This window comes from Flavobacterium luteolum (assembly GCF_027111275.1).
In the GTDB taxonomy this organism is placed as follows: domain Bacteria; phylum Bacteroidota; class Bacteroidia; order Flavobacteriales; family Flavobacteriaceae; genus Flavobacterium; species Flavobacterium luteolum.
Window position 1 is genome coordinate 3,171,930 of the sequence record NZ_CP114286.1, and the last position, 57,671, is coordinate 3,229,600.

General features: G+C 33.9%; 42 protein-coding genes and 4 tRNA genes (2 of these 46 cut by a window edge). 37 read left to right on the top strand and 9 right to left on the bottom strand.

The genetic code is table 11. The annotated features are described in order from the left end of the window. The 3 genes from OZP10_RS13665 to lysS all read right to left on the bottom strand — a co-directional run. On the bottom strand, positions 1-2,807 hold the 5' portion of the coding sequence (locus OZP10_RS13665; protein WP_281631372.1) for a DUF2135 domain-containing protein. Its footprint begins 1 nt before the window's first position; only the first 2,807 of its 2,808 coding nucleotides appear in the window; it begins with the start codon at positions 2,805-2,807; the stop codon is cut by the window's left edge — 2 of its three bases fall inside, at positions 1-2. 81 nt (positions 2,808-2,888) lie between these two features. After that, a complete protein-coding gene (locus OZP10_RS13670; protein ID WP_281631373.1) occupies positions 2,889-4,034 on the bottom strand; it encodes a S1 family peptidase in 1,146 nt (381 codons plus the stop codon). Between the two features lie 387 nt (positions 4,035-4,421). Then, positions 4,422-6,125, bottom strand: a complete 1,704-nt coding sequence (lysS, locus tag OZP10_RS13675) for a lysine--tRNA ligase (RefSeq protein WP_281631374.1) — start codon at positions 6,123-6,125, stop codon at positions 4,422-4,424. 282 nt (positions 6,126-6,407) lie between these two features. On the opposite strand from lysS, the gene OZP10_RS13680 reads away from it, so the two are divergent. The 5 genes from OZP10_RS13680 (at position 6,408) to OZP10_RS13700 (ending at position 10,672) form a co-directional block, all read left to right on the top strand. Next, entirely contained in the window at positions 6,408-7,133 is a 726-nt protein-coding gene (locus OZP10_RS13680) for a hypothetical protein (RefSeq protein ID WP_281631375.1), read from the top strand. A 58-nt stretch (positions 7,134-7,191) separates the two neighbouring features. After that, positions 7,192-7,995, top strand: a complete 804-nt coding sequence (locus OZP10_RS13685; RefSeq protein ID WP_281631376.1) for a hypothetical protein — start codon at positions 7,192-7,194, stop codon at positions 7,993-7,995. A gap of 66 nt (positions 7,996-8,061) precedes the next feature. Next, on the top strand, positions 8,062-8,811 hold the full coding sequence (locus OZP10_RS13690; protein WP_281631377.1) for a hypothetical protein: 750 nt from the start codon (positions 8,062-8,064) through the stop codon (positions 8,809-8,811). Positions 8,812-8,816: 5 nt separating this feature from the next. Further along, a complete protein-coding gene (lipB, locus tag OZP10_RS13695; RefSeq protein ID WP_281631378.1) occupies positions 8,817-9,515 on the top strand; it encodes a lipoyl(octanoyl) transferase LipB in 699 nt (232 codons plus the stop codon). A 305-nt stretch (positions 9,516-9,820) separates the two neighbouring features. Next, positions 9,821-10,672, top strand: a complete 852-nt coding sequence (locus OZP10_RS13700; protein ID WP_281631379.1) for a nuclear transport factor 2 family protein — start codon at positions 9,821-9,823, stop codon at positions 10,670-10,672. A gap of 32 nt (positions 10,673-10,704) precedes the next feature. Here the strand turns inward: OZP10_RS13700 and rnhB are convergent, their stop codons facing one another. Next, positions 10,705-11,367, bottom strand: coding sequence for a ribonuclease HII (gene rnhB / locus OZP10_RS13705; protein WP_281631380.1), 663 nt, complete (start codon positions 11,365-11,367; stop codon positions 10,705-10,707). A gap of 651 nt (positions 11,368-12,018) precedes the next feature. Between rnhB and OZP10_RS13710 the strand changes: the two genes are divergently transcribed. From OZP10_RS13710 to OZP10_RS13740, 7 genes are all read left to right on the top strand, one after another. Then, positions 12,019-15,303 carry a SusC/RagA family TonB-linked outer membrane protein gene (locus OZP10_RS13710; RefSeq protein ID WP_281631381.1) on the top strand — a complete coding sequence of 1,095 codons (3,285 nt, stop codon included), beginning with the start codon at positions 12,019-12,021 and terminating at the stop codon, positions 15,301-15,303. A gap of 3 nt (positions 15,304-15,306) precedes the next feature. After that, positions 15,307-16,821 (top strand): SusD/RagB family nutrient-binding outer membrane lipoprotein, encoded by a 1,515-nt coding sequence (locus OZP10_RS13715; protein ID WP_281631382.1) that lies wholly within the window; start codon positions 15,307-15,309, stop codon positions 16,819-16,821. 250 nt (positions 16,822-17,071) lie between these two features. Next, the gene (locus OZP10_RS13720) at positions 17,072-19,057 is read left to right on the top strand and encodes a putative porin (RefSeq protein ID WP_281631383.1); all 1,986 of its coding nucleotides are present in this window, start codon (positions 17,072-17,074) and stop codon (positions 19,055-19,057) included. Positions 19,058-19,105: 48 nt separating this feature from the next. After that, positions 19,106-20,467 (top strand): pyridoxal-phosphate dependent enzyme, encoded by a 1,362-nt coding sequence (locus tag OZP10_RS13725; protein WP_281631384.1) that lies wholly within the window; start codon positions 19,106-19,108, stop codon positions 20,465-20,467. Positions 20,468-20,545: 78 nt separating this feature from the next. Further along, positions 20,546-21,028 (top strand): 3'-5' exonuclease, encoded by a 483-nt coding sequence (locus OZP10_RS13730; RefSeq protein ID WP_281631385.1) that lies wholly within the window; start codon positions 20,546-20,548, stop codon positions 21,026-21,028. 77 nt (positions 21,029-21,105) lie between these two features. After that, on the top strand, positions 21,106-22,377 hold the full coding sequence (locus tag OZP10_RS13735; RefSeq protein WP_281631386.1) for a DUF2851 family protein: 1,272 nt from the start codon (positions 21,106-21,108) through the stop codon (positions 22,375-22,377). A gap of 72 nt (positions 22,378-22,449) precedes the next feature. Further along, on the top strand, positions 22,450-22,677 hold the full coding sequence (locus OZP10_RS13740) for a PspC family transcriptional regulator (protein ID WP_008466940.1): 228 nt from the start codon (positions 22,450-22,452) through the stop codon (positions 22,675-22,677). A 49-nt stretch (positions 22,678-22,726) separates the two neighbouring features. Here OZP10_RS13740 and OZP10_RS13745 read toward each other — a convergent pair whose 3' ends face one another. Beyond that, the gene (locus OZP10_RS13745) at positions 22,727-24,193 is read right to left on the bottom strand and encodes an APC family permease (RefSeq protein ID WP_281631387.1); all 1,467 of its coding nucleotides are present in this window, start codon (positions 24,191-24,193) and stop codon (positions 22,727-22,729) included. Between the two features lie 263 nt (positions 24,194-24,456). Between OZP10_RS13745 and OZP10_RS13750 the strand changes: the two genes are divergently transcribed. The 20 genes from OZP10_RS13750 (at position 24,457) to OZP10_RS13845 (ending at position 43,022) form a co-directional block, all read left to right on the top strand. After that, positions 24,457-25,344, top strand: coding sequence for a ComEA family DNA-binding protein (locus OZP10_RS13750; RefSeq protein WP_281631388.1), 888 nt, complete (start codon positions 24,457-24,459; stop codon positions 25,342-25,344). A gap of 15 nt (positions 25,345-25,359) precedes the next feature. Beyond that, on the top strand, positions 25,360-26,499 hold the full coding sequence (locus OZP10_RS13755) for an acyl-CoA dehydrogenase family protein (RefSeq protein ID WP_281631389.1): 1,140 nt from the start codon (positions 25,360-25,362) through the stop codon (positions 26,497-26,499). A gap of 144 nt (positions 26,500-26,643) precedes the next feature. Continuing rightward, entirely contained in the window at positions 26,644-26,838 is a 195-nt protein-coding gene (rpsU, locus tag OZP10_RS13760; RefSeq protein ID WP_026730435.1) for a 30S ribosomal protein S21, read from the top strand. A gap of 89 nt (positions 26,839-26,927) precedes the next feature. After that, positions 26,928-27,821 carry a tyrosine-type recombinase/integrase gene (locus OZP10_RS13765; protein ID WP_281631390.1) on the top strand — a complete coding sequence of 298 codons (894 nt, stop codon included), beginning with the start codon at positions 26,928-26,930 and terminating at the stop codon, positions 27,819-27,821. 32 nt (positions 27,822-27,853) lie between these two features. Further along, a complete protein-coding gene (gene hpf, locus OZP10_RS13770; protein WP_125722466.1) occupies positions 27,854-28,156 on the top strand; it encodes a ribosome hibernation-promoting factor, HPF/YfiA family in 303 nt (100 codons plus the stop codon). A gap of 90 nt (positions 28,157-28,246) precedes the next feature. Further along, positions 28,247-28,320, top strand: a tRNA-Thr gene (locus tag OZP10_RS13775). A 60-nt stretch (positions 28,321-28,380) separates the two neighbouring features. After that, positions 28,381-28,461 (top strand) — tRNA-Tyr (locus OZP10_RS13780). Between the two features lie 91 nt (positions 28,462-28,552). Further along, a tRNA-Thr gene (locus OZP10_RS13785) sits at positions 28,553-28,624 on the top strand. Between the two features lie 55 nt (positions 28,625-28,679). Continuing rightward, positions 28,680-29,867 (top strand): elongation factor Tu, encoded by a 1,188-nt coding sequence (gene tuf, locus OZP10_RS13790; protein WP_109192121.1) that lies wholly within the window; start codon positions 28,680-28,682, stop codon positions 29,865-29,867. Positions 29,868-29,923: 56 nt separating this feature from the next. Then, positions 29,924-29,994 (top strand) — tRNA-Trp (locus OZP10_RS13795). Between the two features lie 18 nt (positions 29,995-30,012). Then, positions 30,013-30,210, top strand: a complete 198-nt coding sequence (gene secE, locus OZP10_RS13800) for a preprotein translocase subunit SecE (RefSeq protein WP_008466927.1) — start codon at positions 30,013-30,015, stop codon at positions 30,208-30,210. A gap of 10 nt (positions 30,211-30,220) precedes the next feature. Continuing rightward, positions 30,221-30,772 carry a transcription termination/antitermination protein NusG gene (gene nusG, locus OZP10_RS13805; RefSeq protein WP_008466925.1) on the top strand — a complete coding sequence of 184 codons (552 nt, stop codon included), beginning with the start codon at positions 30,221-30,223 and terminating at the stop codon, positions 30,770-30,772. Positions 30,773-30,839: 67 nt separating this feature from the next. Continuing rightward, positions 30,840-31,277: a 50S ribosomal protein L11 gene (rplK, locus tag OZP10_RS13810; RefSeq protein ID WP_008466923.1), complete on the top strand. Its 438-nt coding sequence runs from the start codon at positions 30,840-30,842 to the stop codon at positions 31,275-31,277. 13 nt (positions 31,278-31,290) lie between these two features. Next, entirely contained in the window at positions 31,291-31,980 is a 690-nt protein-coding gene (gene rplA / locus OZP10_RS13815) for a 50S ribosomal protein L1 (RefSeq protein ID WP_025572415.1), read from the top strand. Between the two features lie 22 nt (positions 31,981-32,002). Beyond that, complete coding sequence (gene rplJ / locus OZP10_RS13820) at positions 32,003-32,506, top strand: 50S ribosomal protein L10 (RefSeq protein WP_111422296.1); 504 nt, start codon at positions 32,003-32,005, stop codon at positions 32,504-32,506. Positions 32,507-32,598: 92 nt separating this feature from the next. Further along, positions 32,599-32,970 carry a 50S ribosomal protein L7/L12 gene (gene rplL / locus OZP10_RS13825; RefSeq protein WP_008466917.1) on the top strand — a complete coding sequence of 124 codons (372 nt, stop codon included), beginning with the start codon at positions 32,599-32,601 and terminating at the stop codon, positions 32,968-32,970. 264 nt (positions 32,971-33,234) lie between these two features. Then, complete coding sequence (gene rpoB / locus OZP10_RS13830; protein WP_281631391.1) at positions 33,235-37,047, top strand: DNA-directed RNA polymerase subunit beta; 3,813 nt, start codon at positions 33,235-33,237, stop codon at positions 37,045-37,047. A 255-nt stretch (positions 37,048-37,302) separates the two neighbouring features. Further along, entirely contained in the window at positions 37,303-41,613 is a 4,311-nt protein-coding gene (gene rpoC / locus OZP10_RS13835) for a DNA-directed RNA polymerase subunit beta' (RefSeq protein WP_177210639.1), read from the top strand. A 10-nt stretch (positions 41,614-41,623) separates the two neighbouring features. Next, complete coding sequence (locus OZP10_RS13840; RefSeq protein WP_055094614.1) at positions 41,624-41,935, top strand: DUF3467 domain-containing protein; 312 nt, start codon at positions 41,624-41,626, stop codon at positions 41,933-41,935. 352 nt (positions 41,936-42,287) lie between these two features. Further along, on the top strand, positions 42,288-43,022 hold the full coding sequence (locus tag OZP10_RS13845; protein WP_281631392.1) for a hypothetical protein: 735 nt from the start codon (positions 42,288-42,290) through the stop codon (positions 43,020-43,022). Between the two features lie 91 nt (positions 43,023-43,113). On the opposite strand, the gene OZP10_RS13850 is transcribed toward OZP10_RS13845, so the two are convergent. Next, complete coding sequence (locus OZP10_RS13850) at positions 43,114-44,706, bottom strand: peptide chain release factor 3 (protein ID WP_177210637.1); 1,593 nt, start codon at positions 44,704-44,706, stop codon at positions 43,114-43,116. Between the two features lie 912 nt (positions 44,707-45,618). Here OZP10_RS13850 and OZP10_RS13855 point away from each other — a divergent pair. From OZP10_RS13855 to OZP10_RS13870, 4 genes are all read left to right on the top strand, one after another. Further along, a complete protein-coding gene (locus OZP10_RS13855) occupies positions 45,619-47,049 on the top strand; it encodes a peptidylprolyl isomerase (RefSeq protein ID WP_281631393.1) in 1,431 nt (476 codons plus the stop codon). 78 nt (positions 47,050-47,127) lie between these two features. Further along, a complete protein-coding gene (locus OZP10_RS13860) occupies positions 47,128-48,081 on the top strand; it encodes an AAA family ATPase (RefSeq protein WP_281631394.1) in 954 nt (317 codons plus the stop codon). A 380-nt stretch (positions 48,082-48,461) separates the two neighbouring features. Continuing rightward, a complete protein-coding gene (locus OZP10_RS13865; protein WP_281631395.1) occupies positions 48,462-51,233 on the top strand; it encodes a bifunctional aconitate hydratase 2/2-methylisocitrate dehydratase in 2,772 nt (923 codons plus the stop codon). 127 nt (positions 51,234-51,360) lie between these two features. Then, positions 51,361-53,625: an aconitate hydratase gene (locus OZP10_RS13870; RefSeq protein ID WP_177210632.1), complete on the top strand. Its 2,265-nt coding sequence runs from the start codon at positions 51,361-51,363 to the stop codon at positions 53,623-53,625. 70 nt (positions 53,626-53,695) lie between these two features. Here the strand turns inward: OZP10_RS13870 and OZP10_RS13875 are convergent, their stop codons facing one another. Next, positions 53,696-55,075: a Kelch repeat-containing protein gene (locus OZP10_RS13875; RefSeq protein WP_281631396.1), complete on the bottom strand. Its 1,380-nt coding sequence runs from the start codon at positions 55,073-55,075 to the stop codon at positions 53,696-53,698. 245 nt (positions 55,076-55,320) lie between these two features. Between OZP10_RS13875 and OZP10_RS13880 the strand changes: the two genes are divergently transcribed. Next, complete coding sequence (locus OZP10_RS13880) at positions 55,321-56,472, top strand: C40 family peptidase (protein WP_281631397.1); 1,152 nt, start codon at positions 55,321-55,323, stop codon at positions 56,470-56,472. Here OZP10_RS13880 and OZP10_RS13885 read toward each other — a convergent pair. After that, positions 56,469-56,858: a response regulator gene (locus tag OZP10_RS13885; protein WP_177210630.1), complete on the bottom strand. Its 390-nt coding sequence runs from the start codon at positions 56,856-56,858 to the stop codon at positions 56,469-56,471. The two genes, OZP10_RS13880 and OZP10_RS13885, sit on opposite strands and share 4 nt — an antisense overlap. After that, positions 56,848-57,671, bottom strand: partial view of a sensor histidine kinase gene (locus tag OZP10_RS13890; protein WP_281631398.1) — the 3' portion only. Its footprint extends 601 nt past the window's final position; the window shows 824 of its 1,425 coding nt (coding positions 602-1,425); the start codon falls outside the window, past its right edge; it ends in the stop codon at positions 56,848-56,850. Before OZP10_RS13890 ends, OZP10_RS13885 begins: the two co-directional genes overlap by 11 nt.

Genomic DNA, 57,671 nt, shown 5'->3' on the forward strand with positions numbered 1-57,671 from the left:
TAAAATTCAAATTCTCCAATTAGAATTTTACTGTCACTTTCGCGTTTGTTTTCTTTTTGACTTTGGAAAACAGCAATTTTACGTTCCTGTCTGCCATCAGAATAATAAAGGTAAACTTCTGCCATTACAGTCGTTGGACCAGAAAGAATGTTCTGTCTTTCACCGAAGAAATTCGTCTTTATTTTATATTTCCCTTTAATCGCTTTTTTAAGTAAAAATTGCTCAGGACCAAAACCTTGAGTGAAATCGTTGCTTAATCTTCCTCCAATTTCTGTAGATCTATGCGAGTAAGAGCAATCTTCTCCTCTTGGATCTGTAACCCAAAGGTCTATATCTGTATTGTCTTTATTCCAATTAATAACAATACGAATGTCGACTGGAAGGTTTGCTTTTAGACGATCATCTACTTTGCTTGAATCAACATTTTTGTTTTGACTCAAAATATTATTGATTTCCATAATCAAAATCTCTTCGATACCATTATCTCTAATAGAAATCTCATCGGTATATTCCTGATAAAGCATGCCTTTATAGATATTAAGAGCTTCTTGAGGTTTTTTATTGTCTACCAAAGCCAATGCATAATCTCTGTGACTTTGAGGGTCAAATGGTCTCCATTCTAGAATTTTTTGGGTAATCCACAATTCTTTTTCATAATTGCCTCTCTGTTTCAATAGATAAGATATCGTTTTGTACAACTCTTCATTTTCCAAATCAAGTTCTGCTAATGTGCTTAAAACCTTTAGAGAAAGAGCTTTGTCACCTTTTTTGAATAGGAGTTTAGAAACATCAAAATAATAGGTTACCTGTTTCTCATATTTTGGACGATTTTCAAGATATTTCTGGTAAATCAATTCAGGAGACTGTAAAGACTGAAAATTTTTCATGTACTCTTGAGTGCTTTCAACCTCTACCAAAGTTATTTTACCTGTAGCTGTTTTTTTATCATCTGCTCTACTTTCTGCAGAATATACAGCATTATCGCTAACAACACTTTCCTCTGCTGACGACAATTTTTGTGACTGCTTAGAAATTGTAGGATATTGTTTTTTTTCTGTAGGCTTAAATTCACTGTTCCACCAAGTTGTCAGTTCACGTGTTTTATCAAAAGCTTTAGATAGAAGATTTCTTCTTTTTTCTAAAATTTGTTTTTTGTTTTGAGAAACGATTCTGTTGTATTCTGGTAATAATTCCTGTGGAGGAGTAATGCCAAAACGCACATAATCATTAACATCTTCCAATACGATAAGACTGGTGTTCTTACTTACTACACCAAACTGCTCGCTCAGATTTCTGATTTCATCACTGTTTTGAGTTGAATTAAGTTCAAGATCATTAATTTTTCGTTGCGCCCAAAACTGTGCAAGAGGCCAATTATCTACTTGTACAGCGTTACTAAAATCTACAGGCACTTCAAATTTCTTGTCTCCGACTGAAAAAACAGCAGTAAGTTTACTCAAGTTTGAAGATGAAATTCCGAATATATTCACAGGTTCGTTTACAGCAGTTCCAACATTTGGAAACAATTCCTGAAGCGTATTTGTTTCTTTAAAGCCTAAGAATACAATAGGAAGCCTTTTATACGTTTTTAGAGCAGATTGAGTGTCTAATTCATTAAGATTGATGAAATTGCCTCCTGATTGTGATGCTAAAAGCTTTAGCAAATTAAAACCAGAAGTTGGTGTGCTTGTTATAGTGTTAACCGGTTTTTTAAATTTTAAAGTTAGATCACCAAAATTTGAAATTCCGTCAGAAAATAAAAGATATTCGTCTATTGATGAAATTTCTTTTAAAGCACTAAAGTCGGTTCCACCATCATATTTCAGATTAAGAATTCTGTCTTTTAAGGCATTCCAGTTTCCTCCAGAAACAGTAAATTCTTCTGTTTTTTCTAGCGTATTATTTAGAAGAACAAAAGAGACTGCAACATTCTTGTTGTCTGAAAAATAAGCATTAAGAAAGTCCAGTTCTTTTTGACGCTCTCTCTTTGATCCGCTGAATGAATTATCCCAAATAATGGCAACTTTTTGAGATTTTGTTTTTTCCTTTACAGGGAAATTCATTGAAACACTTGCCGCAAAATAAGATTTATCGTCAGAAGCTTTTTGAAGCATCACGTTCGACGATTCGTTTACTTTTGGAATAGCTATTTTAAGACTTTCATTTGGCGTAAAATTTACTTTATTAATCTCAGCAATCCATTGGTTTCCTTTTTTCTGAAAAGTAAAACTTCCGTCTGGATTTTCCGTGATTTTAGGAGTTGCTAAACTTTCATTAACTACTACTTTCAGATTAAATTTTGGAATGCTAATAGCATTGGCAAAACTTAAAAAATACTGATAATCAGTAGCCGAATTTTTCAATTCCTGATTGTACGTAATTTTAATAAATCGGCTGCCTCTAGCTGTAATTGGATAAATTCTAGTTCTGAAATTGTTTCCAGCTACTTTTTCAATAATACCTGGATCTACATTTCTTTTTTCAATACTTTCAAATACTTCTTTGGCTCGTTCTTTTGGAACAGGAACGGCATCTCTTAAGCTTCCATTAATGTCCAAAGCATAACCACTTACGCTTACTCCTTCTGGCAACGGAAGGGTAAAATTTCCTTCTAAAATTCTGTCGCCAGGATTGTAAAATGTATAAGTAGCTGTAGTGGAAGCAAGATTTCCTAAAATTTTGGTTTCAATTTTTACCTCCTGTAAGATTACCGAATTTTTTTTCTGATTTTCGACATCCAGAGTTGGAATCTGTGAAAAAGCGGCACCGCAGAACAGTAGTGCACAGATACTAAAAAATTTATTCATAATTAATTAAGTCGATTTTTTGTTTGGTTGGAAAAGTGAAACCTGTTTAGAGTTAAGCGCTTTTTTCGGAATTTTTTCAAATTAGAGTGCTTGAATATGTTTAGCCACAATTCCAAAGTTGAAACCCTGAACTTGGTCGAATCCACTGAAATTAACTGCAATCAGTTGTCCACATTCGTTAAAAACAGGCGAACCACTAGCACCATGTGTAGAAGTTATACTGTATTGAATTTTGTTGCCATCAGATTCTTTACTTATTTGACCATTGTAAAGTTGCACTTTTATACCAGAATTGGTCTGTGCCAAATCTATTCCCATCGGATAGCCCACCATTATCGCTTTTTGCCCTGGAGCAAGAGAAGTATCATTGTCAACAATATTATCAAGGCTTATAATATTGGTAACGGTTTTAGGAGTTTTATGATCAGCTACTTGCAAAATACCTAAATCAATATTGATGTCGTCTGAAACTTTTTTCATTTCACAATTAATCCATTCGCTATCAGAATTATGAAGTGCAACTTGAATGTCTACCGTTTTTACATATACTTCAATGTTTTCTGCAGAAACATATTCTTTTACAGGAATAGATGCTGCGATATCATTTGATACTTGCGATGAATCTGTTTCTGTTTCATTAGAACTAACAAATTCTTCACCCGCTGACTCAGTAGTTTCTTCGCCTGATTCTTCATATTCTCCGTCTCCTTCACCTTCATCATAAGAGACTGAAGCATTTGACCAATTGTTGCTAATAAAGCTTTCATAGTCATCTTCAGAAACATCGGTAGTAAGGATAGAAGCAATCTTCATTCGCAGATTTCGAATATTAGTATTTACTTTTTCACTTTCTTCTTCAGTTGAATTCCATGGCTGTAAAACATGTCTATTGGTAATCATATCTCCTTCTGTATCTACAAAAAAACCTGTTCCGTAAATGGTTTCTTCCTTAGCATCTTCAACATTAAGAGGAATTTCTTTTCCATTAATTTTAGCAAAATAGCCATATTTATGCTTTATAAGTACAACGGCATCTTTGTAAGTATCATAGATTTTGGTATCTGTGCCCAAACAAACAGCTTCTTTTTTAGGAGTAAAATATTTAAATCCTAAAAATCCTGCAGCTGAAAGAGCAATAATAGCGATGAAAATAAATTTGTTACGATTTCTTTTTTTCTTAACTGTTGTTTCTAAATCTTCGTTTGGGGCGATTTTTCTAATTTTCATTTAAAGTATTGGTTGAAAAATGTTAATTGAATGGGTTTGGTTTAAAAAAAAATAGACTTTATACAAAGTCTATTTTTTCTTCAAATGTAGTAATTTGTTTGCTAAAAAAAAGCAAAAACAAAATCAATTGCATATTCAATGCCAACCGAATTTTGTTTTGTTTTTGAATGTTATAGCTAGGATTGTGAAAGTATTTTCTTGTAAAAGAATTTAAAGGAAGTAACGTATTGTTTTTCAGTTTTTTAATCGCAATTTTGATTTTGGCTTTAAAATATTGATGGGAAGAAGTATTCGTTAAAAAAAAATAAACCCGACAGGTTTTTAAAACCTGTCGGGTTTGAAGTATGTAAATCAATTTGGAATTTCCAAAATTGGATTTTTTAAAATTTAGCCCACCAATTCTACAAATTTAAACTCGCCGTCAACGACAACTTTAGTCAAACCGTGTCTAGATAAGTTTTTCATAGAAGCATCCCATTTTTTACCGCTTAAGTTAGCTGTAATTTTTAGCTGCGTTAAATCCATTCTATTTTCATTTTTGGTAAGCAAGTCAATGATGAATTTTTCTTCGTCAGAAAGTTCGATTTGAGCTTGTTTTTTCTCAGGACGCATTTGAGGGAACAATAAAACTTCTTGAATAGAAGCATTGTTTGTTAAATACATAATCAAACGGTCCATTCCAATTCCCATTCCAGAAGTAGGAGGCATACCGTACTCAAGAGCTCTTAAGAAATCCTCGTCGATAATTCCGTTTGCTTCATCATCACCTTTTGCAGCCAAGCGCATTTGATCTTCAAAACGCTCACGTTGATCAATTGGGTCATTTAATTCAGAATACGCATTTGCGATTTCTTTTCCGCAAACCATTAATTCAAAACGCTCAGTCAAATCTGGATTATCGCGGTGCTCTTTACAAAGCGGTGACATTTCTTTTGGATAATCTGTAATGAAAGTTGGCTGAATATAATTTCCTTCACATTTTGCTCCAAAAATCTCATCAATCAATTTTCCTTTACCCATTGTTTCGTCAACCTCGATTCCCATTCCTCTTGCCGCTTCAAACAATTCTTGTTCTGTTTTCCCAGAGATATCAAAACCAGTAAAATGTTTGATAGAATCTGTCATTGTAACACGGGCGTAAGGTGCTTTAAAGTTGATTTTGTGTTCGCCAAAAGTAACTTCGCTTGTACCATTTACAGCAATTGCGCAATGCTCCAATAAACCTTCAGCAAATTCCATCATCCAATTGTAGTCTTTATAGGCTACATATATTTCCATTGCAGTAAACTCAGGATTATGCGTTCTGTCCATCCCTTCGTTACGGAAGTTTCTAGAAAACTCATAAACACCTTCAAATCCACCAACAATTAATCTTTTTAAGTATAATTCATTCGCAATACGCATGTAAAGCGGAATATCAAGCGAGTTATGGTGCGTAATAAATGGTCTTGCTGAAGCTCCACCAGGAATTGACTGCAAAACCGGAGTATCAACTTCCAGATATCCAGCATCGTTGAAATAACCACGCATCGCACTGAACAATTTAGTACGTTTAATAAAAGTTTCTTTAACTTGTGGATTTACAGTTAAATCTACATAACGCATTCTGTAACGCAATTCAGCGTCGTTGAAAGCATCGTGAACATTTCCTTCTTCGTCAACTTTTGGTAAAGGTAACGGACGTAATGTTTTGCTCAAGAAAGTAAAACCAGTTGCGCGAATACATTTTGCACCAACTTGCGTAGTGAATAATTCACCTTCAATACCAATAAAATCACCTAAATCGGTTAATTTTTTAAATACTTGGTTGTATAAAGTTTTGTCGTCACCCTCGCATAAAACATCGCGATTTACGTACAATTGAATACGACCTTCGCTGTCTTGTAATTCAGCAAAACAAGCTTTACCCTGATCACGAACACTCATCAAACGTCCAGCAACGATAACCTTCTTACCTTCCTCAAAAGTTTCCTTTATCTGCTTCGAAGTATGATTTACAGGAAAAAGATTAGCTGGATAAGGATTGATTCCCAGATTGCGTAAGTTTTGAAGTTTTTCTCTTCTGATGATTTCTTGTTCTGATAATGCCATTTTGTGCTCTGTTTTTTAAGTGTGCAAAGATAAACAAAAGAATGTAGATTTTTTAATGCAGTTTTTAGATTTTTTGAAGCAGCAATTTATTGGGTTTCAATCAACTTTAGTCCTGCTATCCGCTTGTATCTTTTCCTCGCCATGGCAAAAGAAAAAGGATACCGCTTCTATCGGGGCTAGATTGCACCATTTTGTTTTTATAAGACCTTTATTTTGTAAGAAATTAAATAAAAAAAATGCACTATATTAGCAACTCACAATCTCAGAATCTTCTCAAAAAAAATGAAATATTTATTAAGCTTATTAATTCTGTTTTTCTTTGCAAGCTGTCAAATTACCGAAACAATTACCATAAATTCAGACGGAAGTGGTACCATAGAAATAGAACAGATTCGAGACGAAAACAGTTATATGCAAATAGCAGGAGAAGAGTATTCTAAAGAAAACGTTTTTCAAGATACAACCTATATCTTTCAAGATTATATCAATAAATACAACGAAAACTTCGTAAAGTATAAAGCAGAAGAGCAGCAGTTATTTCAAAAATATGCAAAAGTAAAAGTACATTTAAAAAAGAGCTCTTTTGAAAAAGAATATAAAAACGAACTTTCACTTCATTTTAAAACAGTTTCAGAAATTCCCGATTTATATAAAACCGAAAATTACGCATCAGATATTCAGCATAATTATGCTCTCACAGCAGAAAATCATTATTATAGAATTGGATATGATTTTGATGGAAAAGTTTTTAAACGATCAGTGGTAATTATAAATAAAGAGGAATTAGAAAAAGCGAAACAAGAATCTGAGAAATTTTTAGAGCGATACGGTAATTCAAGTTTAATGCAAACCTATAATTTGAAATACCATTTTCCAAAAAATATAAAATCCGTTTCTAATCCTAAAGCTTTAATTAGTTCCGATAAAAAAGGGCTGATTATAGAATTTCCGCTTTCTGCTTTTTATGGAAATCCTGAAATGACAAATCTAGAAGTAGTTTTAGAATAAAAACTTCAAAAATTTTTTAAAAGAAAGTATCTTCGCTTGCATAACTTAAACCTAAATTATGAAAAGAATTCTACTTTGCTTTTTTATTGCATTTTGTTTTACGAGCTGTATCCTTAAGGAAAAGATGACTATGAACGAAGATGGTTCTGGCACTTTTTCGTACGGTTTTGATATGTCTCCGATGTATAAAATGGGAATGAAAAAAAGTGATTCGACTAAAGTCAACAAAGTCGTGGACACTACTTTTACCTTTAAAGATATGCTTAACAAGTTAAGTGACAGTATTTCTAAATTGCCAGATGCAGATAAAGAAAAAATTGCGATGCTGGAGAAAGAAAAAGAGAAGCTTAAAATTTTGGAGAATTTTAAAGTTAGCATGAAAGTAAACGACGAGAAAAAGCAATTCGAATATACCATGTCAATTGATTTTCCTAGCGGAACAGATTTTAAAACTATTGCAACACCTGCCGAAAGTTTAGAAGCGCTGGCTGCTACTGATAAAAAAAGATTAGGAGCGTTAAGTGCTGCTCCAAAACCTGAAGAAAAATCTAATACCACCATTTTTTATGATGGCAAGGTTTTTATTAAATCAGTAACACCTTCTAAAGACGATAAGAAACTTAAAAAGAAAAAAGAACCTAAGAAAGAAAAAAGCGATGATCCGTTCTCAAAAAAGATGGATGAAATGCTTAAAGAGTGTAAGTACATTGCTGAATATCAGTTTCCTAAAAAGATTAAAACTGTTTCGATAAAGAATGCTGTAATAGCGTCAGATCGTAAAAGTTTTACTGTAGAAATTCCCTTAGATAATATGCAGGAAAGCAGTGTAGATTTTGGTTTCAAAGTCGAATTTGAGCAATAATTGGAAGCTTTCAATAAAATGCATTTTTAAAAATAGTCTTCGTATCTTTGATAAAAATATACTGCGATGAAATTATATAAATTACTTAGTTTTTCTTTTTTAATAGCCACGTTAACCAGCTGTACTTTTACTGAAAACATTTATATCAACGATAATGGAACTGGAAAATTTTCGGTAGATATGGATGGTTCAGCCTTAATGGAAATGGCTGGAGATCAAATTGCTGGTCAGATGGGAGAAAGTGCTAAGAAAGATATAGATACTACTTTTACTTTCAAACAAGTATTTGAAGAGAAAAAAGATAGCATTGCTAAGTTGTCTCCAGAAGCGCAGAAAGAACTGAAAAAACTAGAAAACTTCGTTGTGTCGACTAAGATGAGTTCAGAAAAAAAGCAGTTTTTAATGACTTTAGGAACTGATTTTAAAAACGTGAATGAACTTCAGGACGTTTTACAGACTTTAAGGACGCTTCAAAAAATAGAAGGAGGCGCAAGCACACCTCTTGGAAGCGGTGTAGGGGATAACGGCAGTAAATTAAGTTATACTTATGACGGAAAGAAATTTACAAGAAAAGCAGTAATTGATCAACAAAAATTGGCAGCAAAAGCAAAAGATACAGTTGCAGATATGACAAAAATGATGTTTGCTTCTTCTAGCTATATTGTAAAATATCATTTTCCAAAAAAGATTAGGAAAGTCTCTAATCCAAGTGCTTTGTTTAGCGACGATCGAAAATCAATTACAATTCAATACTCTTTTACGGATTATATGGAGAATCCCGACAAACTGAACTTTGATGTTGAGTTTGAAAAATAATTAAAATGAACAAAAAAATCCAACTTCAGGATCTGGGCAAGAAAGACTATAAAACGACTTGGGAATATCAGGAAGAACTTTTCAAAGACGTAGTCGATTTAAAAATCAAAAACAGAAGAGAAGAATTAGATCTGTCAACACCAAATTATTTACTTTTTGTTGAGCATCCTCATGTTTATACTTTAGGAAAAAGCGGTGATCTCGAGAATCTATTATTAAATGAAAAACAGTTAGAAGCCAAAGGCGCTACTTTTTATAAAATCAATCGTGGTGGCGATATTACGTATCATGGACCTGGACAGATTGTAGGTTATCCGATTCTTGATTTAGAAAATTTCTTTACCGATATTCATAAATACCTTCGTTTGCTAGAAGAATCAATTATTTTGACTTTGGCAGAATATGGTTTAGAATCGGGTAGAAGTGAAGGGGAAACTGGTGTTTGGCTTGGTGCAGGAACTCCGTTTGCCCGTAAGATTTGTGCAATGGGTGTTCGCGCTTCACGTTGGGTTACGATGCACGGTTTTGCGCTAAATGCAAATGTCGATTTGGGTTATTTTGATAATATTATTCCATGTGGCATTCGCGGAAAAGGAGTTACTTCTTTAAACGTAGAACTTGGTGTAGAGAAAGTAGATGAAGAAGAGGTGAAATCTAAAATTATCAAACATTTAACTGAGCTGTTCGAAGCTGAATTTGTTTAAAAACTGCTAATAATATTAAAACCCGTTTCAGACATTCTGTTTGAAACGGGTTTTTATTTTGAGGGATAAATTAGACTGTATTTGTGCATAATCATAGAGGTCTTGAATCAGGATTTGAAGCTTATTTTTTAAATAGAAACCGTTTTTTTCTTAAATTTATATTCAAAAAACTGAAAAACCATTTCTCAAAAGCTAAGATTTTGAAGGGATGGCAAATTCTAGACTTCTTGTAATTCTCTTAGCTATTTATGCTAAATTTGGTTTTATGCTATTAAATTTAAATTTCATTTTATTCCTGATTGCTTATGAGAAAAATCTACTTATTCTGTTTACTTTTTGCGCTTAATGGTCTTTTTGCCCAAAAGAAAGATAAACTATATCCAATCGCAGTTTACGAAAAGGTGTGGCAGGAAAAAAACAGCGATACCAGATTAAAGATGATTAAATCGATTTGGTTAGAAGATAGTACTTTTGAAGATCCTTCGGCCTCTATAAAAGGAATCGCAGCGTTTAATAATGTTATCAATGAATTTTACAAGAAAAATCCAGATGCGGTATTAACATCGGGACCCAAAATTGTAAAAGACAATTATGTAACCTGGGAATGGAAAGTTCTCGATTCTAAAAACAATCTTACAATGGCCGGGCGTGACTTTGCACGTTTAAATGGTAAAGGTCAGGTAAGTAAAATTATTGGTTTTTGGGATAAAGGAGCGACTTTGTCTGAAGCTGATATTTTAAAAAATCTAGAAGCTGATAATTTAAAAGTTGTAGCAAAATATTACGAAAGTCTTTTTAAAACAAGAGATTTTGATGCATTGGCTACTGTTGTGGCAGACGGTGCGGTTTACAATCAGGCTATTGGTTTACCCTATGGAGGAACATATACAGGTTTTAGTGAATGGACAAAAATGTTTGCCAAATCGACAGAATTTTTTGATTTGCAGATAGAAAAAGAACCGACTTATTTTAGTGATGAGTCTAAAAATGAAGTAATTATTTATTTTACAATAAGCTGTAAATCTAAAAAATCAGGCAAAACGATGTCTGTTCCGATTTCAGAACATTTCGACTTAAGGGATGGTAAAATTACTTCTGTAAGACCTTTTTACTATGACACAAAAACATTTGCCGAGTTTTTAAAAAGCAAAAAGTAATAAAAAACGACCTAGAAATAGGTCGTTTTTTATTAAAACAAATCGAGTTCTAATTGCTCAGGCAAAAGCCTAAAACTCATTCTATGATATTTTGTAGTTCCAAATTCTTTAATTGCCTCACGATGTTCTTTGGTAGGATATCCTTTATTTTTTTTCCAGTTGTACATCGGAAATTCTTCATGAATTTGGTCCATATATTCGTCACGATATGTTTTTGCCAAAACAGATGCAGCAGCAATGCTTAGGTACTTTCCATCTCCCTTTATAATACTTTGATTAGGAATCGATTTTAGAAGCGCAATTTCATCTTGAGTAAACTGTTTCCCAAAAGTATTTTTAAGCCCTAGTTTAGCGTTTAAAGAGCGATTTCCGTCAACAATAATATATTCAGGAACATGTTTTAATTTTAAAATACATTCTTGCATTCCTTTCATTGATGCATTTAGAATGTTTATTTCGTCTATCTCATCCGGGAATAAATGTGTAACGGCAAAACAAACGGCCTCCTCTTCGATAATAGGTCTTAAAAGTGCTCTAGTTTTCTCAGACAATTGCTTACTGTCATTTAGAATTTTATTTTCAAAATGTTCGGGTAAAATTATAGCAGCAGCAGTAACTGGTCCAGCCAAACATCCTCTGCCGGCTTCATCAGTTCCAGTTTCTAAAACAAATCCTGAGAAATTTTTTTCGAGCATTTTTTAGATTTTTTAAAAAGCAAATATGGTGCTTTTTTTCCTAAAAATCATTAATGGACTCAAATCACAACCTATGAAAATTTGTGTCTTTTGGAATGGTTATATGGCAAGTTAAAATTGATCAAATTCGGTGATTTTTTAAATTGACTAAAAAGCGGTAGTCTTTAATAAAAACAGGAGAAAACGCTTGAGTTTTATGATTTTTTTTGCAAAGTATATAATTATGAATTTTTAGAAAATTGATTTTAAAAGAGTTTGGCGAAACTTGGAGGAATTGATTTACAATTTATTACAAATCGATAAGTAAGTATAGAGTGAAAATTTGTCAAATAAAACATTTTCAATGCAGAATGTTTTATTTATTTGATAAATATGTAAGGTATTACTTATTTGATTTTTGTTTTTTTTTGTCTTTTTATTGAGGTTATTCCTGCTTTAAATGTTAAATAAATGTTAATATGTTCATTGATAAAATTACAGTATTTTATGAATAAAATTGTGTATAGTGTTAGTTTTGTGATAATTAAATGTTTTTGAATAATCAGATGTTAAAAAAATATTAAAAAATAGTTATGTGTTAACCGAAAATCGGGTTGTTGCTTTAAGAAAATATTAAGATGTTTGCGACTTACTAATTCAAAATTTTTAAAAATGAAACTAAAGTTAAATGGATTCTTAGTGCTTCTGGTGGCGCTGATTACGCAACTAACCTTTGCGCAAGAAAGAACTGTTTCGGGTGTGGTTTCCGATAATGCAGGATTGCCTCTTCCGGGTGTGAGTGTATTAGTTAAAGGAACTAAAAGCGGAACGCAAACAGATTTTGATGGAAAATTCTCTATCAAAGCATCGTCAAGCGAAGTCTTGATTTTTACTTACATTGGAATGAAAACGCAAGAAGTTGCAGCTAGTTCTACATCTTTAAGTGTAAAATTAACTAGCAATACTACAGAGTTAGAAAGTGTTGTGGTTACAGCCCTTGGTATTAAGAGAGAGAAAAAAGCTCTTGGATATACTACTCAGGAAATAAAAGGAGAAGATTTAGTTGGTGGTACTACAGGTGCTAACTTTATTAATGATCTTTCTGGTAAATCTGCTGGGGTGCAAATTAGAAGAAACACCAACTTTGGAGGATCTACAAACGCAGTTTCAAGAGGTGTTAAAAACCTTACAGGAAATAACCAAATGCTTATTGTAATTGATGGTATGCCTGTTAATAACTCGAATATAAATTCAAGTAATGGAGCACAGACTTCTGGAGCACGTAATACTTATGATTATGGTAATGCGGGTATGGATATTAACCCTGATGATATTGAAACATTAAATATATTGAAAGGTGCTGCAGCATCTGCTTTATATGGGTTTCAAGCTGGTAACGGTGTAATTATGATTACTACTAAAAAAGGGAAAGCTCAGAAAGGTATGGGAGTTACTATATCAAGTGAGTTTGGGGTTGGTTCAGTTGATAAAAACACTTTCCCTGATTACCAAAGCAAATATGGACAAGGTTATGGACCAACTTATGATGCCGCAGGAAATCCAAAAGGTACTCCAGTTGGACCAACAGGTGCGTTTTTTGTTATAGATAAAAATGGTAACCAAGTGGTAAGTACTACAGATGATGCTTCTTACGGTGTTGCGTTTGATCCAAATCTTTCTGTTTATACTTGGGAATCTTATACTCCATATTCTTCAAAATTTGGACAAAAATCTCCTTGGGTAGCTGCTAAAAATGGACCAATTACATTTTTTCAAACAGCTCAAACCTTCAATAACTCAATCTCTTTTGAAGGTGGTTCAGATAAAAGCAACTTTGTTATCAATTACAACAATTATAAAGAGAATGGTATTTTGCCAAATAGTGAATTGAAGAAAAATAATGCAAGTATTAAATTCAATCAGAAAATGACAGATAAATTATCTGTAAGTGTTTTTGCAAATTATTTAGCTCAAACTACAACAGGTAGAAATGCTACTGGTTATGGTGGTGATAACGTAGCAGGTTTATTCCGTCAATGGTGGGGAACTAACGTAGATATTCAATCTCAGAAAGAAGTTTTCCAAAATTCTGGTGGACAAAATATTTCATGGAACATGGCAGATCCTGCTAATGGAAATACAAATCCTAAATATTGGGATAACCCGTATTTTACAAGATATAAAAATTACCAAACAGATGAAAGAAATCGTTTTATCGGTTATGGTCAGTTAGATTATAAATTTACAGATTGGTTAAACGCTACAGGAAAAATAAGTACAGATAGTTATTCTGAATTGCGTGAAGAGAGAAAAGCGGTAGGATCTTTGGCGGGTACATTTGGTATCAACCGTCTAGCTGTTGGTTCAGGATATCAAAAATATACAGGTATGTTTTCTGAGCAAAACTATCAGCTTACATTAAACTTCAATAAAAAACTTACTGAAGATTTCACATTGACAGGTTTGGTTGGGTACAATGCTTTAAGAACTAGACGTACATCTACATTGGCTTCTACAGATGGAGGATTAATTATTCCTGGAATCTATTCATTATCAAATTCAGTAAATCCTTCTCCATTCCCAATTGAGACTGAGGACAATACAGCTGTGAACAGTGTTTATGCTTCTGCTTCTCTAGGATTCAGAGATTTCCTTTATCTAGAAGGAACAGTACGTAATGATGCATTCTCGATGTTGCCACAAGATGATAACGATGTTAATACGTACTCAGTTTCTGGAAGTTACGTTTTCACAAAACATATTAATGCACCATGGTTAACTTTTGGTAAATTAAGAGCTAGTTATGCTGAGAATCCACAAGGAAGTATTGAGCCTTATGCATTGCAAGATGTATTTACTAAATTTAACCCATTTGGTTCAAACCAACTTTATTCAAGACCAAACACTGCAAATAACCCAGATTTACACCCTGTAAAAACTACATCTAAAGAACTTGGTTTAGAGATGCAATTCTTTGACAGAAGATTAGGTTTTGATGTAGCTGTTTATAAAAGTTTAAGTGCAGATCAAATTTTTGCGGTAGATTATTCTACTGCCACTGGTAACTCTTCTAGATTCATAAACGCAGGATCAGTAGAAAATAAAGGTGTTGAGGTAATATTCAATGCAACTCCTTTTAGAACAAAAGATTTTCAGTGGGATATTAACCTAAACTGGTCTAAAAATGAAAATACAGTTGTAGCTTTAACAGAAGGTGTGGATGTTTTAACAATTGGTACATTCCAAGGAGGTGTTAGTATTGTTGGTACAAAAGGGCATGCCTATGGAGATATCCTTGGGAAAGATTATATCTACAAAGATGGACAAAGAGTAACTAAAAATGGAGTGTATTTACAAACTCCAACCGCTACTAATGTAATTGGTAATGTTACTCCAGACTGGATTGGTGGTATCCGTAACAAATTTACTTATAAACAAGTTTCTCTAGGTTTCTTAATTGATATTCAAAAAGGAGGAGATATTTTCTCTCTTGACCAATATTATGGACAAAGCTCTGGATTATTTAGTTCTACAGCAGGAAACAATGAGCTTGGAAATCCTGTAAGAAATACATTGGCAAATGGTGGAGGTGTTATTTTACCAGGAGTAAATGAAGATGGAACTCCTAATACTACAAGAACACCAAGTCCTGAAGTAGCAGGAAGTATCTATGGTTACAATAATAATCCTCAAAAAGCATTTGTTTATGATGCAAGTTATGTAAAATTAAGAGAAGTAAGTATTACTTATAGCTTCCCTAAACAACTTATAGCTAAAGCAGGTTTAAATGATTTACGTCTTTCTTTAGTAGGATCTAACTTATGGATCATCAGTAAAAATCTTCCAGATGCAGATCCAGAAAGTGGTATAAGTTCAGGTAACTTATCATCAGGTTATTCAGGAGGTTCACTTCCGACAACAAGAAATATTGGTTGTAACCTAACATTAAAATTTTAAATCATGAAAAAAGTACTTTTATTAATGTCTGTGGTGGGTATGATGGTTTCGTGCAGCCAGGACATTACAGATATGAATGTTGATCCGAAAAAACCAACATCTACTAAAGCGGAATATTTGTTTACAAATGCAGAGAAAAAACTAGTCGATCAAATGGTTAGTACTAGTGTGAATAATAATGTTTTTAGATTATTTGCACAACAATGGACAGAAACCACTTATCCTGATGAAAGCCAGTACAACATTACAAACAGAAAAATTCCTGATACACACTTTTTGGTTCTGTACAGAGACGTTCTAGCTGATTTTCACGATTCAAGAGTTATGATTGCAGCAACAGCTACTGCGACTCCTGCTGACGAAGCAGTTAAGCAAAATAAATTGGCGCTTATTGATATTTTGGAAGCTTACGCTTACAGTGTATTGGTAGATACTTTTGGAAATGTTCCTTACACACAAGCAATTGATATTCAGAAATATCCTTTGCCAGCTTATGATGATGCAAAAACTATCTATCAGGATCTTATTAAAAGATTAACTGCAGATGTTGCAATCTTAAAAACAAATAGTGCAGCAGCTAACTTTGGTGCGGCAGATATTATCTATTCAGGTAATGCTGCAAGTACTGCAAAATGGGCAAAATTTGCTAATTCATTGATCATTAGAATGGCGGTTAATATGTCTGATATTGATCCGGCTTATGCAACTACTCAAGTTCAGGCAGCTCTTGCTTCTGGTGCTTTGGCTAATAATACTGATAATACAAAATTGACTTATTTAACTACATCAGGAAACCAAAATCCATTGTATGCTGATTTAGTAACTAGCCAGAGATTTGATTTTATTCCTGCGGAGCCTTTTGTTTCTGCTATGGACGCTATTGTTCCAGGTGGTGACCCAAGGATGCCTAAATATTTTACTAACCTAACTTCTCCAGCTCCAGTTATTCCTGCAGGAAGAACATTTGTTGGTGGAACTTATGGTGCAGGAAATGTTTATACATCTTACTCACAAATAACATCAACATTAAACAATCCAGTTTTCCCTGGAACTATCTTTGATTTTGCGGAGTTGAATTTCTTATTGGCAGAAGCTGCAGAGAAAAGCTTAATCCCAGGTGGTTCTGCTCAAGCAAAGGTATACTACGATGCTGGTATTAGAGCTTCTATGGCAGACTGGGGAGTAACTAATACTGCTGCTATTGATGCTTATATCGCGAGCCCAAAAGTAGATTATAACAATCCATTAAGTGGAGCAACGTATAAAGAAAAAATTGGTACTCAAGCATGGTTTGCTCTTTATAACAGAGGATACGAAGCATGGACATCTTACAGAAGATTGGATTTCCCAGTTTTAAAAGCGCCTCAAGCAGCTATAAACAAACTTATTTTCACAGTGCCTGTTAGATATACTTATCCAGGTGCAGAAGCAAGTATCAATAAAACAAATTATACTAAAGCAGCTTCTGATATTGGTGGAGATTTGTTAAATACTAAATTGTTCTGGGATAAATTCTAATCTTTAGAATATACCTGATATCAATGAAGTTGATGATTCAGAATAAATTATACCCAGTTTTGGGATAAGAAAAATAAATATTTTGATTTTTTTTTGAAAGCCCCGTATACTTTTGTATACGGGGTTTTCGTTTGCAAAAGACCGAAACGATTCTACTCCTATATTATATATTATGTTTTTTCGTTTATACGTTTTTATCTTACCTTTGCCTAGCAAATTTTGTCAAAATAAATTTATATAAAGCCATCAAATGAGAATATTCATTTTTCTATATCTATTAGTTGTTCCAACTTTATTGTTTTCGCAAGAAAAAAAAACTGCTCCAAAAAATAATTTAGATATGAATACGGAATATTCGAGTATTAATGATTCCGTAAAAAAGAAAAAGCAAAAAATAGCTACAATAGATCAGTATAAAATTGTGACCTTAGAACACGATACCATTTATGCTGATACTTCACTTACTATTAAAAGTGCTTACAGACAGAATCATCTAAGAAAAGATCTTTTCGGACTTCAGGAGTTTTCTAATATTGGACAGCCATTAAATACACTTCAATATAGTTTGAATAGCTTTTCGCCTTATCCTGAAATTGGTTTTAAAGGAAAGCACTCTATTTATATGCAGGCAGATCAAATTAGATATTACTCTGTTGCAACACCTTTTACAGAGTTGTTTTTTAATACAACAATAAAAAAAGGACAAAATGTAGATTCTTTTATCACATTAAATGCTTCTAAAAATCTTAATTTCTCTATTGCTTATAAAGGACTAAGATCGGAAGGGGATTATAATAACCAATTGGTTAGTGCTGGAAATTTAAGAATTACAACCAGTTATGCGACAACCGACAAGCGTTATGCGATAAACGCACATTTTACGAATCAGGATATAATGAATGAAGAAAATGGCGGTATTACAAACGATGCTGATTTTGAAGGTGATAATAAAGATTATAAAAATAGACAGCGATTACAGGTTTATTTGACTGATGCGGAATCCTTTTTAAAAGGAAGAAGATTGTTTTTTGATCACGCATTTAGAGTGAACCCAACCGATGGAAGCAATAATTTATACATAACGCATCAGTTTAACTACGAATATAAAGATTATGAATATAAGCAGCCAACTGTAATCTCAACCATAACTGCAAACGACGGATCTACCACACGTATACAGCGATTTGGAGACTCTTATGCAGCTAGTAATATTAACGATCAGACAAAATATGAAAGGCTGTATAATAAGGTAGGAGCAGCTTATGAGAATTCGCTTTTAGGGAAATTTATATTTTTTATAGACGATTACAGATCCAATTATAAATACAACCGAATCATTGTTGATGCTGCAGGAAATGCGGTTCCAGATAATTTGTTTTTACAGTTTAATAATTTCGGTGCTCAGTATGAATATCAGAAAAACAAATGGAATGGTCGATTTTTATATTCAAGATCAATAACCAATGAATCGCTTTCAGATTTAGATGCTAAGTTGCGATATGATATGAGCGAAAAAATCAAATTTGATTTTAGATACCGCAACATCAATAAACTGCCAAACAACAATTATAATTTGTACCAAAGTAGCTGGGTTTCTTACAATTGGTCTAATAATTTTAAAAACGAAAAAATTAATTCGTTAAGCGCAGAGATTACAACGCCTTGGTTAACAGGGCAGGTTCAGTATACGGTTTTAAATGATCATTTGTATTTTACGGATATGGCCACAACTGCAGAAAAAGCGGCGAGTGAGCAGATTGTTAAGCCAATGCAGTACGGTAACGCGATTAACTATCTAGAAATAAAAGCAAGCAGAGAGTTTAAATTTGGACCTTTTGCACTAGATAATACACTTTTGTATCAGAAAGTAGACCAGTCAGATTTAATTTTAAATGTGCCTGATTTTGTAACTAGAAATACATTCTATTATTCAAATCATTTCTTTAAAAAAGCATTGTTTATGCAAACAGGGCTTGTATTTAATTATATGACAAAATACTACGGAGATGATTATAACCCTGTAATTGCAGAATTTTTTATACAGCAGGAAAAGAAAATTGGAGGTTTTGCAACATTCGATTTCTTTGTAAATGCCAGAATACGTCAGACTCGTTTTTACTTAAAAGCGGAACATTTTAATGCTTTATTTTCACAAAGCAACTATTATGCAGCGCCTCATAATCCGTATCGTGATTTTGTGTTGCGTTTTGGTCTGGTTTGGAATTTCTTCCAATAAAACTGGCTTGTTTTTTATTTAGAACCACTTAATAAAACTTAAATAAAAATGGACTTTTCAAATAACATTTTAGAAACAATTGGTAATACGCCATTGGTAAAACTCAACAAAATTGTTGCTGAAATTGATGCGTTAGTATTGGCAAAAGTCGAAACCTTTAATCCTGGTAATTCTGTAAAAGACAGAATGGCGGTAAAAATGATTGAAGATGCAGAGGCAGATGGCCGACTTAAACCAGGAGGAACTATTATAGAAGGAACTTCTGGAAATACAGGAATGGGCCTTGCACTTGTTGCAATCGTAAAAGGATACAAATTAATTTGTGTAATCTCAGACAAACAGTCAAAAGAGAAAATGGATATCCTTCGCGCTGTTGGTGCAAAAGTTGTTGTTTGCCCTACAGATGTTGAACCTACAGATCCACGTTCTTATTATTCTGTTTCAAAACGTTTAGCAGAAGAAACACCAAATTCTTGGTATGTAAATCAGTACGATAACATGTCAAATTCGTTGGCGCATTACGAACAGACTGGACCTGAAATCTGGAAACAGACGGAAGGAAAAATTACACATTTTGTCGTAGGAGTTGGAACGGGAGGAACTATTTCTGGAGTTGGAAAATACTTGAAAGAGCAAAACCCAAATATCAAAATCTGGGGAATCGATACTTATGGTTCAGTTTTTAAAAAATACCATGAAACAGGAATCTTCGATGAGAACGAAATCTACTCTTATATTACTGAAGGTATCGGAGAAGATATTTTGCCAAAAAATGTTGATTTTTCTTTAATTGATGGTTTTACAAAAGTTACCGATAAAGATGCAGCTGTCTATACCAGAAAGATTGCCCTTGAAGAAGGTATTTTTGTTGGAAATTCGGCAGGAGCTTGTATAAAAGGCTTGTTACAGTTGAAAGAGCACTTTAAGCCAGAAGATGTTGTTGTGGTATTATTTCACGATTCTGGAAGTCGATATGTAGGTAAAATGTTCAACGATGACTGGATGCGCGAACGTGGATTTTTAGAAGAAAATATAACAAAAGCAGAAGACGTTATTAAAGATCATATCGATAAAGAACTAATTGTTGTACGTACAGAAGAATTGGTTTCTCATGCAATTGAGCGTATGCGTAAATATAAAATTTCGCAGATTCCGGTGGTAGATATCAATGGATTTGTGGGCTCTGTAGATGAAACTGATTTATTTAGAAGTTATGTTGCTGATAAAAACGTTGCCGAAAAACCAATTAAAGAGGTAATGGGGAAACCTTTCCCAATCGTAAAATTAGGAACGCCAATCGAAGAAGTTTCAAAACTTTTCAGCAAAGAAAATGATGCTGTTTTGGTCGATTTAGGAAACGGACACCATCACATTATTACTAAGTATGATATTATTGGCTCAATAAAATAAGCCTTTATAAATAATTATAATCCATAAATCTTATTGTAAAACAATTGGATTTATGGATTTGTCTTTTAAAAATAGAATATGAATTTTACTGCTATTGATTTTGAAACTGCAACGGGATATCATCCATGCTCAGTTGGTATTGTTACAGTCGAAAACGGAATTATAGTTGACGAGTATGTAACTTTAATTAAACCTCCTAATAATGTATATAATCCGTTTACAATTCGCGTTCACGGAATTTATCCTAAAGATACTGTTAATGCCAAATCGTTCTTTCAGATATATCCTGAGATAGAAAGAAGGCTTAAAAATAGAGTTGTGGTAGCGCATAATGAAAGCTTTGATCGTAATGTTTTAATGAAAACAATGCTGTTGCATGGTTTAAATTATGATGATTTGAATATCGCTTCAAAATGGGAATGCACGGTGAAGATTTACAAAGCAAAAGGTATAAAACCAACCAAATTAAGTGATTGCTGTCGAGAAATGGATATTCAGCTCAATCACCATGAAGCATTGTCAGATGCAAGAGCCTGTGCTAAATTGTATATGCTTCGTTAAAATAATTTTATTTTTCTTTGTAAGAATAATATTAAAATTTACTATTTTAGATTTTGTAATTCATTATAAAATCTAAAATGAAAGAAGACTTCCTTCATTATATATGGAGATTCAAGAAATTTGACAGCTTGAATTTAAAATCTGCTCAAGGTGAGCCAATTACTATTCTTAAAACTGGCGATTATTTAGAACTTGCTGGGCCAGACTTTTTTAATGCGAATATAGAAATCGGAAACCAAAAATGGGCGGGTAATGTAGAGATCCATTTAAAATCTTCAGATTGGTATTTGCATAACCATGAAAAAGACCCGGCTTATAAAAATGTCATTCTTCATGTAGTATGGGAGAATGATACAGCTATTTTTAGAGAGAATAATACTGAGATTCCTGTTTTGGTTCTTAAAGATTATATCTCAAAGGAAATAATAGAAAATTATAATGCATTGCTTTCTCCAAAAACATGGATTTCCTGTGAAAGGCAATTGAGAGAAATTGATGGATTTGTTTTTAAAAATTGGCAGGAAAGACTGTTTTTTGAGCGTTTGGAGCGCAAATCTACGTTTATTTATCAATTATTGGAAGAAACCAATCAGGATTGGGAAGCAGTCTTATTTTGCCTTCTAGCAAGGAATTTCGGTTTAAATACCAATGGCAATTCCTTTCTGCAGATTTCAAAAGCAATTCCGTTTTCAGTAATAAGAAAAGAAAGTTTTGAAGCCGAAAATCTAGAAGCGCTGCTTTTTGGAACTTCAGGATTGTTAGAAGCAGAGAAAGAGGATGTTTATTATAAAGATTTACAATTTCGCTATTTCTATTTACGGCATAAATATCAAATAGAAAAGACTTATACAGATCCTCTTCAGTTTTTTAAGCTCCGTCCAGATAATTTTCCAACAATAAGGCTTTCTCAATTAGCATCTTTATATTATAAACATCAAAATCTGTTTTCAAAAATAATTGATTTAAAATCTGTTGAAGAAGTATATCATCTATTGAGTGTTTCTGCAAGTTCTTATTGGCAGAATCATTATCAGTTTGACAAAGAAAGTCCAAAGAAATCCAAAATGCTTTCAAAATCATTTGTAGATTTATTGATTATCAATACTATAATTCCGCTTCAATTTGCTTATTCCAATATTAGAGGAGAATTAATAATCGAAGATTTGATTGATTTTATGAATGAAATGGCTTCTGAGAAAAATGCTATTATTGATAAGTTTAATTCGTTTGGAATAAAGCCTCAATCAGCATTTGAAAGTCAGGGATTGCTAGAGCTTAAAAATGAATATTGTGATCATAAGGCATGTCTTAAGTGTGCCATCGGATTAGAGTTGCTTAAAAATAATTAGATAATTTGTACCTTTGTAATCCTGAGCAATCGGGAATCTAAAAATCTAAAGACTTAAATCTAAAATATAGAGATGTCAGCAATTTTAAAACTTAAATTTTTTTTTGAAAAATATGGTTTCCATGTTTCTTCAAGACTAGCAGATAAACTCGGAATGCGTGTTACAAGTGTTCGTTTGTTTTTCATATATATATCGTTTGTTACCGCTGGTTTAGGATTTGGAGTCTACTTGACTCTCGCTTTCTGGATTCGCCTAAAAGATTTAATTCGATCAAAAAGAACATCAGTATTTGATTTATAAAAAAAGCTCCAAATTTTAATTTGGAGCTTTTTTTATAAAGTTGTATTTATTATTCTTCAGAAGGATTGTTAAGTTTAGATCTTTTCTTGCTGTATCCAAAGTATACAATTATACCAATAATAAGCCATCCAAAAGATAATAACTGTGCATCTTTGCTTAAATTAAAAATTAAATAAGAATTGATTGCAATTCCTAATACCGCAATAACTGGTAAAGCAGGAACTTTAAATGTTCTGGTTAATCCTGGTTGTTTTACTCTTAAAATCCACACGGCAATACAAACCATTGTAAAGGCAAACAAAGTACCAAAACTTGTCATGTCAGCCAATTTGTTGATTGGTGTAAAAGCGGCAACAGTTGCGATAATAATTCCAAGAATCATTAAGTTTGTTTTTGGAGTTCCAGAAATAGGGTTTACTTTAGAGAACACAGATGGAATTAACCCGTCTTTAGACATTCCAAGAAAAATTCTAGATTGTCCCATAATCATTACCATTAATACTGAAACCAAACCAATAGTTGCGGCAACAGTAATAATAGAGCCAGCCCAGCCTTGTCCTGCAATATCAAATGCATAAGCAACAGGAGCTTTGATAGCTTCAGGATATTTTCCTAGTGGATTAAAGTCTTGGTAATTCATCATTCCAGTTAATACTAAAGAAACAAGAATATATAAAGTAGTACAAATTAATAAAGAAGCAATAATTGCAAAAGGAACATCTTTTTTAGGATTAATAGCTTCACCTGCTTGTGTAGAAACGGCATCGAAACCAACATAAGCAAAGAAAATAGCAGCAGCTCCAGAAATAATTCCTCCAATTCCGTAAGCATTGTGAGTAGTTTCTTTTTCAATGATCTGAGTTGCTTCAGGAATAAACGGACTCCAGTTTGCTGTATTAATAAAGAAAAGACCAGCAATAATTACAAAGATTACTGCAGATACTTTAAGAATAACAATCGCGTTATTTGCTTTAGCAGCGCTTTTCGTTCCTTTAATAAGCAGTGAAATAACTAAAAGAACGATCAAGAAAGCTGGAAGATTCATAGAAAAACCTTCTCCTGTGTAGCTTGCAGGATCTGTAGTTAACCAATCAGGAAGGTGAATGTGAAATATTTTGAGCAATTTATTAAAATATCCGGACCAGGAAACCGCTACAGTCATCGATCCCATTGCATACTCGAGAATTAGTCCCCATCCGATTATCCAAGCAAAAACTTCTCCAATTGTACCGTAAGCATAGGCATAAGCAGATCCCTCGACAGGTAAAATAGAAGCAAATTCAGAATAGCAAAGAGCCGCAAAAACACAAGCAATACCTGCTATGATAAACGAAATAGCTAATGCTGGTCCTGCATGATAATAAGCCCCAGTACCTGTAAGTACAAAAATTCCCCCACCGATAATGGCACCAACACCAATGGCAGTAAGACTCCATTTTCCTAGGACTCTCTTTAAATCACTTTTTTTCATATCGGCCTCAAAGGCAGATATAGGTTTTACTCTCCAAATTGACATATTATTTTATTGGTTTATTTGTTATTAAGTGCCAAATGTATTGTTTTTTGCAAAAAATAAAAACAATTATCATCTTTTAAGTTATAAAATCTTTGATTTTTTTACAGTAGTCGTAAGAAACTTTCTCTAAGTATTGATATTCATTAAATTAATTGGTGTTTTATAAGAGATTCGATAATTTTTTAAAAACTACTTTTCTTACTTATTTTCTTGATAAATTTGAAAGATTTTTCTTAGTTTATTTTTTAAAGGCACTTTTTGCGATGAATTTTAAGTTTTTAAATAGTTATTTTCATTTTACAAAACAGCAACGGATAGGCATTTTTATGCTCTTCATTATAATGATAGGTTTGCAGTTGTTTTATTTTTTATCTGATTTTAATATTTCTGAAACTAAAAGCAATGAAAAAGAAAAATGGCTTGCTTTACAATCAGAGATTGATCAGGAGAAATTAACGAATAATAATGTGAAGCCAATTAATTATCTTATTAATCCTAATTTTATTTCTGATTATAAAGGATACAAACTCGGAATGTCGGTTGAAGAAATTGATCGCCTAATGGCTTTTCGTAAAGAAAATAAATATGTAAACTCAGCAGAGGAATTTCAGAAAGTTACAGGGGTTTCAGATTCATTGCTAAATAAAATTTCTCCTCTATTTAAATTTCCAGATTGGGTACAGCATCCAAATAATTTCAAAAAAGAGAAACGGGAATTTGTTGAAAGAACCTTTCCAAAGAAAGAAAAGCTTGAAATATTGGATATTAATCTGGCAACACAAGAAGATTTGATGAAAATCTACGGAATAGGAGAAGGGTTGTCGTCTAGAATCTTAAAGCAGAAAGAAATCATAGGGGCTTTTGTGTCAATGGAGCAGATGAAAGAGATTTGGGGACTTTCGCCAGAAGTTATAAATGAATTAAACAGTCATTTTAAAGCTGTGATTCCTTCGACCTTGAAGAAAATAAACGTAAATGAGGCGTCATTAAAGGAGCTGGCTCAGTTTTCATACTTTAGGTATGGTCTTGCAAAACAAATAGTGACTTACCGAAGTATGAATGGGGATTTTAAAAATATTGAGGATTTAGCAAAAATTAAAGATTTTCCTGTTGAAAAAGCAAAAATAATTAGTTTATATTTGGAGTTCTAAAAAAGAAACTAACTCATGAACTTTGATTACAACGAAACACAACTAATGATTACACAGTCTATAAAAGACTTTGCAGAAAAGAATATTAGACCTTATATAATGGAATGGGATGAAGCGCAAATTTTTCCAATTAAGTTATTTAAACAACTTGGCGAGATGGGCTTCATGGGAGTTTTGGTTCCAGAGGAATATGGCGGTTCGGGTTTAGGTTATCATGAATATGTTACAATAATCGAAGAAATTTCTAAAGTGGATCCGTCAATAGGATTGTCGGTTGCGGCGCATAACTCTTTATGCACCAATCATATCTTAACTTTTGGAAATGAAGAACAAAAGAAAAAATGGCTTCCGAAACTGGCTACAGCCGAACATATAGGAGCGTGGGGTCTAACCGAACACAATACAGGTTCTGATGCAGGAGGAATGAATACAACTGCGGTTAAAGATGGTGATCATTGGATTGTAAATGGAGCAAAAAACTTTATTACGCATGGTATATCTGGAGATATCGCTGTTGTAATAGTTCGTACTGGTGAAAAAGGTGATTCTAAAGGAATGACAGCTTTTGTATTTGAAAAAGGTATGAAAGGGTTTTCGTCTGGTAAGAAAGAAAATAAATTAGGAATGAGAGCAAGTGAAACTGCTGAGTTGGTTTTTGATAATTGCCGTGTTCCAGATGAAAATAGATTAGGAGAAGTAGGAGAGGGTTTTGTTCAGGCTATGAAAATTCTTGATGGAGGAAGAATCTCTATTGGAGCCCTGTCTTTAGGAATCGCAAAAGGAGCCTATGAAGCAGCGTTGCAATATTCAAAAGAAAGATATCAGTTTGGACAGCCTATTAGTAATTTTCAGGGTATCTCTTTTAAATTGGCTGATATGGCAACAGAGATTGAGGCTTCGGAATTATTGCTTCATAAAGCTGCGTTTTTAAAACAACAGCATAAACAAGTAACAACAGCTGGTGCAATGGCTAAAATGTATGCTTCTGAAGCATGTGTTAAAATTGCAAATGATGCGGTTCAGATTCATGGAGGTTATGGTTACACCAAAGATTTTCCGGTAGAAAAGTTCTACAGAGACTCTAAATTATGTACTATAGGAGAAGGAACAACTGAAATTCAAAAATTGGTTATTTCAAGGAATCTGTTGAAATAACAGCGTTTAAAAGGTAAATGCAGTGCATGAGGAATGATTTTTTCTGGTTTTAAGCCGTAAATGAAAAATAATTCAAAATTTATAACTCATAATTAATAATTAATACATACATTTGCAGCCTTAACGAGAGGAGGTGTCTATATTATGTTAATTATACCAATTAAAGACGGAGAAAATATCGATAGAGCATTAAAGCGCTATAAAAGAAAATTTGATAAAACAGGAACTGTTCGTCAATTAAGAGCACGTACTGCTTTTATTAAGCCTTCTGTTATCAAAAGAGCTCAAATCCAAAAAGCGGCTTACATTCAAGGCTTGAAAGATAGTTTAGAGAGTTAATATCAGCTTTTAGAAAATAATTACCGTTAGTGGTCAAAATGTTTTAATTTTGATGCTAACGGTTTTTTTATGCTTAATTTTTAGATTTTATGAAAACGAATAAAGAGGCTTTTTCGGATTATCTTTTGCTGGAAAAAAAATATTCTTCACATACGGTTGGGGCTTACTTAAATGATATAATGTCTTTTGAGTCTTTTGTGAAGGAGTCTTTTGATCAGGAAAGTGTTGATTTGGTAAATTATAGTCAGGTGAGAAGCTGGATTGTTTTTTTAGTTGATCAGGATATTTCAAATGTTTCTATTAATAGAAAAATGGCTTCTTTGAAAGCTTTTTATAAGTTTCTTTTAAAATCAAAACAAATAGAGGTTAGTCCTATGTTGAAGCATAAATCATTGAAAACTCCAAAAGTGATCCAGGTTCCTTTTTCGGAAAAAGAGCTTAAAGATCTGCTTGAGGTGATAGATGTTCCTGTTGGTTTTGAAGAGATTCGGGACAGGCTTATTGTGGAGATGTTTTATGTTACGGGAATGCGTCGTGCGGAATTAATTCATTTGATGATTAAAAATGTTGATCGTTCAAGTAATACAATTAAGGTTTTAGGGAAAAGAAATAAGGAGCGCATTATTCCGATTTTGCCGATTATTGCTGATCAAATTGATTTCTATATAAAGGAAAGGAGTGATTTGGAGAGGTTGGTAGATTTGGATTATTTTTTTGTTTCGAAAAAAGGGTTAAAATTGAGCGAATCTTTTGTTTATCGTTTAATAAATTCATACTTTAGTAGGGTCTCAGAAAAGGTGAAAAAAAGTCCGCATGTGCTTCGTCATACCTTTGCAACTCACCTCTTGAATAATGGGGCAGATTTGAATTCAGTTAAAGAATTGCTAGGGCATTCTAGTTTGGCGTCGACACAAGTTTATACTCATAATAGTCTTGCGGAGCTTAAAAAAGTATATAAGGGGGCGCATCCAAGGAGTAAATAGCGGTTCTAAATGTTAATCCTAAAATTTTTATTATGAAGGTAGATGTTCATGCAGTTAATTTTACTGTCGACAGAAAATTGGTCGATTTTATTCAGGAAAGAATGGGTAAGCTAGAGAAATACTACGATCGAGTGGTTTCATCAGATGTTTTTTTAAAAGTAGAAAGAACTAGTGATAAAGAAAATAAGATGGTGGAGATAAAGATTAATGTTCCTGGTGATGATTTTTTGGTAAAAAAACAGTGTAAAACATTTGAGGAGGCTGTTGAGCTTTCTGCAGAGTCGTTAGAACGTTTGCTTGTAAAAAGGAAGGAAAAAATAAGAGCACATATTTAATTGAAATTTTTTTGAAAAAATGTTTTGATTAAAAGATAAAATAGCTACATTTGCAGTCCGTTAGAAATAGCGGACTTTTTTAATGCATTCGCCGATGTAGCTCAGCTGGCTAGAGCAGCTGATTTGTAATCAGCAGGTCGTGGGTTCGAGTCCCTCTATCGGCTCAGAAAATTTCAAATGCGATTTGAAATTTGGTTCTTTAAAATGATGGAATTTTAAAATTAGGGGAGATACTCAAGCGGCCAACGAGGGCAGACTGTAAATCTGCTGTGTGAACTTCGCAGGTTCGAATCCTGCTCTCCCCACAACAAAAAAGAGGTTAAGATTTTGGGTCTTGGATTTTAGATTGTTGAAAATCTGAGGTTTGGATTCGGAAATCTCAAATCAGAACTCTCTGCCGGTGTAGCTCAGGGGTAGAGTGCTTCCTTGGTAAGGAAGAGGTCTCGGGTTCAAATCCCGACATTGGCTCAAGTAAGTAGGAAATTGAAAATTAATATATAACTAAGATTAAAAATTAAGTAAAATGGCAAAGGAGAATTTTAATCGTTCCAAACCGCACTTAAACATAGGTACAATTGGACACGTAGATCACGGAAAAACTACATTAACTGCTGCAATTACAAAAGTATTGTCAGATGCTGGTTACTGTCAAGCAAAATCGTTTGATCAAATCGATAACGCTCCAGAGGAGAAAGAAAGAGGTATTACTATTAATACATCACACGTAGAGTACGAAACTGCTAACCGTCACTACGCTCACGTTGACTGTCCAGGTCACGCGGATTACGTAAAGAACATGGTTACTGGTGCTGCTCAAATGGACGGAGCTATCTTAGTAGTTGCTGCTACAGATGGTCCAATGCCACAAACTCGTGAGCACATCCTTTTAGGTCGTCAGGTTGGTATTCCAAGAATCGTTGTTTTCATGAACAAAGTGGATATGGTTGATGATGCTGAGTTATTAGAGCTTGTTGAAATGGAAATTAGAGATTTATTATCTTTCTACGAATATGATGGAGATAATGGTCCTGTAGTTCAAGGTTCTGCTTTAGGAGGATTAAACAATGATCCAAACTGGGTACCTAAAATTATCGAATTAATGGAAGCTGTTGACAACTGGATCGAAGAGCCAGTACGTGACGTTGCTAAACCATTCTTGATGCCAGTTGAGGACGTATTTACAATTACAGGTCGTGGAACTGTTGCTACAGGTCGTATCGAAACTGGAGTTGCTAACACTGGAGATCCTGTTGAAATCATTGGTATGGGAGCTGAAAAATTAACTTCTACTATTACAGGAGTTGAGATGTTCCGTAAAATCCTTGATAGAGGTGAAGCTGGAGATAACGTAGGTTTATTGTTAAGAGGTATTGATAAAGCTGATATCAAAAGAGGTATGGTTATTATTAAGCCAGGTTCAGTAAAACCACACGCTAAATTCAAAGCTGAGGTTTATATCTTGAAAAAAGAAGAAGGTGGACGTCACACTCCATTCCACAATAACTACCGTCCACAGTTCTACGTACGTACAACTGACGTAACAGGAGTTATTACTTTACCAGCAGGTGTAGAGATGGTAATGCCAGGTGATAACTTAACTATTGAAGTTGCTTTATTAAGTCCAATCGCTATGAACGTAGGTTTACGTTTCGCTATCCGTGAAGGTGGTAGAACAGTTGGTGCTGGTCAGGTTACTGAAATCGTAGAGTAATTCTATAAATAAATAAAAGCCAGTGAATTTCTTATTTGAAATCACTGGCTTTAATTACGGGCGTAGTTCAAGGGTAGAATAGCGGTCTCCAAAACCGTTGATGGGGGTTCGAATCCCTCCGCCCGTGCAATAAAAAATATATCAAATGACAAAAGTTACTAATTATTTATCAGAGGCTTTCGAAGAGTTAAAGTCAAATGTTACTTGGCCAGCTTGGGCTGAAGTTCAAAAATTGACAATTGTTGTGGCTGTATTTTCGATTTTATTCGCTTTGGCAACATGGGGAGTAGACGAATTTTTTGCAAAAGCTTTGGCTGGATTTTTTAACTGGTTAAAAGGATAATTTTTTTGTGATGGCAGATAATAATGTGAAAAAATGGTACGTAGTTAGAGCGGTTAGTGGTCAAGAAAATAAAGTGAAAGCTTATATCGAGACTGAGATTGCGAGATTAGGTATGGAGGATTATGTTTCTCAGGTTTTAGTTCCTACTGAAAAAGTAGTTACTGTAAAAGATGGGAAAAAATCATCTAAGGATAAAGTTTACTTTCCTGGATATGTTATGATTGAAGCTAACTTAGTTGGTGAAATCCCTCATATTATTAAGTCAATTACTAGTGTTATTGGATTTTTGGGAGAAACTAAGGGTGGAGAACCTGTTCCTTTAAGACTTTCTGAAGTAAACCGTATGTTAGGTAAGGTAGATGAGTTAGCTGTAAATACTGATACTCGTTCTATTCCATTTAGTGTTGGGGAAACGGTTAAGGTTATTGATGGACCTTTCAATGGATTTAATGGATCTGTTGAGAAAATCAATGAAGAAAAGCGTAAGCTTGAGGTAATGGTTAAGATTTTCGGAAGAAAAACTCCATTAGAATTAAGTTTTATGCAAGTAGAAAAAGTATAATTTTTTGTTACACTATAATAAACCATTGTAATCGCTTCCATTGATTACAGTGTTAAATTTTTTAAAAATGGCTAAAGAAATTAGTAAGGTAGTTAAACTACAAGTTAAGGGAGGTGCTGCGAACCCGTCGCCACCGGTTGGACCTGCTTTAGGAGCTGCTGGGGTTAATATCATGGAGTTTTGTAAGCAATTTAATGCTAGAACTCAAGATAAACCTGGCAAAATTTGTCCAGTGCAAATCACTGTGTACAAAGACAAATCATTTGATTTTGTTGTTAAGACTCCTCCAGCAGCAGTTCAGTTAATGGAAGCTGCAAAGCTAAAATCTGGTTCTGGTGAGCCTAATCGTAAAAAAGTAGCTAGCGTTACTTGGGAACAAATTAGAACTATTGCTGAAGACAAAATGCCAGACTTAAATGCTTTCACAATTGAGAAAGCTATGAGTATGGTTGCTGGAACAGCTAGATCTATGGGTATAACTGTATCAGGAGATGCTCCTTTTTAATTAAGAAAAAGAAATGGCAAAATTAACAAAAAAGCAAAAAGAGGCTGCTTCAAAAATTGAAAAGAACAAATTATACTCTTTAAAAGATGCTGCTGCATTAATTAAAGTTGTTGCTTCTGCAAAATTTGATGAGTCTGTTGATATCGCAGTTCGTTTGGGTGTTGATCCAAGAAAAGCGAATCAAATGGTAAGAGGTGTGGTAACTTTACCTCACGGAACAGGAAAAGACGTTAAAGTATTAGCGTTGGTTACTCCAGATAAAGAGGCTGAAGCAAGAGAGGCTGGAGCAGATCACGTTGGTCTTGATGATTACTTACAAAAAATTAAAGACGGTTGGACAGATGTTGATGTTATCATCACTATGCCTGCTGTAATGGGTAAATTAGGTCCATTAGGTCGTATTTTAGGGCCTAGAGGTTTAATGCCAAACCCTAAAACAGGTACTGTAACTATGGATGTTGCAAAAGCTGTTCAAGAGGTTAAAGCTGGTAAAATTGACTTTAAAGTTGATAAAACTGGTATTGTACACGCAGGAATCGGTAAAGTTTCTTTTGGAGCTGAGCAGATTGTTGACAACGCACACGAAATTATTCAAACATTAATAAAACTTAAACCAACTGCTGCTAAAGGTACATACATTAAAGGTATTCACCTTACAAGCACAATGAGTCCTGCTATCGCATTAGACCCAAAAGCAGTATAATTGGTAGTTAAAAATTTTTAGTATGACTAGAGAAGAAAAATCAATCGCGATTGAAAATTTAACTGCGCAGTTAGCTGGTACAAATATCATTTATGTATCTGATATTTCTGGTTTAAACGCAGAGACAACTTCAAACTTACGTAGAGCTTGTTTTAAAGCAGGTATCAAATTAGAGGTTGTAAAGAACACTTTGCTTGCAAAAGCAATGGAAGCTTCTTCTAATGATTATGGTGATTTACCTACAGTTTTAAGTGGTAACAGTGCTATCTTTATTTCTGATGTTGCTAACGCGCCTGGAAAAATTATCAAAGATTTCCGTAAGAAATCTGATAAACCAGTTTTAAAAGGAGCTTACATCAACTCTGAAGTATATATTGGGGACAACCAATTAGATGCATTAGCTACAATTAAATCTAAAGAAGAGCTTATTGGAGAAATCATTGGATTATTACAATCTCCAGCTCAAAGAATTATTTCTGCTTTACAAAACAAATTCGCTGGAAGCGAAGAAGAAGGAGCAGAGTAATTATCGTAAGGGAGTTTGCTTCCTTACTGCTTAATTAGCGCACAATAATTAAATTATATTTTTTACACAAATCATTTTAAACGATAGAAAAAATGGCAGATTTGAAACAATTCGCAGAACAATTAGTTAACTTAACAGTTAAAGAAGTTAACGAATTAGCAACAATATTAAAAGATGAGTACGGAATCGAGCCTGCTGCTGCTGCTGTAGTAGTTGCTGCTGGTGGAGGAGACGGTGCTGCTGAAGAAGCACAAACTGAGTTTACAGTTGTATTGAAAGATGCAGGAGCTTCTAAATTAGCTGTTGTAAAATTAGTTAAAGAATTAACTGGTTTAGGTCTTAAAGAAGCTAAAGATGTAGTTGACGGTGCACCAAGCAACGTTAAAGAAGGTGTTTCTAAAGAAGAGGCTGAAGGTCTTAAAAAATCTTTAGAAGAGGCTGGAGCTACTGTTGAGCTTAAATAATTAAACTCAGTTTAAGAACTAGGTTTAGGTCTTGAGTTAACACTCAAAGGCCTAAACCATTTTTCGTATAATAAAATATATTAAGTTTTATTATCCCATAGTTTAAAATACGAAAAAGTTTTAGATCAATACGAAGAAAGAAAATCGGCTTATTTTATAGTTTATTTTTAAAGATGTATTGATTATAATAAGAAAGTATAGATTAAACAGTGTGTTTTTACACAAACAAAAATTACTTTTTTTTAATCAAAATTTTGTCCATTGATGATAACAAATCAGACTGAAAGATTGAATTTTGCCTCTACAAAAAATATCCCTGACTATCCAGATTTCTTAGATGTTCAGGTTAAATCTTTTAAAGATTTCTTTCAATTAGAAACGAAATCTGACGAAAGAGGCAACGAAGGGTTATACAACACCTTCATGGAAAACTTCCCAATTACAGATACAAGAAACAACTTTGTATTGGAATTCCTAGATTATTTTGTTGATCCTCCACGTTATACAATTCAAGAATGTATAGAGAGAGGTCTTACTTATAGTGTGCCTTTAAAAGCTAGGTTAAAACTATACTGTACAGATCCAGAACACGAAGATTTTGAAACAATTGTACAAGATGTTTATCTTGGAACAATACCTTACATGACTCCTAGTGGTACTTTTGTTATTAATGGTGCCGAGCGTGTTGTAGTATCTCAATTACACCGTTCTCCAGGGGTTTTCTTTGGACAGTCATTCCACGCAAATGGAACTAAACTTTATTCTGCAAGAGTAATTCCTTTTAAAGGATCTTGGATAGAATTTTCTACTGATATCAACAGCGTAATGTACGCATATATCGATAGAAAGAAAAAATTACCTGTAACAACTTTATTCCGTGCTATCGGTTTCGAAAGAGATAAGGATATCCTTGAAATTTTCGACTTAGCTGAAGAAATTAAGGTTTCTAAAACAGGTATTAAGAAATATATTGGAAGAAGACTTGCTGCGCGTGTATTGAACACCTGGCACGAGGATTTCGTAGATGAAGATACTGGAGAGGTAGTTTCTATCGAGCGTAACGAAATCATCCTTGATCGTGATACAATTATCGACAAAGATAATGTTGAAGAGATCATCGATTCTAACGTAAAATCTATTTTGTTACACAAAGAGGATAACAACCAAGCAGATTATGCTATTATCCACAACACGTTACAAAAAGATCCAACAAACTCTGAAAAAGAAGCTGTAGAGCACATTTACCGTCAGTTGCGTAACGCTGAACCGCCTGATGAGGAAACTGCTCGTGGTATTATAGATAAATTGTTCTTCTCTGATCAACGTTATAACTTAGGTGAAGTTGGTCGTTACAGAATGAACAAAAAATTAGATTTAGATATCCCTATGGATAAGCAAGTGCTTACTAAAGAGGATATTATTACAATCGTAAAATATTTGATCGAATTGATCAACTCTAAAGCAGAGATTGATGATATTGATCACTTATCAAACCGTCGTGTCAGAACAGTTGGAGAACAGTTGTCTCAACAATTCGGTGTTGGTTTAGCACGTATGGCTAGAACTATTCGTGAGAGAATGAACGTTAGAGATAACGAGGTGTTTACACCGATTGATTTGATTAATGCTAAAACATTATCATCAGTTATCAACTCTTTCTTTGGTACTAACCAGTTATCTCAATTTATGGACCAAACGAATCCATTAGCTGAGATTACACACAAAAGAAGACTTTCTGCACTTGGGCCAGGTGGACTTTCGAGAGAGAGAGCTGGTTTCGAGGTTCGTGACGTTCACTATACACACTATGGTCGTTTATGTCCGATTGAAACTCCTGAGGGACCAAACATTGGTTTGATTTCATCTCTTGGTGTTTATGCAAAAGTTAACGGAATGGGATTCATCGAAACTCCATACCGTAAAGTAACAAATGGTGTAGTTGATTTAGAAAGTACTCCGGTTTACTTAAGTGCTGAAGAAGAAGAAGGTAAAATGATTGCTCAAGCAAACATTGAAATGGATGCTACAGGTAAAATTACAGCAAGCAATGTTATTGCTCGTGAGGAAGGTGACTTCCCGGTTGTTGAGCCATCAGTTGTTCATTATACAGACGTTGCTCCTAACCAGATCGCTTCGATTTCTGCATCTTTGATTCCTTTCTTGGAGCATGATGATGCGAACCGTGCGTTGATGGGATCAAACATGATGCGTCAGGCAGTTCCTTTGATCCGTCCTGAAGCACCGATTGTAGGTACAGGTTTAGAGCGTCAGGTAGCTTCAGATTCAAGAGTATTGATCAATGCTGAAGGGCATGGTACTGTTGAATACGTAGATGCTAATATCATTACTATTAAATACGATCGTACAGAAGACGAGAGAATGGTAAGTTTTGATGCTGATGAGAAAACGTACAACTTAATTAAATTTAGAAAAACCAATCAAGGTACAAGTATCAACTTGAAACCAATCGTAAGAAGAGGTGACAGAGTTGTTCCTGGACAAGTATTGTCTGAAGGATATGCTACTCAAAATGGAGAATTAGCTTTAGGTAGAAACTTAAAAGTTGCGTTCATGCCATGGAAAGGGTACAACTTCGAGGATGCGATTGTAATTTCTGAGAAAGTAGTTCGTGATGATATTTTTACTTCTATCCACGTTGATGATTATTCATTAGAGGTTAGAGATACTAAGTTAGGAAACGAAGAGTTAACAAACGATATTCCTAACGTTTCTGAAGAAGCTACTAAAGATTTAGATGAAAACGGTATGATTAGAATTGGAGCAGAGGTTAAACCTGGCGACATTTTGATCGGAAAAATTACACCAAAAGGAGAATCAGATCCTACTCCAGAGGAGAAATTGCTTCGTGCAATCTTCGGAGATAAAGCAGGTGATGTAAAAGATGCTTCATTAAAAGCTTCTCCATCTTTACATGGTGTAGTTCTTGACAAAAAATTATTTGCAAGAGCCGTAAAAGATAAACGTAAACGTACTCAAGATAAAGATGCTTTAGGCGCTTTAGAAATGGAATTCGAAACTAAATTTGTTGAATTAAAAGACAGATTGGTTGAGAAATTATTCTTGATTGTTAACGGAAAAACATCTCAAGGTGTAATGAATGATTTGGGTGAAGAAGTTTTACCAAAAGGTAAAAAATATACTCAAAAAATGCTTTACGCAGTAGAAGATTTTGCTCACTTAAGCAAAGGTCAATGGGTTGCTGATGATGCTACTAATAAAATGGTTAATGATTTGATTCATAACTATAAAATTAAGCTGAACGACTTACAAGGAGCTTTAAGAAGAGAGAAATTCACTATTACAGTTGGAGATGAATTACCATCTGGAATCTTGAAATTGGCTAAAATCTATATCGCTAAAAAACGTAAGTTAAAAGTTGGTGATAAAATGGCGGGACGTCACGGTAACAAAGGTATTGTTGCAAGAATCGTTCGTCATGAGGATATGCCATTCTTAGAAGATGGAACACCAGTAGATATCGTATTGAATCCACTTGGGGTACCTTCACGTATGAACATTGGTCAGATTTATGAGACTGTTCTTGGATGGGCTGGTATGAACTTGGGTAGAAAATTTGCTACTCCAATTTTCGACGGTGCTTCTCTTGACGAGATCAACGCTTTGACTGATGAGGCTAACGTGCCACGTTTCGGACATACCTATCTTTATGATGGTGGAACTGGAGAGCGTTTTGCACAAAAAGCAACTGTGGGTGTAATTTACATGCTTAAATTAGGACACATGGTTGATGATAAGATGCACGCACGTTCTATCGGACCATACTCATTGATTACGCAACAGCCACTTGGAGGTAAGGCTCAATTTGGAGGTCAGCGTTTTGGAGAGATGGAGGTTTGGGCACTTGAGGCTTATGGAGCTTCTAGTACTTTACGTGAAATCTTAACTGTTAAGTCTGATGACGTTATTGGTAGAGCTAAAACTTACGAAGCTATCGTTAAGGGTGAAACTATGCCAGAACCAGGTTTACCAGAATCATTCAATGTATTAATGCACGAATTGAAAGGTCTAGGTTTAGATCTTCGTTTGGAAGAATAATAAAAAATGTAGAGACGTGATTAATCACGTCTCTACATTCATATTTATAATAAGTTTTTAAAGATTTATACCCGTAACCCGTTCCGATTTTTTATAACAATGCAAGGCATTTTATAACTAGCACTTCAAATAAGAATTTGAGGTTTAGAGAAGTAACCCGAGGTAGTAGCTGAATGATTAACTCTTATTTTTTTAAGAGTAGATTATAAATCTAAATTCAATTTTTTAATTGCAAATAAATCAATAGTAAAAACTATGATGAATAACAGAAACAATAATAAAGATAAGAATCCAGTAAAAAGATTTAACAAAATTTCTATTGGATTGGCTTCACCAGAATCTATCTTGAAAGAATCGAGAGGAGAGGTTTTAAAGCCAGAAACTATTAACTATAGAACTCACAAACCAGAGCGTGACGGACTTTTCTGCGAAAGAATCTTCGGACCAGTAAAAGATTTCGAATGTGCTTGTGGTAAGTATAAAAGAATTCGTTACAAAGGTATCATCTGTGACCGTTGTGGTGTTGAAGTTACTGAGAAAAAAGTACGTCGTGATAGAGTAGGACACATCAACCTTGTTGTGCCAATTGCTCATATCTGGTACTTCCGTTCTCTTCCAAACAAAATTGGTTATATCCTTGGTCTTCCATCTAAGAAATTAGATATGATCATTTACTACGAAAGATACGTGGTAATCCAAGCTGGTATTGCTAAAAATGCAGATGGAGAATCTTTACAAAGACTTGATTTCTTAACTGAAGAAGAATACTTAAACATTTTAGATACTCTTCCACAAGAAAACCAATATTTAGATGATTTAGATCCAAATAAATTTGTTGCCAAAATGGGAGCAGAGTGTATTATGGATTTATTAGCTCGTATTGACTTAGATGCTTTGTCTTATGAATTAAGACACAGCGCTAACAATGAGACTTCAAAACAAAGAAAAACTGAAGCTTTAAAAAGACTACAAGTTGTTGAATCTTTCCGTGAGTCTAACGAAAACCGCGAAAACCGTCCAGAATGGATGATCATGAAAGTGGTTCCAGTTATCCCACCAGAATTACGTCCGCTTGTGCCACTTGATGGAGGTCGTTTTGCAACTTCAGATTTGAACGACTTATACCGTCGTGTAATCATCCGTAACAACCGTTTGAAAAGATTAATGGAGATTAAAGCTCCTGAAGTTATCTTAAGAAACGAGAAACGTATGTTGCAAGAATCTGTAGATTCATTATTCGATAACACTCGTAAAGCTTCTGCTGTTAAAACAGAATCTAACAGACCATTAAAATCATTATCTGACTCATTAAAAGGTAAGCAAGGACGTTTCCGTCAAAACTTACTTGGTAAACGTGTGGATTATTCTGCTCGTTCGGTAATCGTCGTTGGTCCAGAGTTAAAATTATATGAGTGCGGATTGCCAAAAGATATGGCTTCTGAATTATACAAACCTTTCGTTATCCGTAAATTGATTGAAAGAGGTATTGTTAAAACAGTAAAATCTGCGAAGAAAATCATTGACAAAAAAGAGCCGGTAGTTTGGGATATTTTAGAAAACGTAATTAAAGGACACCCAGTATTACTGAACCGTGCTCCTACTTTGCACAGACTTGGTATTCAGGCTTTCCAGCCAAAATTAATTGAAGGAAAAGCGATCCAGTTACACCCATTAGTATGTACGGCATTCAACGCCGATTTCGATGGTGACCAGATGGCGGTTCACTTACCATTAGGACCAGAGGCTATTTTAGAGGCGCAATTATTAATGCTGGCTTCTCACAATATCTTGAACCCTGCAAATGGTGCTCCAATTACTGTACCTTCTCAGGACATGGTCTTGGGTCTATACTATATGACCAAAGAGCGTATTTCTACAGAAGATCACATTATTTTAGGTCAAGATTTGACTTTCTATTCTGCTGAAGAAGTAAACATTGCATTAAACGAAGGAAGATTAGAATTGAATGCTCGTGTGAAAATTAGAGCAAAAGATTTTAATGACGCTGGAGAATTAGTGTACAAAATTATTCAAACAACTGCAGGACGTGTATTATTTAACGAAGTAGTACCTGAAGCAGCTGGATATATCAATGACGTATTAACAAAGAAAAACCTTAGAGATATTATCGGACACATTTTAAGTGTGACTGATGTACCTACAACGGCAGCTTTCTTGGATAATATGAAAGATATGGGTTATAAATTCGCATTTAGAGGAGGTTTATCATTCTCTTTAGGTGATATTAGAATCCCAGAACAAAAAACGAAGTTAATTGCAGATGCTAGAGAGCAAGTTGAAGGTATCTCAACTAACTATAACATGGGTCTTATCACAAATAACGAGCGTTACAACCAAGTTATTGACGTATGGACTTCAGCAAATGCTCAGTTAACAGAATTAGCAATGAAAAATATTAGAGAAGACCAACAAGGTTTCAACTCTGTATATATGATGCTTGACTCTGGGGCGAGGGGTTCTAAGGAACAGATTCGTCAGTTAACTGGTATGCGTGGTTTGATGGCTAAGCCTAAAAAATCTACTGCTGGTGGTGGTGAGATTATTGAAAACCCGATTCTTTCTAACTTTAAGGAAGGTCTTTCGATCCTTGAGTACTTCATTTCTACTCACGGTGCTCGTAAAGGTCTTGCGGATACGGCTCTTAAAACGGCCGATGCTGGTTACTTGACAAGAAGACTTCATGACGTTTCTCAAGATGTTATTGTTAACATCGAAGATTGTGGAACTTTAAGAGGTGTTGAAGTTGCGGCATTGAAGAAAAATGAGGAAATCGTTGAATCTTTAGGAGAGAGAATTTTAGGACGTGTTGCATTACAAGACGTTATCAATCCTCTTACTAACGAAGTAATGGTTAAATCTGGAGAGCAAATTACTGAAGCAATTATGAGAACTATCGAAGCTTCTCCAATTGAAAAAGTAGAAGTTAGATCTCCATTAACTTGTGAAGCTTTAAAAGGTATTTGTGCTAAATGTTACGGTAGAAACTTAGCTACAGGTAAGATGACACAAAGAGGTGAAGCTGTCGGAGTTATTGCAGCTCAGTCTATTGGAGAGCCAGGTACACAGTTGACACTTCGTACGTTCCACGTTGGAGGGGTTGCTGGAGGTATCTCTGAAGAGTCTAGTATTGTTACAAGATTCGCAGGTAGACTTGAAATTGAAGATTTAAAAACAGTTAAAGGAGAAGACGGAGAAGGAAACTCTGTTGATATCGTAGTTTCACGTTCAACTGAATTGAAATTAGTTGACGAGAAAACTGGAATTGTTTTAAATACACATAACATTCCTTACGGTTCTAGTATCTTCGTTGGAGATGGAGAAACTGTAGCTAAAGGAACTGTAATCTGTAAATGGGATCCATATAACGGTGTAATTGTTTCTGAGTTTACTGGTAAGATTGCTTACGAAGATTTAGAGCAAGGACAATCGTTCATGGTTGAGATCGATGAGCAGACTGGTTTCCAGGAAAAAGTAATTTCTGAGGCTAGAAACAAAAAATTAATCCCAACTTTATTAGTTTATGGTAAAGAAGGTGAATTGATTCGTTCTTACAACTTACCAGTAGGTGCACACTTAATGGTTGAAAATGGCGAGAAAATTAAAGCAGGTAAAGTATTAGTAAAAATCCCACGTCGTTCTTCTAAAGCAGGCGATATCACGGGAGGTTTACCAAGAATTACTGAGCTTCTTGAGGCTCGTAACCCTTCAAACCCAGCAGTTGTATCTGAAATTGATGGAGTTGTATCTTTCGGTAAAATCAAAAGAGGTAACCGTGAGATCGTTATTGAGTCTAAATTTGGTGAGATTAAAAAGTATTTAGTTAAACTTTCTAGCCAAATCTTAGTACAAGAGAATGACTTCGTAAGAGCGGGAGTTCCATTGTCTGATGGTGCTATTACACCAGATGATATCTTGAGAATTCAAGGTCCAGCTGCTGTTCAACAGTACTTGGTAAATGAAATTCAAGAGGTTTACCGTTTACAAGGGGTAAAAATTAATGATAAGCACTTTGAGGTTGTAATTCGTCAAATGATGCGTAAAGTAAGAGTTGAGGATCCAGGAGATACTTTATTTTTAGAAGATCAATTAATTCATACTAAAGATTTTATTGTTCAAAACGATAAATTATATGGTATGAAAGTGGTAGAAGATGCTGGAGATTCTTCAGTATTAAAACCTGGTCAGATCATTACACCTCGTGAATTGCGTGATGAAAATTCATTATTGAAACGTACAGATAAAAATCTTGTTGTAGCAAGAGACGTAATTACTGCAACTGCAACGCCAGTTCTACAAGGTATTACAAGAGCTTCGTTACAAACTAAATCATTCATTTCTGCGGCTTCATTCCAGGAGACAACGAAAGTACTTAACGAAGCTGCAGTAGCTGGTAAAGTAGATGATCTAGAAGGATTAAAAGAAAATGTAATTGTTGGACACAGAATTCCTGCGGGAACTGGTATGAGAGAGTACGATAACACTATCGTAGGATCTAAAGATGATTACAATGAAATGATGGCTAATAAAGAAGAATACATTTATTAATTAGGAAACTATGAGTAATCCGAAACAACAACAAGAGCAAATTAATATTGAGTTGGATGAAACTATTGCAGAAGGAATTTATTCTAATCTTGCAATTATCAATCACTCATCATCAGAGTTTGTTTTAGATTTTGTAAGCATTATGCCAGGTATTCCTAAAGCCAAGGTAAAGTCAAGAATTGTCTTGACACCACAACATGCTAAAAGATTATTAAAAGCAATAGGTGAAAATATCCATAGATTTGAGGCAGCTCATGGCGAAATCAAAGAAACGGAACAAGCACCAATTCCGCTTAATTTTGGTCCAACTGGACAAGCATAAATTTTTAAAAGCCCCTTTTTTAAGGGGCTTTTTTTATGGCTTATGGGAAAAAGAGTATTTTATCGGATTTAATTTACTTTAGTCGGGTAATTTTCTTTTCAAGAAAGTATTTATTTAACTTGCTATAACCTAAAAAAGATTAAATTTTGAAATATAATGACTTAATAAGGTTGATTAATTCAAATTATAAAAAAGCGCTAATTTAAATATTAACGCTTTTTTTATGTTTAAAAATGAGGTCTTTATAATGAGCATTAATTTTTTTTTTTTGTTATCCCAACCTTTTTATAAAATCAATACTCTATATAAATAATAAGCTTCTCGAAAGTTTTTAACTTATATATAATAGAGTATGAAAAAGAAATTCACCTTAGAAATTGCAACTCCTTGTTCTGAAAATTTTGATAAAATGATTCCAAACTCACAGGGTTCATTCTGTAATTCATGTATGAAGAATGTTATCGATTTGAGTAAAAAGACAAATTCAGAAGTAGCTAAGTTTATTAATGAAAATAAGGATAAAAATATCTGCGCACGATTAAAAACGAAGCAGTTGGAAGAGGAATTTGTTTATAATGAAACTTCTAAAATCAATACTTTAAAGTATGCGACAATTGCTGCATCTGTTTTGTTGGCATCAAATCTTGCAGCACAAGAAAAAGAACCTATTAAAACAGAAATTAGCTGTTCGAAACCAAATGCATATAAAGTAGGTAAAGTAGCTTACAGTCAAACTCAAAATGAAGAAGTTTCAATAATAATTAAAGGAAAATTATTAGAGGCAAAAAGCAATAAACCTTTTGATAGAGAAACTTATTCTAATTTAATGATTGCTTTTAGTGGTTCTCAAAATCCTGCAAAAGTAAATTATAAAACAGGAGAGTTTTCTATAGAATCCAAGGTTCTAAAGAATAGTAAAACGTTAATGGTTACAATCACGGCTAATGATTATTACCTTTCAAAAGAGATATCCTTTGATGTGAAATCAATTAAAAATAATGTTTTAATGAAAAATATAATTGTTGGTTCAGAAGAACTTAACAGAATATATATTGCCGGCGGATTAGGAATTAATTATACGGAGTAATATTCAAATTTACATTGGGGGATGTAAATGAAAAAGGCTGTCTAAATAGAATTTGACAGCCCTTTTGTTTTTTTATCTAAAGAAAGTTTATTTAATCAAACTCAGATGTAAAATACAATTTGACAGTTGGATATTTGCTTTGTGTCATCTGAATAGTAAAATCAGAATCAGCTAAGAAAACCAATTGTCCGTATTTATCGTGAGCCAAGAATTTTTGCTTGATACGTTTAAATTCTTTGAATTCTTCATTTTTAGCATCATCAGGTTTTACCCAGCAAGCTTTATGTACAGGGAAGTTTTCGTATGTACATTTTGCACCATATTCGTGCTCCAAACGGTATTGAATTACCTCATACTGAAGTGCACCAACAGTTCCGATAACTTTACGGTTGTTCATTTCTAAAGTAAACAACTGAGCGACTCCTTCATCCATTAACTGGTCAACTCCTTTTTCCAATTGTTTCGCTTTCATTGGATCAGCATTATTGATGTATCTAAAGTGCTCTGGAGAGAAACTAGGAATACCTTTAAAGCTCATGATTTCGCCTTCAGTTAAAGTATCTCCAATTTTAAAGTTTCCTGTATCGTGCAAACCTACAATATCACCTGGGTAAGAAATATCAACGATTTCTTTTTTCTCAGCGAAAAAGGCATTAGGACTTGAGAATTTTAAATTTTTCTTTTGACGAACGTGGTAATATGGTTTGTTTCTTTCGAAAGTTCCAGAAACGATTTTGATAAATGCTAAACGGTCACGGTGTTTTGGATCCATATTAGCGTGGATTTTGAAAACAAATCCAGTCATCTTCTCTTCAGTAGGTTCAACTGTACGAGTTTCAGAATCTTTTGGTCGTGGAGATGGTGCAATTGTAATGAAACAATCTAACAACTCACGAACACCAAAATTATTCAAAGCAGAACCAAAGAATACGGGCTGAATTTTTCCATCTAAATAATCTTGACGTTCAAATTTTGGATAAACCTCATCAATCAATTCTAACTCTTCACGAAGTTTATTAGCTGCTTTTTCACCAACAATTTTATCTAATTCCGGATTGTTCTGTACATCAGAAAACGCAATTGTTTCTTCAATGTTTTTACGGCTGTCTCCGCTAAAAAGGTTAATGTTTTCTTCCCAAAGATTGTAAATTCCTTGGAAATCATAACCCATTCCGATAGGGAAACTTAGAGGCGTTACTTTTAAACCTAATTTTTGTTCTACTTCATCCATTAGATCGAAAGCATCCTTACCTTCACGATCTAATTTATTGATGAAAACAATCATCGGAATGTTACGCATTCTACAAACTGCAACCAATTTTTCAGTTTGTTCCTCAACCCCTTTTGCAACGTCAATTACAACAATTACACTATCAACAGCAGTTAAAGTTCTAAAAGTATCTTCGGCAAAATCCTTGTGTCCAGGAGTATCCAGGATATTGATTTTTTTATCTTTATAATTAAAAGCAAGTACAGAAGTAGAAACCGAGATACCTCTTTGGCGTTCGATTTCCATAAAGTCACTCGTTGCTCCTTTTTTAATTTTATTATTTTTTACCGCTCCAGCTTCCTGAATAGCACCTCCAAATAACAGTAATTTTTCCGTTAATGTAGTTTTACCAGCATCGGGATGCGAGATAATTCCAAATGTTCTTCTGCGTTGTATTTCTTTTAAAAAGCTCATATTTCGTATAAATAGGTTGCAAAAGTACTATTAAATACGGCTTTATAAAAATATTCACTTCTTAAATTTGGGAAGTCTTTATCATTAGGTAGCTTTTTAGAAAAAAATAAGGCTGTTTTTCAACAGTCTTAAATAGTCATTTTTAAAATTACTGATTAATTGACCAAATTGAACATCCTTTTGAGGGACATTGTATTTTTACGCATTTATCGGCTTGAGTTGTCGAGTACCAAGTTGGGTTTCAGGTGAAATCTTTAATTTGAGTATTTGCCAAGTTGGTCTGAATCCATCTTTCTTGCTAAACGTCTTAATTTCCAAATTATTTCTGATAATAGGATCATTCATTTTGTAGTAACAAGCAAAGCCAAATACTGAACTGTTGACTTAGTTAACCCAATCATTTAGAACGTTTACATTCGAATCCCATAATTAGTTTAGTTAAATAGTAAGTTTTGTAATTGATGAAATTTAGGTCTAAAAAGATGGATGTTATTGTTTTTTTTACTGTAAATTATTAATTACCTATCTAAAGTATTTTTTTTTTGATATAACTTTATTTTGCGAGAAGAATGTTTGTTGCAAAAACGTTGTAGTGTTGAGAACTTTTTTTTAGAGTGCTAATAATTAAGAGTTTATTTAGCGCTTAAATTTGAAAAATGAAACCAACCTAAAAATTTGTCTTTCATTAAATTAAGAAAATGAAAATGGCTCATTTTCTTTAAGTGTAAAGAACTATCCTATAATTTTTTGTTAATAGTATATCGGATAGTTGGATTATGTAATTGAATTGTTATTTTTGTTCGTTATAAGTTACGAAAGAACTATACTTTAATTATTTATGTTTAAGTTGAACATACATAATTTCAGAGGGATTATCTAAAACAGGCTTACATTCAAATAAAAATTAAAATAATGTTATTAAAAAAATTACAGCTAAAAACAATTGATTTCAAGTTTGCACTAACAATTTGTTTTTTTCTTTTTTTTACTCCAATTATCACAGCGCAAGAAATTATTCCTGATGTTGTAGCTCAAAAACCAGTTGAAGCTCCTTCTGGCGGAAAATTGAAAATCGATGGAATTATTGCGACAGTAGGAGATTATATTGTTTTAGATTCCGATATCGATAAAGGATTTTTAGAAATTACTGCTCAAGGCGGATCTATAAAAGATATTACAAGATGCCAGATGCTTGGTAAACTTTTAGAAGACAAATTATATGCTCACCAAGCTATTCAAGATAGTATTATTGTGAGTGATGCTGAAGTTAGAAGTATGATGGACGAGCGTCTAAACTATATGACACAGCAAGTTGGTGATATCAATAAAGTAGTTGAATACTATAAAAAAAGTTCTGTAGAAGAATTTAAAACTTATTTTGCAGATATCTTGAAGGAGCAAAAGCTAGCTTCAGAGATGAGAGATAAGATTATTAAAGATGTTGAGATCACTCCAGAGGAAGTTCGAAATTTCTTCAAGAAAATTCCAAAAGATGAATTGCCAACGTTTGGTGCCGAAATGGAGGTAGCACAAATTGTGGTAGAGCCTAAAATTTCTAAAGAAGACAAACAGAAAGTTATCGATAGATTAAATGCGATAAGAAAAGATGTTCTTGAGGGATCTAGTTTTGCTACAAAGGCAGTTTTATATTCTCAAGATCCAGGATCTTCTCCAAATGGGGGATACTACAAAATGACAAGAAGAACTCCTTTTGTCAAAGAATTTAAAGATGTCGCGTTTAGTTTACAGGCGGGAGAAATTTCGGAGCCATTTGAAACGACTTTTGGATACCATATTATCATGGTGGAAAAAATTAAAGGACAGGAAGTTGAGCTTCGTCATATCTTGATTTCTCCAACCGTGTCAGAAGCGGCTCTAAAAGAAGCAAAAGAAAGAATTACCAATATTAGAAATAAAATCATTAATAAAGAAGTGACTTTTGCTGAAGCAGCAAGAACAGAATCTGACGAAAAGGAAACTAGAACAAACGGTGGGACATTGGTGAATCCAACAACACAAGATACTCGTTTTGAGTTGACTAAAATGGATCCGACTTTATATAGCCAAGTTTCAAATTTAAAAGGAGATGAAGTTTCTCAGCCACTTTTAAATACAGATGATAAAGGTAAAAAAACGTATAAGTTAATTACGGTTACAAACAGAATTGATGAGCATACTGCTGATTATGCTAAGGATTATACTAAGATTAAAGAATTGGCATTAAAAGAAAAACAGATTAATGCAATTGCAAAATGGTTTGATACTAAAATTAAAGATACTTACATCAAGATCATTGGAGAATATAAAGATTGTTCTTTTGCGAACAACTGGCTGAAAAAATAAGTTTTAATAAATAAATAAAAAGAGTTAGTTTTATGATTTCATAGAATTAACTCTTTTTAATTTTAAATACATTCATAAATGTCTGACGTAGCAGCAATTCACAATTTAGTTCAAAAAAGAAACGAATTAAAAAAAGAAATAGCGAAAATCATTGTAGGGCAAGATGCCGTTGTAGATCAAATTTTACTTTGTATATTTTCTGGGGGACACGCACTTTTAATTGGAGTTCCTGGTTTGGCAAAAACCTTAATGATAAATACTCTGTCTCAGGCTTTAGGTCTAGATTTTAAGAGAATTCAGTTTACGCCAGATTTAATGCCTTCGGATATTTTAGGAAGCGAAATTTTGGATGAGAATAGGAATTTTAAGTTCATTAAAGGTCCAATTTTCTCTAATATTATTTTGGCTGACGAGATAAACAGAACACCTCCAAAAACACAAGCTGCTCTGCTTGAAGCTATGCAGGAAAGATCGGTTACGATTGCAGGACAACATCATAAATTAGATTTGCCTTATTTTGTTTTGGCAACTCAAAACCCTATTGAGCAGGAAGGAACTTATCCTTTGCCAGAAGCGCAGTTAGACCGCTTTATGTTTGCTATCAAATTAGAATATCCAACTTTTGAAGAAGAAGTTCAGGTCGTTAAACGAACAACTTCTGATGTTAAAACAGAAATTAATCCGTTATTTAATGCTCAGGAAATTATCGATTTTCAGCACCTGATTCGTAGAATCCCAGTTGCAGATAACGTTATTGAATATGCAGTGACTTTGGTAAGTAAAACTCGTCCAGATAATAGTTTGACTAATGATTTTGTAAAAAACTATTTAGATTGGGGGGCAGGACCAAGGGCTTCGCAAAATTTAATTCTTGCTGCAAAAGCACACGCAGCTTTTAATGGAAAGTTCTCGCCAGATATTGAAGATGTACAGGCAGTAGCAACAGGAATTCTTCGTCATAGAATTATAAAGAATTATAAAGCAGATGCTGAAGGTATAACAGAAGAGATAATTATTAAAAAACTAATGTAAAATCTAAAATTTGCATTTATAGTAATCCTGACAATTTATTGTCAGGATTTTTTGTTTTTAGAAACTCGAAAAAGCTTTTCAAGATGACGTTTTAAATCTCAACTATAACGTTATAATTGCTTATTTAGAAAGATTCTTTGTGAAAATAGAGGTAAAATCTCACTTCCTTTATAACATCAAATTTCGACTTTGTTAAAGAAAGGATTTTTAAATGTTAATAATTCATTATTTTAATATAAAATTGAGTTTTTGGTAAAAACAAGCAGTGAAAATCGTTTTTTAGCAATAATAATTTTTCAAAAGGCTAGTTCTATTAAATTTTTTTTAATTATCGTCTTTAATGCTTAAATTTGCCTCAAAAAAATAAATCCGCTTTTATTATGAATATTTATCAGGATTACCTTCAAGAAATTGAAGAAAGAAAAAATCAAGGGTTGCACCCAAAACCAATTGATGGAGCTGAATTATTAAGCGAAATCATTTCTCAAATTAAAGATGTTGATAACGCATATCGCGAAGACTCTCTTAAGTTTTTTATTTACAATACTTTACCAGGTACGACAAGTGCAGCAGGTGAAAAAGCTAAGTTTTTAAAAGAAATTATTTTAGGTCAATCAATAGTAAAAGAAATTACTCCAGCTTTTGCTTTTGAGTTGCTTTCACACATGAAAGGTGGACCATCTATCGAAGTATTACTTGATTTAGCTTTAGGTAATGACGCTGCAATTGCAAAAGAAGCAGCGAAAGTACTAAAAACACAAGTTTTCCTTTACGAAGCAGATACAGATCGTTTGGTAGAGGCATTCAAAAATGATAATGAAATTGCAAAAGAAATCCTTGAAAGTTATGCTCAAGCTGAGTTTTTTACAAAACTTCCAGAAGTAGCAGACGAAATTAAAGTGGTTACTTTTATTGCTGGTGAAGGTGATATTTCAACAGATTTACTTTCTCCGGGTAATCAAGCGCACTCTCGTTCAGATCGTGAACTTCATGGTCAGTGCATGATTACTCCTCAAGCGCAACAAGAAATTAAAGCGTTACAAGCACAGCATCCAGATAAAAGCGTAATGTTGATCGCTGAAAAAGGAACAATGGGTGTGGGTTCTTCAAGAATGTCAGGTGTTAATAACGTGGCACTTTGGACAGGAAAGCAGTCAAGCCCTTATATTCCATTCGTAAACATCGCTCCAATTGTTGGTGGAACAAACGGAATTTCTCCAATTTTCCTAACAACTGTTGACGTTACTGGTGGTATTGGTTTAGACCTTAAAAACTGGGTTAAAAAAGTTGATGCAGAAGGAAATGTTATTCGTAACGAAAATGACGAACCAATTCTGGAGCAAACGTATTCTGTTGCTACAGGAACTGTTTTGACTATCAATATTAAAGAGAAAAAACTTTATAATGGAGATCAGGAATTGATCGACATTTCTAAAGCATTTACTCCTCAAAAAATGGAGTTTATCAAAGCGGGTGGTTCTTATGCTATCGTATTTGGTAAAAAACTTCAGACATTAGCTGCTAAAGTTTTAGACGTTGAAGCTCCGTTAGTATATGCTCCTTCAAAAGAGGTTTCTCACGAAGGACAAGGTCTTACAGCAGTAGAAAAAATCTTCAACAAAAATGCTGTTGGTATTGCTCCAGGTAAAGTATTGCACGCTGGTTCTGATGTTCGTGTAGAAGTTAACATTGTAGGGTCTCAAGATACTACGGGTTTAATGACTGCTCAGGAATTAGAATCTATGGCGGCTACTGTGATTTCGCCAATCGTTGACGGTGCTTACCAATCAGGTTGTCATACTGCTTCGGTTTGGGATAAAAAAGCACAAGCTAATATTCCTAAATTGATGAAATTTATGAACGATTTTGGTTTGATCACGGCTCGTGACCCAAAAGGCGTTTATCATGCAATGACTGACGTTATCCATAAAGTGCTTAACGATATTACTATTGACGAGTGGGCAATCATTATTGGTGGTGACTCTCATACAAGAATGTCAAAAGGTGTTGCTTTTGGTGCTGACTCAGGAACTGTTGCTCTTGCATTGGCTACTGGAGAAGCTTCAATGCCAATTCCAGAATCTGTTAAAGTTACTTTCAAAGGAGATATGAAAGGGTATATGGACTTCCGTGATGTTGTTCATGCTACTCAAGCTCAAATGCTTCACCAATTTGGAGGAGAAAATGTATTCCAAGGAAGAATCATTGAGGTTCACATTGGAACATTAACTGCTGACCAAGCCTTTACATTTACAGACTGGACTGCAGAGATGAAAGCTAAAGCTTCTATCTGTATTTCTGAAGATGATACTTTAATCGAATCATTGGAAATTGCTAAAGGCAGAATCCAAATCATGATCGACAAAGGTATGGACAACGATAAACACGTTCTTCAAGGATTGATCAACAAAGCTGATAAGAGAATTGCTGAGATTAAATCGGCTGAAAAACCAGCTTTAACTCCAGATGCAAATGCTAAATATTATGCTGAAGTTGTAGTTGATCTTGATCAAATTGCTGAGCCAATGATCGCCGATCCAGACGTAAATAATGCTGATGTTTCTAAACGTTATACTCACGATACAATTAGACCATTATCTTTTTACGGTGGAGAGAAAAAAGTAGATCTTGGATTTATTGGTTCTTGTATGGTTCACAAAGGAGATATGAAAATCCTTGCTCAAATGTTGAAAAACGTAGAGGCACAAACAGGAAAAGTGGAATTCAACGCTCCTCTTGTAGTTGCTCCTCCAACTTACAACATTGTTGATGAATTAAAAGCCGAAGGTGACTGGGAAGTTCTACAAAGATATTCAGGTTTCGAATTCGACGATAATGCTCCAAAAGGTGCTGCGCGTACAGAATACGAAAACATGTTGTATTTAGAGCGTCCAGGATGTAACCTTTGTATGGGTAACCAAGAAAAAGCAGCTAAAGGAGATACGGTAATGGCAACTTCAACTCGTCTTTTCCAAGGTAGAGTTGTAGAAGACAAAGAAGGTAAAAAAGGAGAATCATTGCTTTCTTCTACACCAGTTGTAGTTTTGTCTACAATTTTAGGAAGAACTCCAACTTTAGCAGAATATACAACTGCGGTTGAAGGTATTAACTTGACTAAGTTTGCACCTTCTAATAAATCGTTAGTAATGTAATCTTACGATTATTAATATATCAAAAGCCCGAGCGATAAACTCGGGCTTTTTCTTTTTTAACTCTCCTATTTTTTGTAACTTGTCATGTTCAAAATAAAATAAAAAAACAAAAAATAATATAGAACTTATGGCTTTTGATATCGAAATGATTAAAAAAGTGTACGAAAACATGCCAAATCGTGTTGATAAAGCACGAGAGATTGTTGGACGTCCACTTACTTTGACAGAGAAAATTTTATACAACCACCTTTGGGATGGAAATCCGACAAAGGCGTTTGGCAGAGGAGTTGATTATGTTGATTTCGCACCAGATCGTGTTGCGTGTCAAGATGCAACGGCACAAATGGCATTATTGCAGTTTATGCATGCAGGAAAATCTAAAGTGGCAGTACCAACAACGGTTCACTGTGATCACTTGATTCAGGCAAAAGTAGATGCTGCAACCGATTTGGCTAGAGCAAAAACACAAAGTAATGAGGTTTTTGATTTCTTATCTTCTGTTTCTAATAAATACGGAATAGGTTTTTGGAAGCCAGGAGCTGGAATTATTCACCAAGTGGTACTTGAAAATTATGCTTTCCCTGGCGGAATGATGATTGGTACCGATTCTCATACTGTAAATGCAGGTGGTTTAGGAATGGTGGCTATTGGTGTTGGCGGAGCAGATGCTGTAGATGTTATGTCTGGAATGGCTTGGGAACTTAAATTTCCTAAACTTATCGGAGTTAAATTAACAGGGAAATTATCAGGATGGACCGCGCCAAAAGACGTTATTCTTAAGGTGGCTGGTATTTTGACTGTAAAAGGAGGAACTGGTGCTATTGTCGAGTATTTTGGAGAAGGTGCAACTTCTATGTCTTGTACAGGTAAAGGGACTATTTGTAATATGGGAGCCGAAATTGGAGCTACAACTTCTACTTTTGGATATGATGCTTCTATGGGGCGTTACCTGCGTTCTACAAATAGAGCCGATGTTGCCGATGCAGCAGATAAAATTGCTCCATATTTAACAGGAGATCCAGAAGTTTACGCAAACCCTGAAAAATATTTCGATCAGGTTATCGAAATTGATTTGTCTAAATTAGAGCCACACTTAAATGGACCTTTTACGCCAGATTTGGCTACTCCAATTTCTAAAATGAAAGAAGAAGCAATCAAAAATAACTGGCCATTACAAATTCAAGTTGGTTTAATAGGGTCTTGTACCAACTCTTCTTACGAAGATATTTCGCGTGCAGCTTCTTTGGCAAGACAGGTTGCAGATAAAAACTTAAAGACAAAAGCCGAGTTTACTATTACTCCAGGTTCTGAAGTAGTTCGTTCGACTATTGAAAGAGACGGATTTATTGATACGTTCCATAAAATTGGGGCAACTGTTTTTGCTAATGCCTGCGGACCATGTATTGGTATGTGGGATAGAGAAGGGGCAGAAAAAGAAGAAAGAAATACAATTGTTCACTCTTTCAATCGTAACTTCTCAAAGCGTGCAGATGGTAATCCAAATACGTTAGCTTTTGTAGGTTCTCCAGAGTTGGTAACAGCGATGGCGATTGCTGGTGATTTGGGCTTTAATCCATTGACAGATACATTAATCAACGAAGATGGCGAAGAAGTTATGCTTGATGCTCCAACAGGAGACGAGCTTCCTTCTAAGGGGTTCTACGCCGAAGATCCAGGATTTCAGGCTCCAGCAGCAGATGGTTCAAATGTGCAAGTTGTGGTCAATCCAACATCTGAGCGATTGCAACTATTAGCTCCGTTTGATGCTTGGGATGGTAAAAATATTACTGGTGCTAAATTGTTGATCAAAGCATTCGGTAAATGTACAACAGATCATATTTCTATGGCTGGACCATGGTTGCGCTTCCGCGGACATTTAGATAATATTTCTAATAATATGCTAATTGGTGCGGTAAATGCTTATAATCAAAAAACAAACTCAGTTAAAAATCAATTGACAGGTCAATATGATGCTGTTCCTGCGGTTGCTCGTGCGTATAAAGCTGCTGGAGTTCCGTCTATCGTAGTTGGAGATCATAACTACGGAGAAGGTTCTTCTCGTGAGCATGCTGCGATGGAACCTCGTTTCTTAGGTGTCAAAGCAGTATTGGTAAAATCTTTCGCTCGTATCCACGAAACAAACCTTAAAAAGCAAGGTCTTTTAGGTTTGACATTTGCAAATGAAGCTGATTATGATAAAATCCAAGAGGATGATACTATTAACTTCTTAGATTTAACAGAATTTGCTCCAGGAAAACCATTGACATTAGAATTTGTTCATGCAGATGGTACCAAAGATATTATTTTGGCTAACCATACGTATAATGAAGGGCAAATTGGATGGTTTGTTGCAGGTTCTGCATTAAACTTAATTGCGGCTGGAAAAGCTTAATTTTTAGATTTATATATTTTAAAATGCCCTGTTTTTACAGGGCATTTTTTATTATAATTAATTTGGTTTACTAGTTTGCGGTAAATAAGCTCAAGCCAGATGATAAAACTTTGATGTGATTGAGTTGTGTTTTGTCAAATTCTTCTATGTCAATGCTGTAAATGTTTTGTGAAGGAGTGTTTGAGAAGTCGTCTTGAAGAGTTCCGCCAAGTATGTATAATTTGTTGTTGTAATAGTGCATGCTAGAACCTTTTAATTTAATATCAACCAGATATTCCTTTAATTGTTTTGTTTTAATATCATAAAGATATACTTGATTGTTTTCAAAAAAATAAATTATATTTTCATGAAAGGTTACAGCTGGTTTTTCTAATCCTGTAAATAATTCTCCTTCAGTCTGCCATTTTTCAGTTTTTAGATCAAAGGTTTCAATTTGAGATAAAGGGGTGTCGTTGTTTCCTCCAATTAAATAAATTTTATCACCTATTAGAACGCCCGAAGTTTCTTTGGCAACAGGCATACTTGCAAGCTCATACCAATAGCCAGAAGTGATGTTGTATAGATGTACTTTATTTGTAAATGTCTTCTTGTCTTTATCATTCATTTTTATTGAACCTCCAATTACAATTATATTGTCATTGTAAGTAAATGAAGCAGCATTAGATGCTTGATGTGGATTTGTTTTATCAATTGTAATACTTTGCTTTTTAGTGTCAAATACCTCAATCTCATTTTGAAGGTATTCAAAAATTCCATTGTCAGAAATTTTTTTTCCTCCTAAAATATAAATTTTACCGTCGTAATAATTAAGATTATGATAGGCTCTTTTTTTGAATTTTAGATTTGATTCTTCCCAAGAATTATTTTGTATGTCGTATACCAGTAATTTTTCTTTATAAGAGAAATAATTTGGATTATTACGAATTTCTCTGAGGTAATCTTTTAAAGTAAAATCCGGCCGTTCTCGTTTGACTTTTTCCCAAGGATCTGTTTTATAGCTTGCATCTCCGCCTATAATATAGATTTTACTGTCTTGTAAAATTGATCCAAAAGAGGTAATTCTATATTGTAAAGGAGCTAATTTGGTTGTGTTCAGTTTAGATTTTAATCTTAATTTGTGATTTTTAGTAATAACTAAGCCTTCTAAATTTTCTATAGTTTCTTTAAGAAAAATTTTGAAGTCTGTTTTTTTTAAATCGGTTAAAGCGATTTTTGTGGTAATAAATCCAATATGCGAAAATTGTAAACTATCTTGATCTTTGAAATTAGAGGGCAATTTTAAGGTAAATTCGCCATTGCTATTCGTTAAAGTTCCAAAATTTCCTGATATGCTAGTAATGTTAGTGTCTTCTAAAGCTGTTTTGTTTTTTTTAGAGAGTACCGTTCCCTTTATAATTTGCGCATTTGTAATAAAAGGAAAGAAAATGATGAGATAGAATAGATTTTTCAAAATATCTAGGTTTTTTATTAGGTTAAATTTAATAAAAAAATATATGTTTTGTAAAAAACTGCCTTTCAAAAAGTTGGATTAATTTTTATGCAGAGACTGTTAATTCGAGGTAAAATAATTGTTAAAAACACAGGTTTTTTTACATTAAAAAGTTAAATTCGCTTTTTAGGCAATATATTTGTCTTTTTTGAGTTCAGATTATGGTATAACATTAAAAAAAGGGTAAAAACTTTTAAATAGGGAGTATGGTTTACAGGTTAATAATAGTATTGTTTTTTTTCAGTGTAGGAGCTTTGGCGCAGGATAATTTTATTAAGCACAAAATTTCACCAGGAGATAACCTTTCTGTTATTGCTAAAAAATATGGAGTAAAAGTAAAAGACATCGCAGACGCAAACCCAAATGCTCCTAAAATATTAAAACTAAATTCAACCCTTTTAATCCCGAATAAAAATAAAACCACTGCAAAAGTAAAGACTAAAAATATCGAAGTTGCAGTAAATAATAACTCTTCTAATGCTTCTGGCACTCATGAAGTAGCTTCCAAAGAAACACTTTGGGGAATTTCTAAAAAATATAATGTCTCTGTTGATGATTTAAAGAAAGCAAATCCACTTTTGGAAACAGAAGGGCTGAAAATTGGACAGCAGATTATTATTCCTTCGGATGTAGCTTTAGTAAATGAAAAACCAATCGAAACTAATGCTGAGGTAGTGTCGACAGATGTAGAGCTTATTAGGGAAGTGAAGTCGAAAGAAACAAAATATGGCATCTCTAAAGAATATGATATTACAGTTGCAGAGTTAGAACGCCAGAATCCTTCAATTAAAGGAAAAGTCCCTGTTGGATATTTGCTGAAAATTCGTGTTCCAAAAGAAAAAGCAGATGCAATCCAAGCTGCAAAAACATCGCAAGATACCAACGTTCAAACTGATGTTTCTTCTAGTCAAATAGCAGAAGCAACTCAGGAAATAAAAAGAGATTCTACTCTTGTAAGAACGGGGAATTATTCTGTATTAATTGATCAGCTTATCGCAAGTGCAACAGAGAATATAGGCACGAGATATAGGTCAGGCGGAACAACAAAAGCAGGTTTTGACTGTTCAGGATTAATGTTTTGTACTTTTGGCAATTTTGATATTAAACTTCCTAGAAGTTCAATAGAGCAATCTCGAATAGGAACAAAAGTAGCTTCAGACGAAGCGCAAAAAGGTGATTTAATTTTCTTTAGAACCAATGGTAGACGTCATATAAATCACGTGGGTATGGTTGTTGAAAATGTTGATGGTGAAATTAAATTTGTGCATTCATCTACTCACGGCGGCGTGATGATTTCTTCAACAAAAGAACCATATTACACAAGAGCTTTTTCTCAAGTAAATCGTGTTTTGAATTAAGCTTCGAGAAATACACTTTTCAATATCTCTAATCTAAAAGGTTTATTCCAGAAATCAGAGACATACTTGTTTTCTTTTACTTTCTTGATTTCATCGCTATCTAAAGTCGAAGAAAGAACAAAAATTTCAATATTTTGTTTTATATCTTCTGGCAGCTGGTCAAATTCTTTCAAAAATTCAAAACCATCCATAATAGGCATCTGAATGTCTAAAAGAATAATTAATGGATTTTGGTTCTGATTTTTTAGTAACCAGTTCATTCCTTCTTTTCCATTATTGGCTATATAAACAGGATTAATGTCGAGTCCTTTTTTAAGTAGTTTTTTAGTGACAAATTGATCAATCAGATTGTCTTCTATAATTACAAATTGAGATCTATACGGCATATGAATTTGGTATTGTTACTATAAATTTACTTCCAACTCTGTTTTCAGAAAAAACGGAAATATCTCCTTTAATATTTTCAACTGCTTCTTTTACGATATACAAACCTAAACCAGAACCTTTGTTTTTGTTTGTTCCAAAATACATGTCAAAAATATTAGCTTTATGATCGTCATGAATTCCGATTCCATTATCGGATACTTCAATTTTATTTAAGCCTTCGCTAAAATAAGTTCTTATGGTTATAAACATTTCTTGCTTGCTGCAATCTGCATATTTTATAGCATTTGAAAGCAAGTTGTTGATAATGATTTTCAAACGAAGACCATCACTTTCAATTTGGTCTACTAAGTGTTCTTGTGTGAATTTAATCCTGTTAGCATTTTCAATATGCATTAATTGCAGGATAGCTTCGTTACACAATTCTTTCAGGCTTACCGGTTCCATTATTACTTCTTTTCTTTTATTTTTAGAATAATCAATAATATCACTAATAAACTGATCTTGTCTGGCAAGACTTTGATGCATCATTTGTAAATAATCTCGAACTTGTTCTACATCATCTTCCAATGCAGTTATTTCAATAAGGCCTTTTAATGAAGTAATGGGAGATCTCAAGTCATGTGAGGCGCTGTAGACAAATCGGTCTAATTCGCGATTTACTATAATAAGATTTTCATTTTTTACTTCTGTTTCTTTTTTTGAAATCAATAACCTTTTGACCATTATCGAATAATACAAACAAACACTGCAGATTATAATCAGAATGAAAAAGATGTTTGTAATAATGAGTAGATCTTTTATTTTTCGAGTTC

Coding starts and splice junctions, on each gene's coding strand:
- rpsU (WP_026730435.1), top strand. CDS start 26,644: ATGTTAATTATACCAATTAAAGACGGAGAAAATATCGATAGAGCATTA.
- rplA (WP_025572415.1), top strand. CDS start 31,291: ATGGCAAAATTAACAAAAAAGCAAAAAGAGGCTGCTTCAAAAATTGAA.
- OZP10_RS13880 (WP_281631397.1), top strand. CDS start 55,321: ATGGTTTACAGGTTAATAATAGTATTGTTTTTTTTCAGTGTAGGAGCT.
- secE (WP_008466927.1), top strand. CDS start 30,013: ATGACAAAAGTTACTAATTATTTATCAGAGGCTTTCGAAGAGTTAAAG.
- rplJ (WP_111422296.1), top strand. CDS start 32,003: ATGACTAGAGAAGAAAAATCAATCGCGATTGAAAATTTAACTGCGCAG.
- rplK (WP_008466923.1), top strand. CDS start 30,840: ATGGCTAAAGAAATTAGTAAGGTAGTTAAACTACAAGTTAAGGGAGGT.
- hpf (WP_125722466.1), top strand. CDS start 27,854: ATGAAGGTAGATGTTCATGCAGTTAATTTTACTGTCGACAGAAAATTG.
- OZP10_RS13840 (WP_055094614.1), top strand. CDS start 41,624: ATGAGTAATCCGAAACAACAACAAGAGCAAATTAATATTGAGTTGGAT.
- OZP10_RS13850 (WP_177210637.1), bottom strand. CDS start 44,706: ATGAGCTTTTTAAAAGAAATACAACGCAGAAGAACATTTGGAATTATC.
- OZP10_RS13710 (WP_281631381.1), top strand. CDS start 12,019: ATGAAACTAAAGTTAAATGGATTCTTAGTGCTTCTGGTGGCGCTGATT.
- lipB (WP_281631378.1), top strand. CDS start 8,817: ATGAACAAAAAAATCCAACTTCAGGATCTGGGCAAGAAAGACTATAAA.
- OZP10_RS13755 (WP_281631389.1), top strand. CDS start 25,360: ATGAACTTTGATTACAACGAAACACAACTAATGATTACACAGTCTATA.
- lysS (WP_281631374.1), bottom strand. CDS start 6,125: ATGGCATTATCAGAACAAGAAATCATCAGAAGAGAAAAACTTCAAAAC.
- OZP10_RS13715 (WP_281631382.1), top strand. CDS start 15,307: ATGAAAAAAGTACTTTTATTAATGTCTGTGGTGGGTATGATGGTTTCG.
- OZP10_RS13690 (WP_281631377.1), top strand. CDS start 8,062: ATGAAATTATATAAATTACTTAGTTTTTCTTTTTTAATAGCCACGTTA.
- rpoC (WP_177210639.1), top strand. CDS start 37,303: ATGATGAATAACAGAAACAATAATAAAGATAAGAATCCAGTAAAAAGA.
- OZP10_RS13745 (WP_281631387.1), bottom strand. CDS start 24,193: ATGTCAATTTGGAGAGTAAAACCTATATCTGCCTTTGAGGCCGATATG.
- OZP10_RS13845 (WP_281631392.1), top strand. CDS start 42,288: ATGAAAAAGAAATTCACCTTAGAAATTGCAACTCCTTGTTCTGAAAAT.
- OZP10_RS13735 (WP_281631386.1), top strand. CDS start 21,106: ATGAAAGAAGACTTCCTTCATTATATATGGAGATTCAAGAAATTTGAC.
- tuf (WP_109192121.1), top strand. CDS start 28,680: ATGGCAAAGGAGAATTTTAATCGTTCCAAACCGCACTTAAACATAGGT.
- OZP10_RS13750 (WP_281631388.1), top strand. CDS start 24,457: ATGAATTTTAAGTTTTTAAATAGTTATTTTCATTTTACAAAACAGCAA.
- nusG (WP_008466925.1), top strand. CDS start 30,221: ATGGCAGATAATAATGTGAAAAAATGGTACGTAGTTAGAGCGGTTAGT.
- OZP10_RS13670 (WP_281631373.1), bottom strand. CDS start 4,034: ATGAAAATTAGAAAAATCGCCCCAAACGAAGATTTAGAAACAACAGTT.
- rplL (WP_008466917.1), top strand. CDS start 32,599: ATGGCAGATTTGAAACAATTCGCAGAACAATTAGTTAACTTAACAGTT.
- OZP10_RS13740 (WP_008466940.1), top strand. CDS start 22,450: ATGTCAGCAATTTTAAAACTTAAATTTTTTTTTGAAAAATATGGTTTC.
- OZP10_RS13860 (WP_281631394.1), top strand. CDS start 47,128: ATGTCTGACGTAGCAGCAATTCACAATTTAGTTCAAAAAAGAAACGAA.
- OZP10_RS13725 (WP_281631384.1), top strand. CDS start 19,106: ATGGACTTTTCAAATAACATTTTAGAAACAATTGGTAATACGCCATTG.
- OZP10_RS13685 (WP_281631376.1), top strand. CDS start 7,192: ATGAAAAGAATTCTACTTTGCTTTTTTATTGCATTTTGTTTTACGAGC.
- OZP10_RS13865 (WP_281631395.1), top strand. CDS start 48,462: ATGAATATTTATCAGGATTACCTTCAAGAAATTGAAGAAAGAAAAAAT.
- OZP10_RS13720 (WP_281631383.1), top strand. CDS start 17,072: ATGAGAATATTCATTTTTCTATATCTATTAGTTGTTCCAACTTTATTG.
- rnhB (WP_281631380.1), bottom strand. CDS start 11,367: ATGCTCGAAAAAAATTTCTCAGGATTTGTTTTAGAAACTGGAACTGAT.
- OZP10_RS13700 (WP_281631379.1), top strand. CDS start 9,821: ATGAGAAAAATCTACTTATTCTGTTTACTTTTTGCGCTTAATGGTCTT.
- OZP10_RS13855 (WP_281631393.1), top strand. CDS start 45,619: ATGTTATTAAAAAAATTACAGCTAAAAACAATTGATTTCAAGTTTGCA.
- OZP10_RS13885 (WP_177210630.1), bottom strand. CDS start 56,858: ATGCCGTATAGATCTCAATTTGTAATTATAGAAGACAATCTGATTGAT.
- OZP10_RS13870 (WP_177210632.1), top strand. CDS start 51,361: ATGGCTTTTGATATCGAAATGATTAAAAAAGTGTACGAAAACATGCCA.
- OZP10_RS13730 (WP_281631385.1), top strand. CDS start 20,546: ATGAATTTTACTGCTATTGATTTTGAAACTGCAACGGGATATCATCCA.
- OZP10_RS13680 (WP_281631375.1), top strand. CDS start 6,408: ATGAAATATTTATTAAGCTTATTAATTCTGTTTTTCTTTGCAAGCTGT.
- OZP10_RS13765 (WP_281631390.1), top strand. CDS start 26,928: ATGAAAACGAATAAAGAGGCTTTTTCGGATTATCTTTTGCTGGAAAAA.
- rpoB (WP_281631391.1), top strand. CDS start 33,235: ATGATAACAAATCAGACTGAAAGATTGAATTTTGCCTCTACAAAAAAT.